Origin of the sequence: Rhodopirellula sp. UBA1907 (genome assembly GCF_002337565.1) — a bacterium.
Lineage (GTDB): Bacteria > Planctomycetota > Planctomycetia > Pirellulales > Pirellulaceae > Rhodopirellula > Rhodopirellula europaea.
Genome location: NZ_DDGH01000035.1, coordinates 7631 through 65301, shown reverse-complemented (window position 1 = coordinate 65301; position 57671 = coordinate 7631). Strand labels below are relative to the sequence as shown.

Genomic DNA, 57671 nt, shown 5'->3' with positions numbered 1-57671 from the left:
CTTGCAAACTTTGTTGTTGAATGTCAATGGTCGCTTGCAAGGTTTGCAAACGGGCGTCCAGGGCCAGCAACTGATAATAGTTCTCGGCCACCTCGGCAACGACTCGGGTGATGATGAAGTTTCGACCTTCGCGGGTGGCTAGGTATTGCATTCCGGCGGCGCGTTGGGAGTTGCGAAGCCGTTTCCAAATGTCGAGCTCCCAAGACACATTGGCACCGACGCCGAAGTCGCCCAGCGGATCTGGGAAATCAGTCCCGGGAGCGACCAGAAGCTGCTCTTCGACGGCACCTTCGCGAGTGTGGCGACCCGATTTTTCCAAACCAGCGTTGGCACCGAGCGTCACGAACGGACGGTACTCGCCGCTGCGGGCATAAGTTTCGTTGCAGGCGATACGAATTTCTTCGGACAGAATTTTGAGTTCCTGATTACCCGTCATCGTTTCGGTAATCAAACTCAACAGGTACGGGTCATTGTAGAAAGCGGCAACGGGAAGCCCGGCCGAGTTTTCAAACGGTGCAATATCGAATGCGGAATCGGAGGGTCCGATGTCGGTGTCGATCATTCCAAAATCGGGACCGTTGGGCAGCGGTGCGGGTTTGTTAGCTGGCTTTTTTTCGTCGTCCTTCTCGTCATCGTCCGCGACTTCGTCGAGCCTCAATTCATCTTGGTTGCCGAGATCGGCCTCCATCTCCTTAATTTCGTCGTCGATTGCTTTGGTTTTCTTGTCATCCTGGCTGGCGGGACTCAAGAAACTGGCCGCTCGGATGAAGCTGGTGAAAGTGCGTTTTTCGGGCGTGGCGGAAACGGAATCCTCTTCGCTTTCTTGCGTTTCTTGAGCCTCTTCGTCATCGGTTTCCGAGGAAGGCGAGTTCAAGACCGGCGACGGAGAAGTCGCATCGGAATTCCAAAATCCGGTGCCGTTGTTCCATTGGTACGCACCGGGCAGAGCGGGACCGGGTTGGGCACGACGAAGACCGGGGATGCCGCAACCGGTCGACGTCAGCATCGTGCCGCAGATCAATGCGGAAAGGACGGCTCGCTTGACCGTCGCAGACGAGCTTAGAATTATGTGCACGCGGATTTTGTTCATTGCCGTCCCTGGAATCTCGGTTCGCCGTGGCATCCTGCCGAGCGAATTGGTTTACATTGCCGCTTGGTTTATCGTCGTGTCAATTGCATGTGTTGTTGCAGTGACGCGTCTCGCTGCGATTGTGCCAGGATTTGCAGAACGGTTATTCGTGGATTTAGGATTGCGTTGAGTTTAGCGGTATCGGAACTCGTCAGAGCTTGGTTTGCAATTGCATCTCGCATCGCCGAACTTGCCAGAGTTCGGATTGGGATCAGGGGCGTCCAAAGTCTGGCCACTTCGGCTACGAATTCATCAGCCCGCCATCGCTTGCATCGCGATCACCACCGCAGCACCCGCCAAGTACCCCAGCAGCGCCCAGCCGGCGATTTTGCGGATGTACCAAACGAAGTCGATCTGATCGAGTCCCATCGCGGCGACGCCAGCGGCCGTGCCGATGATGAGGCAACTGCCACCGGTGCCGGCGCGGTACGCCAGCAGCATCCCAAACGGATCATTGGTCGGCAGGTCATACATTTCGATCCCCGCGGCCACCAACGGCACGTTGTCAATCACGGCGGAAACCAAACCGATCGTCACCGCCACCGCATCACGATTAGGGAGCCATGCGTCCATCGCGTCGGCGGCGACGTGCAACAAACCCGTGGCCGACAACGCTCCGACGGCCAGCAAAATTCCCAGGAAAAGCAGAATGCTGGACATGTCGATTCGCCGCAGTAATTCGTGAACTCCCGTGCTCGTTCGCTGTGTCTCATCAAACGTTCGACCAACACATTCCGACACCACCCACAACACCGCCAGGCTCAACATCATGCCCATGTAGGGTGGCAAGTGAGTCGGTGCTTTGAACGCAGGTACAAACAACAGTCCGCCGATACCGAGCATCAAGAACAACCACTTGTGCCAAGGACGGATGTCACTGTCGATGCTGGTCGGCGCGATCGGTGGCGATTGGATCTGTCCGGGCATTCGCCACGACATCCCGATGAGCGGCACGATCAAACAAACGAGGCTGCCCAAAAACAGCTTGCCCATCACTTCGGTCGCACCGAGCTTATGCCGAATCCAAAGCATCGTCGTCGTGACGTCGCCAATCACTGTCCACGCGCCGCCCGCGTTGGCGGCGATGATGACTATGCCAATGAACTTCCAACGGCCCTCCCGATCGTCGATGATTTTCTTCAACACCGAGACGGTGACGATGGTCGTCGTCAAGTTGTCCAGTGCAGCGGACAAGAAAAACGTCATCAGTCCGATTGTCCACAGCAACCCGCGTCGGCTGCGAGTGTGAATGCGATCGGTGACCAGCGCGAACCCTTCGTGGGCGTCGATCAGTTCGACGATGGTCATCGCACCGATCAAGAAAAACAGGATGCTGGCGATCTCGCCGGTTTGATGCAGGTGTTGAACGTCGATCGCATAGTGCAGCGGCAGTGCCTCGGTCGGTTCGCCTTCAACAACTTGCTAGAACCAGGCGGGAATCGAATCGGCGGGCAATAAATCCGGCAGATCAACCAAATAAAGCGTCCAGCAAATGGTGCCAATCAGTAGTGCCGTGGCGGCTTTGTCGATGTGAAGTTTGTGCTCGAGTGCGATAGCCAGATAACCCACAAGGAAGACGGCAAGGATCAGGTAGGTTATCGAGTGTTTCTTCGGCTCGTCGGTGATTGGGAAAGGGAAACATTGGCGTGCGAGATGGCAAAGAGTGTACCAAACGCGATTCAACAAACCGCCCGTCGCTGAACTCGCCAGAGTTGGTATGCAAACCTGCAAAACATCGCACGTTCCTGCAAAACGTTGCTTCACATTTACCGCTGGCTCGATGTGAATCAGCGTGTGGTTCCTATGCGATGAAAGGTGTTCTTTTACCGCCGTTTGCGATGTTATGGCACTCGCTGATCAACATTCACGCCGACCACTTGGCGATTGGTCCATCACCTGCTTGAGTCCATCGGGTCAACCAAAACCTCCACTCCTTCATCAGGAACCAACCCATGTCCGTTCATGTTGCCGCCATCGAAAACAGGGCCGAAAGCAAGATTCAACAATGGATTCAATCGGAGAAAGTCGACCAGCGACTGGCCAAACGCGACTTGACGAGCAACGTCGGCCCGTTCGTCGCCCTGTCACGCGAAACAGGTGCTTGCGGCAGTGAAGTGGCTCAGCGGATCGCTGAAAGTTTGCACTGGGATTTGCTGGACAACGAAATCATCGACACCATGGAACAGCAATACGGCACGCCGCGATGTTTGTTGCAACGAGTCGACGAACGCCACGAAAATTGGCTCAGTTCGATCATCACCTCTTCCATCGGCGGACTTGGCTTTTCGGAAACGACTTACTCGCACCGCGTGGCCAAACTGTTGCTGCTGGCGGCTTCGCACGGTAACGTCGTGATCGTCGGTCGCGGTGCTCGGTTCATCCTGCCACGCCGCCAAGGCTTGTCGGTACGCATCGTCGCGTCGTTGGATTTCCGGATCGAACAAGTGATGCTGGATCGCGGCATTAACGAAAAAGAAGCCCGACGCTACATCGTCGAAATCGACCATGATCGCAACGCATACATCCGCGATCACTTCCACCAAGACGCAACCGATCCCCACCTTTATGACCTGGTTTTGAACGTCGGCGACATTTCGATCGACGGGGCGGCCGAAATGATCGTCGAATCGGTTCATCATTTTATCCAAAAATCGGTCTAGACGATGCGATACACATTGATTTCCATCGACGAATTTGGAACACCCGATGACGACGTGATCATTACGCTTTGGTGCAAGCCATCATTGCTGGAATCCATCATGGGGCTGCATCCCGAATGCCTTGCATTCGTGGGCCGTGAAAATCTTTGGCAAACCTTGGATGGCGAGACCGCTTCGTTCACGGAATCGCGTGTACTGCAGAAAATGTCAATCCAAGACGATCCGTCTATTCCTTTCAACCCCAATGCGAAAACATTTTATTCACCATCACAGAAACCACCGAGCAGAACGTTCTCGAAGTCGAGGTCACTGGCAAATTGACGTAGGAAGCGTACGCGAAATTCGTTCCACGAACCGAACAAATGATCAAGCAATGCGGGAAGCTGCGACTATTGGTTCGTTTGCACGACTTTCATGGCTGAACAGCCGGTGCGTTGTGTGAAGATTGCAAATTCGACTTGAAGCATTTCAATGACATCGAGCGATTGGCGATGGTTGGCGAAACCAAATGGGAACAGGGCATGAGCGTGTTTTGCAAGGCGTTCACCACCGCTGCGGTCGAGTTCTTGGCGCCAGAAGAGTTGGAAACCGCTCGTGTCTGGGTTCGCACCTAATCTGTCATGTCGCTCGCAATTTCAAACCATGGAGGAATGATGCCTTTACTCGACGCTTGCTACTCAGACAGTCAATACTTGCAGTCATGCGACGTGTGTGGACGGCCCGCGATCATCGCGACCGAGCTATCGGGCAAACTTGTGGGCTGCGGTCACTGCGGCGGCACTTTTATCGCGGTTGAATTCCCCGCGGGATCACCGGTCTTGCGAAGGGTTACGGCGAAGACTCACTTCAATTTCGTACAGAAGATTTTCCGAATCGCAGCGAGTCTCTTGACGGCGATCAGCGATGTCGTCGGCGAATCATTCGGGCTTTAGGTTCAATGGACGTAACCTAGTAGTTAAAGCTACTTCTAGCCTGAGGCGTTTGGCATCGATCGCACCGGCGTGACGAGAATCGTGAAGCAAGTGATTGCAGGTTCGTGCCAAAGCTTGCACGCGGCTTTTCATCGTCCCCAATCTGCTCATCCAGCGTTTGCGATGAAACCCCATAGATTCCTATTAACAATGAAAGCGGTGCGAGTTTGTCGCTAATACCAAACGGAATTGGTACGAAGGCTGCTTCTGAAACCCTTCCAACAAGAAGACCACCAAGGACTGAACCCTAAGGCGGATTTGGTCAGGCTCAACAAGATCGATTTCTCAAACCGTCGCACTTCAGCGACGCGGTGGCCTTATCGATCAACCATCGAGGTATCTACTATGTCTCAGTTTGTTCGTCGCGCGTTGGTTCTCGCCACTTTGGCCGCCGTCCTGGGTGCTCCCAGCTTGGCTCAGGCATCGCACATTCGCAACATCGCCGATCGTCGTCAACATCCCAACGGACAGTTCTTTGTGAAGTCGCATTCGCATCACGCCTCGGTCGCCCGTCCAATCGCCCGATCAATCATGTCGGCTTGGTCTCGCTAACGTGTAACCTAAGTCGCCAGACTTTGGACAACACGCATCCCGATCCAATCTCTGGCGAGATCGGCTACGTTTCATCGTCGCCGTTGAGCCTTCGTGAAGTACCGGTTGTCCGCCCCAGACAGGCGGTGGTTTGCGAAGGCTTTTTTCGTGCAGTCGCTGTCATCCCGACAGCAACGTGCAAAAGTTAGCAGGTCCGGCGAAAACTTTTGCAGATCCTAAGGGGCTTCGAGCACGGGAAGATCGCTCGCGGAAAGATTCAAGATAATATTTTTACGTTGATTTCATTGGGAGTCGGTCTATTTGCAAGCGAAAAGGTTGCCGCGATCCCGCTTTGGCACACCCCGTGCCTTAAAGCTCCACCACCAAACCTACGTAGCCGAAATCGCCAGACTTTGGACCCGACCGACCCTATGGCCAAGTGTAAAACCTTCATGCGTACCAATCTCGTTCTCGGTGCAATCTTCGCCATCGTCTCGATCTCGATGACTGGCCTCGACAAGATCAAACACACTTACCACGAACTGACCGGCACGCAGGTGGCAGAGGTAGAACACGCCCCGCAAGACGAACATGCCCAGCATGCTGAACACGGCGAACACGGCGAACACGGCGACGCGCACGCCAGCGGCGAGCATCACGCCAAACACAAGATCGTCGTCACCAGTCCCGTCACAATGGACGTCACGCTGACTCAGCAATACGTTTGCCAAGTCCACTCGCGTCGTCACATCGACGTGTGTGCTTTGGAAAGCGGTTACCTGCAAGAGATTCTGGTCAACGAGGGCCAAACTGTTCAGAAAGGACAATCGCTGTTTCGCATTCTGCCCACGCTGTACGAAGCCCGTTTGGACGCCGACATGGCCGAAGCACGACTAGCACAAGTCGAATACGACAACACGGAAAACTTGGTGTCGCAAGACATCGTTTCGCCGCAGGAATTGAAATTGGCTAAAGCAAAGCTCGCCAAAGCCCTCGCCACCGTCAAGCTGGCTCGCGCCGAGATGAACTTCGCCGACATCAAAGCGCCCTTTGATGGCATCGTCGACCGCTTGCACGAACAAGAAGGCAGCTTGATCGAAGAAGGTGCGATGCTGACGACGATGTCGGACAACAGCGTCATGTGGGTGTACTTCAACGTCCCCGAAGCTCGCTACTTGGCCTATCAAGCCGCGATGTCTGCCGGCCAAGATCAAAACAGTTTGGACGTTCATTTACGCTTGGCCAACCACCAACTGTTCGACCAGCCGGGAAAGATTGGTGCGATCGAAGCGGACTTCAACAACGAAACCGGCAACATCGCTTTCCGTGCCGACTTTGAGAACCCGAATCGTTTGCTACGTCACGGACAAACAGGAACGGTGCTGATTAACCAAGTCGAAAAGGACGCCGTCGTGATCCCGCAGCGAGCGACGTTTGAAATCCTGGCCAAGAAGTACGCCTACGTGATCGACCTAGACAAGGTTGTGCATCAACGCGAGATCGTGATCCAAAACGAGAAGGATGACATCTTCATCATCGCCGACGGGTTGAAACCCGGCGAAAACATCGTGCTCGAAGGCATCTTGCAAGTCCGCGACGGCGAAAAGGTTGACTTTGAATACGAGTCACCAGAATCGGTGATGGGTCACTTGAAGTATCACGCCGAATAGATCTGCGCAGGTGTAGCCGAACTCGCCAGAGTTTGGATTCACCCCTCTACCGTCCATATTCTCGCGACTCAACCGTTCGTAGTCTCGCGACTTCGGCTACCGCTTACCGACCGACTCACACCCACGCATGTTTGAAAAATTCCTTCATCGTCCCGCGCTCGCCATTGTCATCTCGTTGCTGATCCTGTTCATGGGTGGGCTGGCGATCAATGTTTTACCGATCTCGCAATTTCCGTCAGTGGCACCTCCAAGCGTTCGCGTTTCGGTGTCGTATCCTGGTGCAAGTGCCAAGATTCTCATCGACTCGACGATGGTGATCTTGGAACAGGCGATCAACGGCGTTCCCAACATGCGTTACATGCTCAGTGACGCAACCAGCGCGGGGGAAGGCACCATTCAGGTCATCTTTGAGCCAGGCACCGACCCAGATGTCGCCGTCATGAACGTCAACAACCGCGTGCAGATGGTCAAAAACAATTTGCCACCGATTGTCGAACGCGAAGGCATCATCGTGATGCAGAACATGAGCAGCATGTTGATGTATGTGAACGTGTTCAGCACCGACAAAAGTGTTGACCAGAACTACCTGTACAACTACGCCACCGTCAATATTCTCAACGAGATCAAACGCATTCCCGGCGTCGGATTCGCATCGATTCTGGGCAACCGATCGTACGCTATGCGTGTCGAATTGGACCTCGATCGGCTGCGTGCCTACCGCATCGACGCCGAAGACGTGATGGAAGCGTTGGCCGATCAAAGTATGATCGGAACACCCGGGCGGCTCGGCCAAGCAACCGGGACCACGTCGCAAACGCTCGAGTATGTGCTGACTTGGATCGGTCGGTACACGACACCCGACGAGTACAAAAAAATCATCCTGCGGGCGACGCCCGAAGGCGAGATTCTGCGACTGGGCGACGTCGCCACCGTGTCGCTCGGATCGTCATTCTATGACCTTTATTCCGACATCGACGGTCTGCCGGCCGCAGCGATCGTGCTTAAGCAAACGCCTGGATCGAATGCCGCCGATGTGATCGAAAAGGTGAAGGCGAAAGTCGAGGAGATTAAAGAGAAACAATTTCCGCCCGGCATGGATTACGCAGTCACCTATGACGTGTCGAACTTTTTGGATGCTTCGATCGAAAAGGTGCTGCACACGCTCTTTGAAGCCTTCATCCTGGTTTCGCTGGTCGTGTATTTGTTTCTAGGCGACTTCCGCAGCACTCTGATTCCGACGCTGGCAGTTCCCGTTTCGCTGATCGGCACGTTCTTCTTCATGTTGATGTTCGGCATGTCGATCAACCTGATCACGTTGTTCGCACTGGTGCTAGCCATCGGCGTCGTGGTCGACGACGCGATTGTGGTAGTGGAAGCGGTCCACGAAAAGATGCACGCTAAACACCTTGGTCCGTACCAGGCGACCACGGAGGTCGTTCAAGAAATCAGCGGTGCGATCATCGCGATCACGTTGGTGATGACCGCCGTGTTCGTGCCCGTCACGTTCATGACCGGACCTGTTGGAGTGTTCTACCGCCAGTTCGCACTGACCATGGCGATGTCAATCGTCATCTCCGGCGTCGTCGCATTGTCGCTCACACCGGTTCTATGCGCGATGATTTTGAAGCCGCTCGACGACAAAGGCGATCGCGGTCTTGTCGGTGCCGTCAATCGAGGGATGGCGAACGTCGGTGGGAAGTACGCGTTCGCTTTGCGTGGTCTGCTGAGTCTGTTGCTTGGTGCGGTCGTTGGCATTGGAACGTATTTCCTGCTGCACGTCGAAATTGTTCACGAAGTGCTCTCCGAACAAATCGAACTGAGCGACACTCGCATCCAAATCGTCGCTGGCGTGGTCGCCGTGCTTGCTGCATTCTCGTTCCGGGCCTCGCTTTCTGGATTCGATGGAAATCCCAAGCGGCGCAGTCCGATTGGCATCTTCTTGCACGTCTTTGACCGCGCTGTTGAAAAAGTCACGCTTGGTTATGCGGGGATTCTGCGCCGGATCATCACTCGACGTGTGCTCACGATGGCCGTGATCGGTTTGTTTGCGTATGGTATTTTTGCGGTCAACAAGGTATTGCCAACCGGTTTCATTCCTCTGGAAGACCAAGGCATGATTTATGGAATTGTGCAAACGCCGCCAGGATCAACGCTGGAATACACAAACGCGAAATGTCATGAGTTGCAAAGAATCTGCAAAGAGATGGATGAGATCACGTCTGTGTCGTCGATCGCCGGTTACGAAGTATTGACCGAAGGCCGGGGATCGAACGCGGGCACATGCATCATCAACTTGAAACCTTGGGCCGACCGCGAACTGACGTCAAAACAGATCATCGAGGAGTTGGAAGAACGCGGCACCGACATCGCCAACGTCAAACTAGAATTCTTTGAACCGCCCGCCGTCCCCGGTTTCGGTGCGGCCGGCGGTTTCAGTGTGAACTTGCTCGACAAAACCAACAGCGGCGACTACGCGGCGCTGGGAAAAGTCACCGACGATTTCATGGCGGCGCTCGGCAAACGGCCGGAACTAAAGGGTTTGTTCACGTTCTTCGCCGCCAACTATCCGCAATACGAAGTCATCATCGACAACGACATCGCGATGCAAAAAGGCGTTTCGATTCGCGACGCGATGGATAATCTTTCCATCGTGATCGGTAGCACATGGGAACAAGGTTTCGTGCGGTTCGGCCAGTTCTATAAAGTCTACGTTCAGGCGCAACCGAAGTTTCGACGTTACCCCGAAGACCTCGACAACATGTTTGTCAAGAACGACAACGGAGACATGGTTCCCTATTCGGCGTTCATGCGGATCGAAAAGAAGCAAGGCTTGAACGAGATCAGCCGCTACAACTTGTACCCCACCGCACCAATCCAAGGTGCCCCGGCGGCCGGTTATAGCAGTGGCGAAGCGTTAGCGGCGATTAAAGAAGTTGCTGCGGACACGTTGCCCAATGGGTTCGATATCGACTGGCAGGGCTTGGCGTATGACGAAGCCAAAGCCGGCAACACTGCGGTCTACATTTTTTTGATCGTCGTGATCTTTGTCTACATGGTGTTGGTCGGCCAATACGAAAGTTTTATCATCCCCATTGCCGTATTGGCGTCGTTGCCGGTAGGGATTTTTGGTTCGTTCTTGTTGCTCAAGTCGATGGGATTGGCCAACGATGTCTACTGCCAAATCGGTTTGGTGATGTTGGTCGGCTTGCTAGGCAAGAACGCAATTCTGATCATTGAGTTCGCGGTCCAGCGACGGCAAGAAGGGCTCAGCATCATGGAAGCCGGCATTGAAGGCGGCAAGCTACGCTTCCGACCGATTTTAATGACTTCATTCGCCTTCATCGCCGGTTTGATTCCGCTGGTCAAAGCCACCGGCCCCGGAGCGATCGGCAACCGCACAATCGGCACGACCGCCGTCGGCGGAATGTTGTTAGGTACGGTGATCGGCGTGCTGGTGATTCCCGGACTGTATTATCTGTTCGCCAAATTCGCCGACGGCCGTAAATTGATTCGCGACGAGCACGATCAACCGCTCAGCGAGATTTTTGAGCGACACTCGGAAACCTCTTAGCCTAGGTCACCAGACTTTGGAACCCAACCCACGTTCATGTTCAACGACCAAACCTCGCCCTTCATTAAGAACTATCGCTTTGCGGTGATTGGCCTTTCGTTGCTGAGCGCATCGGCGCTCGCGATCACGATTTGGATGCTGGTCGACTTCTTAAAAGAGCAAAACGCCGTCGATGAATTATTGCGGGATCTTCCCCGCGATTCGCAAGGTCCAGCAAAGTTCCTCGCCGACGAACTTCGCGGGCAATTTCGATTGCTGATCTTGGTCGTCATTAATGTGGTTGTTACCAGTATTGCGGTCATCCTGTTATGGCGAGCCTATCACGCGTCGCAAACATCGCTACGTGATGTGAAAGCGCTTGCTAGCGACGTGCTCAACGGATTGGACTTGGGTGTCATCACAACCAACGGCGACGCGATTGTCACCAGCATCAATCCGAGCGGGCTGGATATGCTCGATGCGACCCCAAACTGTATCGGAAAGCCGCTCAAGCAGTTTGAGGACGCGGCGTTGCAGCAATTTTGTGATGAGTGGGTGATTGATCGCTCGCCCGCGGTTGTCCGGGACTTCACCGTGAATCACGGAGGGCAAACTCGCCAACTCCGCGCCCATTTTCAATTACTTTGTGACCACGACGGGAACGAAGTCGGCAATGTATTGCAACTTCGTGATGTCACCGAGCGAGTTTTGATTGAACAACGCATGCGTCGCATGGAACGGTACATGGGCCTTGGTTCGTTGGCCGGCGGCTTGCATCACGAAATTAAAAATCCGCTCGCCGTCCTGTCATTGCACGCTCAACTCTTGGAAGAACAGCTCGAAGCCGACGGAACGTCCGACGACAATCGCCAAACCCTCGGCGTGATTCGCACCGAACTTGCTAGGATTGGCGGGGTGCTCGAGAGTTTTCGAGACTTCGCCTCCGTTGATTGCCTTGATTCGAGTGCCGTCGATCTGGTGGCAATGCTGCGACGCCAACTGGAACTGATCCGGCCTCAAGCGGAACAACAGAACGTGCTACTTGAACTCGACGCAGGCGACGATCCGGCGGTGGTGCAAGGCGATCAATCGCGACTCGAACAAACTTTTCTCAACTTCATCGTCAACGCCATCGAAGCGATGACCGACGGTGGCAAACTAGCTATCAAGATCAGACCTCACGACGAAGGCATTCGACTCAAATTTGCCGATAACGGACCTGGCATCCCATCCAGCCTGATCGACAAGATCCTCGATCCATACTTTACCACCAAGGACCGCGGCACCGGGTTGGGACTAGCGTTGTGCGAAAAAATCATTCGGCAACATCAAGGCAGTCTCGATTTTACTTCATCGCGATCTGGCACCACCCTTCAAGTCATCTTACCTTTGAACACCGAATCATGTTCGAACCTTTTCATCTGCTAATCGTCGATGACGAACCCAATATCCGATCGGGGCTTGCCAAGGGGTTGGCAAAAGCGGTTGATAAGATTGAAACGGCGTCATCCGTCAACGAAGCACTCGACAAGTTCGATGCGGGCAACTTTCAACTCGTGATCGCCGATGTCCGAATGCCGGGCGATCGTGACGGATTGGATTTGATTTCGCTGGTTAAACAACGCAAACCGGAAACGACGACCATCGTCATGACCGCTCATGGCACCATGGAAACGGCCGTGGACGCGATGCGCCGTGGCGCGTTCGATTTCATCAGCAAACCGGTCGACCTAAATCTGATTCGCGAGCAAGTCATCAAGGCGGTTGAACACCATCGGTTACTCGACGAAAACCACGAGCTGAAGGAGAAACTGGCGGCGGCCGGGGAAGTATCCGGAATCGTTGGCAACAGCCAAGCGGTGCAAGAGTTGTTGATTCAGATTCGACAAATTGGATCGACCGACGCGACGGTGATGATTCACGGCGAGAGCGGAACTGGGAAAGAACTGATCGCCCGAGCGATTCACGATCAAAGTAACCGCTCGGCCAACCGGTTTATCGCGGTGAATTTGGGAGCGCTTCCCGAATCTTTACTGGAAAGCGAACTGTTTGGTCACGAGCAAGGGGCGTTCACTGGCGCGTCGCGTCAGAAACCGGGTTGCTTTGAACAAGCGATCGGCGGAACGTTGTTCCTGGACGAAATCACCGAGATTCCAGCGAAGAGTCAGGTCGACCTACTGCGAGTTTTAGAAACGCAAACGTACACGCGGGTTGGTGGCGAATCCGAGTTGCGATCCGACGCCAGAATCGTATCGGCGACCAACCGAGACGTTTCGCAAATGTTGACCGACAGCACATTTCGCGAAGACCTGTACTACCGGCTAAACATCGTCCCCATCCACGTTCCACCGCTGCGTTCACGGCGAGGCGACGTTCCGCTGCTAGTCGAATTTTTTCTCGACCATTTTTGTCGGCGTCACAACCGCGAGATCAAGACCGTCCAGTCCGACGCCATGCGACAACTCGTCCACGCCCGCTGGCCCGGCAACGTGCGCCAGTTGCGGAACATAATTGAACGCATCGTCGTGACGTCCACCAATGACATGATCACCGCCGCAGACCTCCCCACCGAACTATCGAAAATCGAACCATCGTCGCCCGACAAAACCACCCGTACCCTCGCCGAAATCACCGAGTCGGCTGAGAAATCCGGCATTGAAAACTCGCTCGCCGCCAACGACCACCACCGCGAAGCGACCGCCAAATCGCTCTCCATCAGCGTCCGTACCCTGCACTATAAAATGAACAAGTACGACCTGCATTGAACCAGTGTCACGACATAGTCGAGGTCGCAAGTTGGATGTGTTTATCACCGACTTGTCTTGAAAGATTGACTCTTCCTCATCGTGATCACCGGCATCGGCCTAATCACGATCGGCACGGAGCTTTTAGCATCGGGGAAATGATCCCCGAAACACAAACATCTTTCTGATCGTATAGTTCAGCACGGTGGCCAAGCCGATGCAGCCGACGGCGGCTAGCAAACTGGGCGTGTTGAAAACGTTGATCACGAGACGTCCAAACTGCAGACCGCTGAAATAGCTTAGCAGTGAGACACTGAAGAAGAGAAACGCTTCGATGGTTGGGCGGTGGCGTCCTTGCTCGAATACCCATCGTGAATTGATCCAGTAGCTCACCGCGTTGGCGATGATGAACGCAACCGTCTTGTCGATCACGAAATGTCTTGATCTAACGATCTCGCTGATGCTGATGCTGTCACACGGTAGGACGAAGGTTTCCAGCAGGTGAAAGCCGAGAAGATCGACCAACGCCGTAAACGCACCGGCGATTAAGTAGCGAAGCCACTGGCGGTGCAACAGGTTCACGCCGTAACCGTCAATGCGAAGTGATGCGTTAGTAGTCAAACCAGACTCCCAATCCAAGGCACGACTCACGACGTTGAAAGAACGAGAATTGGCTTGTTGGGCCGTCACCGTACTGGGCACCAAATCGAATTCGACGTCCCGATTTCAAGCTTTGGAACGACCATCCCGCTTGCACCGTGGTGGAAACGTCGTAATCGACTGCTTCGCGAAAGTTCAAATTGACGGCTGCGAACGGAGCGCCTCTCCGCACGTTTTTCGCGATTGGCATGTACTCGGCTCCGGTCTGGAACTGATACCGCTTTGCTCCACCGGAAGCACGAAACGCGTTTGCAATCTCGCCGTACAGCCGCATGTCGTCACGCGGCCGATAGCTGCCGCCGACAATCCATGACTCGGTGACGTAGTTGATTCGTGTGAACGTCGGATTGCGGATCAAGTATTCGTCACCGACGTGCGAGCTGATGTGAAAGTACCCGAACTTCATTGCCCACGGACCTTCGGCCCACGACATTTCCGTTCCAAACCGATAATCCATTGACTCGACATCTTCGGCGTGCAATAGATCTAACCGAGTGATCACTGCCCCTTCCAAATCCCATTGCCAACCGGATGCACCGCGAGCTTCGCCGGTTCCGTAGCGGAGCAATCCGACGCGTCCACCAAGCGTTGCGTCCCAGAAAATGCCGTCCTTGTTGTCACCAAAGATGACAGTCGAGATGCGTGGCTCTTGCGGAGCGGCCAAGTACGATTGCCACAACAAACCGTCGGGGAGCAGATGCCATTGATCGTTTTCTGTCGTGCTGCCCAGGCAGGGATCGCAACCGTCAACGCTGAACGCGGCGATGTCGCCTGTTACGGAATTGCGAAAATCCGTTTGCTCGATAAGGTCGGCGTCATCCCAGACGAAACCGTCGTGAGCAATGGCAACGCCGCCAAGCGAAAGAACGAGAACGAGCATGCCACCCAAGTAAAACCAACTCATTTCCATCTAACGATTCACCTTCCCAGCCGACGCGACCGTCTCTTTGGCCTGCGTGATGCGTGTCGCTCGATAGACATGTTCGTGGCGAGGTGAAACTGTCAAACGATGCGTCGAAGCCAAAACCTCTCGCGTCCGTTCGATTCTCGCGTCATCGGTTACCAAAACAAAATCGCGTTGATTCGACGCGAAACCGACGAACTCGTCTTCCCACTCAATCGAAAACGCCACTGTCTGACGCTGCGATAACTGAAAGCTCGCCCCGTGCGGCTTTTCGCCAAAGAAAACGATCGCCGCATCGGCGTCATCTTTAGCGACTCGGCAAGTTTCAACGTAAACCGATCGTTCGGAAGAGATGGTGGGCAATAGAACCGTGGATGCGAACAATATCACACCAACTGAGACCATGGCCGTTCCCGCCCAAGCCAATCGGCCCGCCGCGATATCACGATTCCAATTCGCCAGCATGAAGGCCAACACGGCGACGCACCCGATTCCCACCATCACACTGACTGGCGAAACAGAACCCGCCAACCATGCGTCGACACCGACCATGGCTCCACAAGCCAAGATCAAAATCATGGTCGCTCGCCGCGGAAACGGAATCAAGTAGTTCGTGATTCGATCCGCCGCACCGCGCCGAAACACGGTTTGATCCAGCATCACGCCCATCGCCAAGCAGACTAGCGGGATCGCGGGCAAAATGTAGGTCGGCAATTTGCAACTGGCCGCCGAGAAGAACGCCAGGATCCAGACCGATCCACAAACCAAGAAGCCAAGATCCTTGGAACGCAGCGAGCGCTTGCGACCGGCCGAACTTGCCACGAACACACCCACCGAAGGCAACAACAACGACGCCGGAAACATTGCTGCGAACACGATGGGAATGTAGAACCAAAACGGCTGCTCGTGATTCGACCCTCTCATGAACCGTTGATAGTTGTGCTCCCAGAAAAAGTAGTCCACGAATTGCGAATTAAATTTGGCCACCGCGATGTACCACGGCACGCAAACGACCACCATCGGCACGACGAACGCGACCCAGTGCAGCACACGAGTTCGACTGTGATCGGCCCGCAACCAACCGCTGGCGATCAACGTCGGCGCGCACAGCACCAATGCCACTGGGCCTTTGGTCAACACTCCCAAAGCGCAGGCGACACCCGACACCATCCACCATACCGGGCGATGGCGTTGGCCTCGGACCGCGATGTAACCGGACAACAGGCAAAGGGTCGTGAGGAACGTCAACAACGAATCAAGAATTAAAAAGCGACCCGAGAGCACGAATCCGCCACACAAAGACAACGCCATGGCGCCCAACCAAGCCGATCGTCGCCCCACCACACGGCTACCCCAACCGAACACGAACAGAATCGTCGCCAGCGCCGACACCATTGACGGCAGTCGTGCCGCCGTTTCCGTCGTGCCGAATGCCCGAAACGACAATGCCGTCAACCAATACATCAATGGCGGTTTGTCCAGATAGGCCTTGCCGTCCAGGGTCGGCGTGACCCAATCGCGTGAGTCGATCATTTCGATTGCGATTTGCGCGTACCGTGTCTCATCAGGTTCGATCAACGGGTAAGCCAAGTTCGGAACGAGGACCACGCACGCGGCGGCAATCAGCGTCACCCATGCCACGCAACGTTGACGCCGCGACCAACCGCTGGCGGGGGAAACTGCCTGTTGCGCAGGCGCGGGGAAGTGATCGTCCCACACTTGTCGCATCTTCGCTTTGTAAGGAAACAACATGGGTGATCACGCGGGTTGATAGACAAGTCGTCGCATCATCAAGACGCTAACGAAGATAAACAGGAGGTTCGCGATCCAGACGCCTTGGGGAACTAATCGTCCGTCCTTGGCCATGTCCAGCGTCAACGCAAAGATCGGGTAGTAGATCAACACCGTCGGCAGAAACACGACGCCAAACGTTGTCATCGTGTCCGACGCCTTCATGCGGATCGCCAGCGGAATGCCGATCAACGACATTGCCAAGCAAGTGAACCCGCTGGCCCAACGGCGGTGCATTTCGGTGCCGATGCGGTGCAGTCGTTGGCGTCCGCCCGCAACGGCCGCCAGCCGAGAGTCTGATTCAGGACTACTGATTTCGTCGGTCCGCGACATCAGGATGCTGAATGCTGTGTGAACCGCGATCGCATTCTCGCTGCGACGAATATCGTCGCTTTGCCTCAGCGACGCGGTCGGCAAGTCTCGCATCGCCATGTGCGACGGATGCGCTTTCAGTAAATTGACTTCCGGCTTCATGCCGAGCGGAATCGCGTGCACAAAAGTTCCGGGGTTGTTAAAGGACGCCACGCCGCCCACGTCAGCCCGACTGTTGGTGATGCTAAGTTGCAAGCTCTCATCGTCCGCTTGATAGCTGAGCTGCGCCGTGTTCGCAGTAATCGTGATGGGCTCCGCTCCGGGTCGGCTGATCTTGATTTGCGGCTGCACCAGATCCCGTCCGCTGACATCACGCACCGACATGGAAAAACTGTCGTGCTGAAAGCTGTGGTCACGCTGTAGTTTGTTGTAGGCGATGTTTTCGACCGATGACAAAACAACTCGCTGCACGCCATGAAATCCCCAAGTGAATGCGATGTTGATCAGCCCGACGGTCGCGATACTTAGGGTGGCAGTCAACAGGACCGCAGGAATGATCGACGGCAGCAACGAGATACCGACCGACTGCATGGCAATAAATTCATTGTCGACCGACATGCGACCGTAAACGGTGCATACGCTGAACAGCGCCGTACCCGGTACCGCAAGCGACAGTGCATTAGGCAGAGAAAACGGAATTAGTCTCAAGACACCCACGGGCCCGAGTCCCTGATTGATCGCCTCGCGGGCGACACCGATGAACATCACCAGCATCGTGATCACGAACAGAGATACGAAGAACGTGACGAGGATGTCACGAGCGATCCGTCGTTGGATCGTCGTCAACATGTCAGTTCCCTTTGCTTTGCCAGTTCAGCATCCGTCGCCTCGCGAGCTTCCAAGGCATCGGCAAGCTGGCGAACGATGACAAGGTCACAGGGGACGCATCCGTCGCAGGGCCGGAAGCGGGGCTGCGAAGCGAGCAACCATCGCATGAGCCACTTCATCGCTTGGCTCTTTCGCTTGGAGCCACCGGCTTCGCCGCGATCTGCGTAGGGCTGGCGGTGTTGGTGGCTTGGAAAATCGTGGCGGGACCGCGTTGGCCGACTTCGGTGAGCTTGGCCGTCTTGGGCATTTGTTCGGCCAGCGCGCTGACGGTGATTCGATCGTCCACGATTAAGATCGCCTTGCCGGAATTCGACACGAAGTCGGCGAGACCCGTGTCGGCGACACTGTCGAAGTTCTGGATGTCGCTGCGGTCTAAGTAGAACGGAACTTCGGAAAACTCATGGTCGATCGTGGCGATTGGAGTTTGCTTGGTGACGGCGATTTGATCGGCGAGCGGTGAGGTGTCTCCGAACAGCGTTTGCGAGCGACTGTAAGCTGGCACCATTTGATGCATCACCATGATGGCGAATACGAACGCGACGCCAGCCGATGATGCCCACGCGACCTTGGCTTGATGCCGCTCTGCCATCAACAGCAGCGATATCATCAACAGCATCGCCCAGAACATCGCCCAGCCGAACAACGACAAGCTAGTCGCTTCGGTCCAGACAATCACGAACAGCACGAACGAAACGCCGGCAAAGCAGGTTGTCGCGGTCGCCGTGCGAGCGGACCAGAATCGGGCGAACAAGTATTCGGTCGGGTTGGCAGCGTCTTTGAGCACTTCGTTAAGGTAGTGCCCGATCATTAGCGCAAACGCCGGCGCGGCGGGCAACAGGTAGGTCGGCAACTTGCAGGCGGAGAGTGAAAAGAACACGAAGCACCAGACGCTCCAAAGCAACAGGTAGCCTACCGCTGGCGGTCGTTTGGTTCTTGCCGATTCGCCGCGGCCGAGCAAGAATTTGGCGTAGGGAATGGTCAGGAACGACCACGGGTGACCGGCAATCAACAACACCGGAACGAAGAACCAGATCGGTTTGGGATGAAACTCGCCAGCGAATCGAGCGACGTTGTGCCTGTAGAAGAACTCGACCAGAAACGTCGGATCTTGCTGGTGTACCAGTACGAACCAAGGGACGGTAATCACCGCCGCGATGCTGCCAAGCAGGCCGTAATGCCACCACCGGATCTTTGCGTGAGCTTCCGACAGCCAAGCGAACGCAAAAACCGGCGGCAGCCAAAGCACGATCGCGATTGGGCCTTTGGTCAAGAATGCGAGTCCGATGCAAACGGCCGATGCGATCCACCAGCCGAGATGCAATCGTCGTGATCGGACTGCTTCATATGCAGTAAACAACGAGAGCGACACGAACAGCGACAACACACCGTCGAGCAACAAGTACCGACTCGTGAACGCGAAACCGACCGACAGGAACAACACAATTCCGGCAAGCATTCCAGTGCGTTGCCCAAAAATTCGCGATCCGAAGAACATAGTCGACGCGAGTGTGCCCAGCGCTGCCAGTGCCGGTACAAGTCTTGCCGATGCTTCGCCAATTCCGAACAGTTTGAAACTGACCGCACACAACCAATACAGCAGCGGCGGTTTGTCGTAGTAGGTTTGAAAATTCAGTTGCGGCAGAATCCAATTCCCCGTCGCGATCATCTCGCGAGGGATCTCGGCGTAGCGAGTTTCGTCTCTGTCAATTAGCGGATATCCGAGATTGGTCAGCATGAAGACGGCTGCGACTAGCAGTAAGCCGAATTTAAGTAGCGGAAGTCGCCTAGACTTTCGGTCGCCCGCATTCGCCGCAGGAGTTTCGAAACTGTTGACGAGTTGCGTTTCGGGTTGTGTTGTCGCTGCAACCGGAAACTGCACCTCGTTCCACCAGTACCTGACCAGCGCCGTCAGCACCTTCGGGATATGTCCAACCGACACGGTACTCTCACCCAACGTTCGCGGACGGTGCGACACGCCGACTTCGCAAACGGTGCAACCGAGTTGCCGAGCCTGCACCAGCATCTCGGAATTGACCAAGAATCCGTTGCCGGTAATTCGCAGCTTCTTCGCTACGTCACGGTCGAACATCTTCAGAGCACAATCCACGTCCCGAACGCCCGTGCCCAGCAACAAGCGAACGAGCAGGTTGTAGACCTTCGAGTACAAACAACGCAGCGGCGTGTCTTTACGGTCGATGCGGTATCCGCAGACGATGTCATAGCGACTGGACAGCAACACGAAACGATCCAGTTCCGTCAAATCGAACTGACAATCCGCGTCGGTGAAAACCACGAACGATTTCTCCGCCGCCGCAAAGCCCGAGCGGATCGCAGCACCGTAACCTCGGTTGGGCGAATGCTGCACCATGCGAACGCGATCGTTGCTGGCTGATAACTCGCGAACGATCTTCGCGGTGTCATCGGTACTTCCGTCATCGACGACAATCACTTCGTAGTCGTCGGCGACTTGCGAAAGAGCCGCGTCGGCCTCGGCCACAGCTGTCGCAATCACTTCGGATTCGTTCCACGCCGGTAGAATCAGTGAGATAGATCGTGGGTGTTGTTTTGCGTCGTGCATCCTTGCACTTCCTTGATACGATTGTCTTAGTAGTTCGTTCGGTGTTATGATTACGGATTGTCGGTACTTCCTCGCAACGCCAACTCGTAACATTTTAGTAGTTCACGGCAAAACGGAAGCGGCTAGGGACTCGCCTGCTTGCTTGCCCTTTGACTTCGGGACGCGGTGCGTAAAGAGTCGCTCTTCGGTGTCGTAGTACGAAAGCGAAAGTCCATTTTCATCGACCAGTAACCAGCAAAAGCCGGCGGTGGCTTCGGCGAACACGGTTTCGTCGATCCACGACGTGCTGCGGAGTTTTGAGCCCGCTCCGCTGACGACTTGCAACCAACCGGCGTCGAATTGCAGCAACTGCAAATCGTGGTCGTGGCCGGCCAGGTACACATCGACACCGAATTCCTCAAACACCGGTGGCAGGACTCGGCCAATTCGCTCGGCGACTTCATGTTGTCCACCGGTCATGGCCGGATGGTGACCAACGACCAACTTGTAATCGGCATTGCTGGTGGACAGGTTGTAACGGAACCAACTCATTTGCTCGTCGGCCTCAGCCGAATCGGTCATCATGGTGTTGGTATCGAGCACAAAAATGTCGATCGCTTGATCGCCGGCCGTTTCCCGTGTCTTGAAGTAGCGGGCCGGCATCTTCCATCGCTTGCTACGGTCCGTGTATTGCACCTGTGCGTCCGCGTCGCCGTGAACGTCGTGGTTGCCCAAGCAAACATAGAATGGCATGTCGAACGAGTCGGCGTCGAACAACGATTCAAAATCGCTGTCGAAACGCGGATCGTCGACGGAATCGACGCCGCGTTCGTAGAAGTTGTCGCCCAGCAACATTGCTGCGTCCGGCCGCGACCATGCGGCGTGCTTCCGCATGGCTTCGACGACGGCCGATCGTCGAAAGGTGTCTTTGCCGGTGTCGCCAACGACCAGCATGCTGAACCCGCTGCGACTACCAACGGGCTTGGGTTCGATTCCGGCATCGAATGCACGACGCCCCCGCGTTACGATGATCCATTGATTGTGAGCGGCGACGCGGTAGCCGACGTAGCCCAACGGCGCGAGCAGCGAAGTCATAAAGGCTCGCCGAGTCCATCGTGAGGCGAGTGGTTGTCTGCGATCCATTCCACTATTTCTTTAGGAGTTGGGTCCAAGAAACAACCCGATGCGTCAGCGAGGACCTTGATCGGCCAAGTCTTCGTTGACGCGCCGGGTTGGCGGTCAATCGTCGTCGTACAGCAATTCGTGCATCTGCACGCGATCCTCGAACAATTCAAAGTCGCGGACTTGCACGCCGGCTTCATGCAATGCGCTCGCCGTCCACGTCGGCCAAGGAGACCAATCGCTTCGCCTCGACGCCATCGCGTTGGTGGGCAACCAGACTTGTTGAATTAGCACGGCACCCAGCAGCAAAACCGCCATCGCCGCGATCCCGCGCCAGCGAGATTCCGGCGGGTTGCCTTCGGCCAATTCGACCAAACGATTGCTTCGACGAACAAGAGCACTGGGCTGGTTGCCGAACGCCAACGTTCCCTTCGGAACTTCGGTACACGACACACTGCCGCAACGCTCGGCGACCTTGGCCAGTGTTCGCAGATAAGCCCCGAACTTGCCGGCGGTCTTGGCGGCCACTTCGTCGCACAGATACTCGCGGGTCAGTTCCGCGTCGCGCGCCGCCATCCAAACCATCGGATGAAACCAGAATACGGTTGAGCAGACGCCTTGCAAGAAGTGCTGCATCGGGTGCTGGGTTCGCAGGTGTTCGACTTCGTGCAGCAGAACATGCCGCAGCGTCGCGTCATCGTCGGCTAGCAAAAACGCGGGCAATACGATGACCGGACGATGCAACTGCCAACAAAACGGCCCTTGGATTCGACCGGAGGTCAGAATGGAGAGATTTTCGTCGGCTAGTGATTTCACGCCAGTCCGTTTCAACAATGCTTCGGCGTCGACCGATTCACAGTGCGTTTTCAAAAACCGCAGCAAACCAACGCACAGCGTCACCCGCCTCAGCACCGACAACGCAGCACCGACGGCCCAAACGCTGGCCAGTGCGATCGCGATTCGAGTTTGCAAAACGACAAGACTGAGCATGGATTCGCGAGACCGGTCGCCGGGGAAATCGAACAATCGACGATGCGGCAACAACAATCCGGCGGCGACCAATCCGATCACGCAAACGAAACAGATCGTCCACAGCCGACACTGCGACCGCGCATCGGCGATCCAGCGTTGCAGGATCAGCGTCGCTGCAATGATCACGGTGATTTGCAAACACAGTGTGCAGCCGACTTCAAAGGCGAACCGGGAATCCACTACGAGTCTCCGAGTTTGTCGGCGGCTTTCTTGACGGCCTCGATGTCTTCGGCAGACACCGTATCAGATTGTAGGAGACTCAAAACCAACGACCGCGTCGATCCGCCGAACAACTGATCGGCGAGCGATTTAATCATGCCCTCCCGGACTTGCTTTTGCGACACTTTCGGTTTGTATGTGAACGCTCGACCAATCTTCGTTCCCCGACGGACGATCTTTTTGTCTTCCAGAATCTTCATCGTCGTCAGCACGGTCGTATACGCCAAGTCACGGTCGATGGACTCGACCACTTCACCTACCGTAACACTGCCCTTGTCCCAGACCACCTCCATAACTTCGGCTTCGCACTTGGTCAGTTCGACGAGCTTTTTTGATCGTGGCATGGACTGAAGTTTAAAATGTGAAGAGTAAAAGAGCGAAGACTGAAATGAGTTTAATTAGTGGCGGATTCGCGAAGCTGTGACCATTGATGATACAAACGCAAATCTACGTCTTCGGTGACGAACGACACGTGGCCGTCGCCCCACAGGAAATTGGCTCCGCCGGGGTGACGGCTTGAGTAGTCGCATTCATCGGCAAGGGGATTGTTGATGCCTTCGAGGCTGGAACCGACCAAGCGGGCCGCCGCGTCCTCGCCCGCAAGACTGACGCCGATCCACGTCGAGGGAACTTGGGCCATCGTGCGTTCGCCGGCTATCAAAGTGTTCGATAGACCACGCTGAAAATCGCGAAAGCGGCGGGACTTGTTTTCAATGAACGCGCCGTCGCCGATCGGAGCAGGAATCTCATCATCGGCCTCGATTGTGCCGAACATGGCGACGTAGTTGACAGTTGGCAGACGCATCAATGCCACCGGTTCGGCGGTAGCACTGAAAGCCGCCGCCATCGACGGCGGTCCTTCGTCCTCATCATCGTCTTCGTGATTTTCGAACAATGTGAACATCGGCTCAGTGATGTCGGACGGACACAGCATTGTGGCCAGCGACATTTCGCGAGCCTTGTTGTGTCGCGGATCACTCAGCGGCAGCTTGATGTTTACTTGACCGGCCAGTGCGGGCTGTTCCAAATACGGCAACAACGGCACGACCCATCCGTACGCCGAAGACTCGGTAGGGTCGAACGTCCAACCGGCCGGCAACTTGTTCTTGGCCGCGTGATGATTGTGCATAGCCAAACCAACTTCACGCAGATGACTGGTGCATTGGACTCTTCGAACGGTCTCGCGAGCGGTTCCCAGAGCGGGCAGCAGCAGTCCAGCGAGGATGCCGATAATCGATATCACGACGAGCAATTCAAGCACGGTGAAGCCGGCCCGCCGAGTGGTCATTGAAGCGTCGAGTGGCCGACGAGAAGGTTGTGTGTTCATCTTGATGGGACCACGTCCGTGTGGGGTGAATGGTTGAATGATACGAATTGCTTAGTTTTTTAGCAAGCCCGGTTTAGCCGTTATCAAATGGACTTGCGATGACAACTAATGAGTTCGTAGTAAAGCGTCTTACACCGCACTAACCCGACGCGTCCGTGAGGACCGTGCCAAGGCTGGTTTCGCGCAGGCGTCAGGTTGAATTTGGAATCTGCATGAATCGCACCGCTCTCTTGTTCGCCCTATTTGCTTGGATGATAACAACGCCGAGTTCGGCGGAAGATCACTTCAGCGCAGTGCCCCCCGCCGACCCGGTTGGTTTCGCTTCCCAGCACTTGGGAGGAAAATGTCACGCCGGTCACATTCGATCTCGCCCCCAACAACTTGGTCCCGCGGACTGCGACGACATCTTTGATCAGTACTTGCTTGAAAGCCAAGCGTCAGCAGCGAAACGCCCCATCGTCGTTGATCGCGGCACGCTTTGGCAACGCATCAAGTCGGATCACAGTAATTACTACGACGTTCATTCGTTCAAGCTCCTCGCCGGCGGATTTTTGATTGGTGCCGCCGTTGCCAATACGCAGTTAGATCAGCAACTACAGGACCATTTTCAAGGCAGTGTTCGCGGTGCGACCAGTGACGATTGGTTTGAGGGTCTGCATGGTAGTAAGGAACTCGGCAATGGTCGCTACACGTTGCCGATCTACGCGACCGCATGGGCGGTCGGAGCTTATTTCGACAAGACACACGTGCTAGTAACGACCGGACGTTGGGGCGAGCGTTCATTGCGTTCATTCTTAGTCGGTGCGCCGCCCATGATCTCGGCTCAGCGCCTGACGGGTGGTTCGCGGCCGGGAGAAAAAGACCGTGGTTCGCGTTGGCTTCCCTTTCAAGACAACAACGGTATCAGCGGCCACGCCTTCATGTCGTCGCTGCCGTTCATCAACGCGGCCAAGATGACGGACCGACGTTGGCTCAAAGCCACTTTCTACGCCGGATCGCTTCTCGGACCTTTGTCGCGAGTCAACGACGACGATCACTACCCATCCCAAGTCGCACTAGGCTGGTGGATGGCCTATGTCGCCGCCACCGCGATCGACCGAACCGAAATGGCGGGCGGCAACATGCAGGTCTATCCCTACATAGCCGCGAGCGGTGGCGCAGGCGGTCTATTTGAGCTTCGATACTAAGGTCGCGCAGCAAAATGGATCGAATGAACGATCCGACAGCCTCGAAATCCGCTGCCATCTATGCCTGCCAGTCGCGAGGTGGCAGAGTGGAATTGATACCTTACGAAGTCCAAGTCGACGTATGCTAATCGGCCGTTGATGCACGAGGTTGGCATGTGGCAGGTTCTTTCATCGATTAAACAGAATCCAGCGATACGCTGGACCGCCAAGCGACGAAATAATTGTTGGCCGGCGTAAAAGCCAAAACGATCACGCGTTTAGTCGTTGATCGTCTTGACCGCTTGACTCGTCGGCTCGTTGAACTGTTGTCGGAATTGGAACGTGATCCAGGCAATGCAAAACTGAACAGCATTGAACTACGTGCCGATGAAAAGAGCGAGTTCAAAGATGTTCTTTCTGGTGAGATCTACACGCTTTCCCCATCTCGTCGAAGCTACATAATCCTTCGCACGGATTGCTTCTTGTCTGATTCGGCGGCGGAGTACGACCGCAACCTTTTGACGCTCGAACACGTGCCGCCACAGACGGTCAAGCCCAGCAGTCCGTGGGAACAGTGGTGGCCGGATGAGAAGCAGCGCCGCTATTGGGTTCACCGACTGGCCAACCTCGCTCCTTTGAATCGACGTCGCAACTCGAAGGCGAGTAATTACGACTTCGAGAAAAAGAAGTCGGCGTATTTCAAAGGGAAAGACGGGGTTGCGTCCTTCATTATGACCACGCAGGTTGTGCCAAACACCAAGTGGGACGAGTCGGTAGTCGCGAGTCGCCAGAACGATCTACTTGAACTGCTTGTGGACCGATGGGAGTTGAACTGATCGGACTTGTCTGGTGCTTCTCTCAGCTCGGGCAAATCTGGACAAATCGGCGTCAGTCTTCAGCGCCGCCGAATTCTGCTTCAATTTGCTCGATGGTTGGCAACGAAGACCGAAGGTTATCTGGAAGTGTCTCGGTGATTTGGTATTCGCTGACGCCGATTGGTTTCTTGAGGTCGCGGAGTGAGTATTCGACTTTGATGTCACTCTTGCTTTTGCAGATCAGGATCCCAAGTGTGGGGCCGTCGGCTTCGGTGCGGATCTGGCTGTCGACTGCTGAGATGTAGAAGTTCAGCTTGCCGGCGTACTCGGGTTTGAACTTGTCGACCTTCAACTCGATGACGACATAGCAGTGCAGCTTCAAGTGATAGAACAGTAGGTCGATGCTGTACTCATCGCCATCGACGTTGAGCTTGTATTGCCGACCGACGAAGGCAAAGCCCGCACCGAGTTCGAGCAGAAACTTGGTCAGGTGGTCGATCAGACCGTCTTCGAGCTCCCGTTCGTTGTGTCGCTCTGTCAGCGCCAGGAAATCGAAGTTGTACGGATCACGGAGCACCTGCCGGGCGAGGTCGCTCTCAGGTTTGGGTAGCGTAGCTTCGAAGTTGTCGATCGCCTTGCCTTCTCGCAAGTGCAGGCCGGATTCGATCTGGTGCGTCAGGACGGCTCGCGACCAATTGTTCTCGATTGTTTTTTGGACGTAGAACAGGGCGTCGGCTGGCTCGCTGAGCTTTTCAAGGATCAATCCGTTGTGGCCCCACGGTATTTGCGCCACAAGCTGTGGCGCATTTGAAATTGATTTGGCCACAGGTTGTGGCGCAGTTTGGGCAACAGACTGTTGCCCGATTTCCACCGCACCTGACCAAAACAGGTACCACCGCCGCATTCGCTGAAGGTTCCGGACCGAGAACCCCTTCGTGTCGGGAAATTCGGTGAGCAGATCTTGACTCATCTGTTTCAAAAAGCCGCTTCCCCAACCGGCGTTCTCTTGCCGCTCGACGATCTGATCGCCAATGAACCAGTAGAGTTCCAGCATTGCGACGTTCACCGAAACGGCGGCTTTGACCTGGGACGTCTGAACACGACTTTTGATTGAAACAATCCAATCGCGGTATTCGTCGTTTGATGTCATGTCGCTCATTTGGCATTCCCTTTTACCGGCATCTGTACCTCGCCCAGATACCCTGCGATGGCATTGTTCAGTTCAGCCTCCGCTCTCGCACTTTTGCACGATCGACGATCATTTTGCAAGCATCTTAACGAACTCCAATCATCCCGTTGAGACGGCAATTGAAAAGCAACTGCCAAAGCCTCGACTCGTCCAGCAAGCAACTGCTGGCGAAGCTAGGCAATCGAGTTCTTTCGAGACGGGTGGTCGTCGCAGCCTTGGATCCTTCTAGATGTGGGCCAAAGCAATCCATCTTTCTTCAAACGCTTGAGCGTGGCTCCTTCAATCTGCACCGCGTCGTAACAGTGGTCCGCGACACTGTGTGCTCCTTGGTAACGGGTGGCATTCGATCTTCTTCTTGAATAGTAGCACCGCGATTGCCTGTGGATAGACCTGCTATGACGCGTTGCATTTGCGTTTTTTTCGTGTCACGGTTTAATGCCTAAGCAGTGCTTAGGGGACAAGCCTATCTAACTTTTTCTTCCATACTGACGCCCATCCCGGAACGTCATCGGGTGCATCATGCTGATCGCGACACAGAGCAAAAACATCGCTGCGACGCGTCAATATTTTGACCAGGTGCTCACTCAGGGCGACTATTACCTCGGCCAAGAGATCAATGGTCAATGGCACGGCAAAGGAGCCGAGACATTGGGATTAGGTCGTGGCACAGATGTGACCAAAGATCAGTTTTCCGCATTGCTTCAGGGCCAACATCCAAACACTGGCCAACCACTCACGCAGCGCAATCGCAAGGACCGTCGTCCTGGGATGGATCTGACATTTTCGGTCCCAAAATCGGTGTCACTCGCGTGGGCCATCAACGAAGACGAACGATTGATCGAAGCACTTCGCGAAGCAGTGCGTGAGACAATGACCAAAGACGTCGAACCGTTGATGCAACGCCGTGTCCGGCACGGCGAGCATCACAGCAGCGAGCAGAAGTCGACTACCGGTGAATTGATCTACGCTGATTTCCTCCACAAAACGTCTCGCCCAGTCGATGGCAAAGCGGATCCGCATTTGCACATCCATGCTTTTGTCATCAATTGGACCCATCAAGACGGCAAACACTACGCAGGGCAGATGGAGGAGATCGTTCGCCAGCGAGCCAGCCTGCAAGCCAAGTTCGAATCGCGACTTGCTCGGCGGCTGCGTGATCAACTTGGCTACGCCGTGAGCCCTACTCGCTTTGCCCAATCAGGACGCATCAAAGCGGGCTGGGAGATCGATGGATTGGATCGCAGGACGATTGAAAAGTTCAGCAAACGAACCCAGCAGGTCGAGGAAGCCGCTCGGGCCAAAGGCGTCCATGACGCGGCAAAGAAGGCAACGCTCGGCAAGCAGACTCGCGAGAAGAAGGAACTTGGCACGTCAGTCGAACGACTGCGGGACGAATGGACGTCGCGATTGAACGATGAAGAACGTAAGGCGTTCGAACGACTGGCGATGCGAAGTGTCCGAGGCAATGGCGGCGAAGAGCATTGCGAGGCGAACGTCTCTGTCGAATACGCTCTCGATCATCACCTGTTCCGTCATTCTACCGTGGAGCGACATCAGGTCGTTGCGACCGCATTGGAGCATGGGCTGACATTCACACCGGAAGAGATTGAACGAACACTCGATCGACAACCAATCATTCAGCGAAGCCTCGACCAGGATGGTGCATCCCGGTCGTTCGTCACGACCCAAGAAGTGCTCGACGCTGAAAAGCGTTTGATCGATTTCGCACGCGATGGACGCGGAACCAGGCAGGCAATTGGGAAGCAAGAACATCGATTTGATCGCGACTGGCTGAACGAACAACAAAAAGCGGCCGTCAATCATGTCCTGACATGCCGTGATACCGTCATGGCGGTCACCGGTGGCGCGGGCACAGGAAAGTCGTCGCTCATGCAGGAGGCTGCCGATGCAATTGCGCAGAACGACAAGAAACTGTTTACGTTCGCGCCCAGCACAGGCGCGAAGGAAGTCCTGCAAAGCAAAGGGTTCCAGCAAACGCAAACGGTCGAGCATTTGATCCGGAACACCAAGTTGCATCCCGAGGTCCACGACCAAGTGATCTGGATCGATGAAGCGGGATTGATGGACGTGCGGTCACTCAACGCCGTTTTCGATATCGCCAAAGAGCAGAATGCTCGCGTGGTACTCTCTGGTGACACACGGCAACACGCATCGCCCCGCCGAGGCGAAGCGATGCGGCTGCTCGAAAGAGAAGCCGGCTTGAACATCGCCCGCGTGGAAGTCATCCAACGCCAGAAAGGTCAGTATCGTAAGGCCGTGGAAACGATCAGTCGTGGACACGAGATCGACGAGCGTACCGGCAAGTCCGGACTGCTGGCCGGGTTTGACATGCTCGATGCGATGGGGAAGATCCAAGAGATCGATGCCGACAACAAACATGAGGTCTTGGCAGCGGGTTTTCTTTCGGCAATGGACAAGGGCAAGTCCACATTGGTCGTGGCCCCAACGCACGCGGAAGCCGCCGCGGCGACCGGTGAAATTCGACGCTCGCTTCGCGAGCGTGGCAAGCTTGCTGAGCAAGAACGTCCCTTTATTCAGCTGAAGTCAATGAACCTGACAGAAGCCCAAAAACGCGAAGCCGCCACCTACGCGGAGCAAGCTGGGGCGATTGTTCAATTTCATCAGAATGCACGCGGGGGCATCAAACGAGGCGAACGCTACCGCGTCGCGGGGGCAGTCGAAAATGAAGTCGAGTTGATCTCGTTGAGCAATGGTGACCGCAAGAGGCTTCCAATCGCGACACCTGATCGATTCGAGGTTTACCGCGAAGACGAAGTTCAACTTGCCGCTGGCGACAAGATCCGCTTCAGCCTGGGTGGGACAACCAAGAACGGACAAACCCGCTTGAGCAATGGCCGACTGGACGAAGTCAAAGGCTTTGACTCGAGCGGAAACCTGGTTTTGAAAGGCGGGCAGGTTGTCTCCAGAGACTACGGGCATTTGGACTTGGGATACGTGATTACCAGCCATGCCAGTCAGGGCAAAGACAGGGACGTGGTCATCTCTGCGATGGGTGCGACTTCCCTGCCCGCGATCAACGCCAAAACGCTGTACGTGACTGCGTCACGCGGTAGCGAAGATGTGGTGATCTATGTCGACGACAAATCCAAGGTCAGGCGAGCGATTGAACGCAGCGGCCAACAGATGTCGGCGACAGAACTCGTTGGGCAGAAGACACGGGGGCCAGACGAGACAAAGAAAAGCGAGTCCCCTACTCCGCAGATCGATCTTCCGATGCGTCAGCGATCGAGTCATCGGCGCCACTTCGAAGCCTTCCGAAGTCGCGTCCGAACATGGCTGAGATCGAATGCCATGAACCGCCGACGCCCATCGCAGTCCCCTGATCGCCGTGTTCACCAACGCAACGATCGTCGTCCAACGCCACATGTTCGAAGGAGCATCTAGTCATGTCCCACGCGTCCAGAGCATTTCAAAACAGCCAAGGCGGACCTACCTTGCGATCGGTTCCTGTCACTGAGCAGAACACTGAGACGCCGCCCTATGCGTCGGCACTCCCCGCAGAGATGCCACCGATGATGTTCCAGCTGCGACTCAATGACGGTCGTTGGTTGAGCTATTCCTATTCCGATGTTCGCGAGATCGAATGTCGCGACGCTGGCCAGATCAAGCTCACGGTATTCGCCGCCTCCCGAACGCTGATCACGATCGAAGGTCGCAATCTGCGTGAATTGGCAACGCTGTTTGGGCTGGCGTCCGTTCGTTGGCTCGAGGAGGCCGACCCCCGCGGACGACGACGCCCCGAATCCAGTGCAGAGATCATGAAGATCAACGTGGAAACGGTTCAGGCAGCGTGAATGGTCGCGTCCCAAATTTGGGACGGCTGCGACTCGTGCATTGGGGTGGTCCGACTGCAGTTGATGCACAGCGACAAGCTCGTCCCAAATTTGGGACAAACTCGATTTGAGTAGAGCCAAGCCGCTGATTGTTTGCGGGTTTGCCGTCGCGATGAACGACACGACGATGCGATACGTCGTGTCGCCGTGCCCCTCAATGGGAGAAAAGCCTATTGGCCCCCCTCCTCTGTATCGTTGCTTTGCTCTTGTTCACGGTCGCTGGCTTTGAGCTCCGCGATCCGGTCATTCACCTTCGGGATCAGGTAGCCCAGTTTCAGATTGTCAATTTCACTGAAGCTGCTGGTGTCTTTCCACTGACCTTCGGCCGTTTTGTAGCCTCGGATATAGTTGACCGAGTAGCGATCAGATTTGCCGTCTTTGCCTGCGTTTTTCCAGATGACGCCTTTGAGTGCTCCGGATCGAACGGTGCTGGCGGGTTGATTGTTGTTTGTTTGTGTCATGGCTTTTTCCTTTCTTTGTTGGTTGACCATGGTCCGCGTCCCAGCCACGCTCGGGATCTCGTCAGCAAGGGGTTTTGGTGCGGGCAGGAGCGAAGCGACAACACGGCCCCTTGCAGATCGGGATCACGAGCGTGGCAGCGTATCCTGATAGTCAATTGACAACGAAAGGGAATGACTTGGCCGGAACGTCCCATCACCGCGTTCAAAAAAGATCGAGCTGAGCAGAATTGGTATCGGTCCCCGCGGCGACGGTCGATTCTGTTGTCACCGGCTTGTTTTTTGTCGGGGCGACATTGGCAGCGTCCTGGAAAGTTTCACCCAGGATGTGATCGACAGCCTTTTGGGCTGCTCCGGCTGCACCAATGACAAGTTTGCTATCGCCCTTGAGCACGTCGATCCAACTCTGCAGATAGGACGCGGACTGTTCAATGGTGGGCGGACTGATGCCACTGGCGGCACAAAGAAACGCAGCTCCCATCTCGGCAATCAGTTCTTCACGGCTGTAGTCAGGCGATCCGAATGGCGCCAACTCCGTGTCCAAGCCTCGGTTCAGCCGGCTACTGTGCCCGCTTGAGTGGGTCAGTTCATGGAACAAAACGGAATAGTAATTCTCTGGTGAATCGAATTTCTCTGGTTTTGGCATGTGAACGCCATCGGTGCCGGGTCGATAGAAAGCTCGCTTTCCGCCGTCATGTTCGATACTCGGTTTGTCCCTGTATCCGGTGACGATTCGTTCGGCCTCGATGATTGGTTCAAACGGTTCCGCATCAGACAGATCAGGCGACGCATCAGGGATCTCGATTCCGTCTATTTGCTCGACGTTGAACGCCGTGTAGTGTTTGAGCATCGGGATCTCAATCGGTTCCCCGGACACCTTGTCTTGAGTGGTGTACATTTTCCAGAACGTGACCAGTGAGCCCTTCTCGCCTTTCTTGACTTGCCCATTCTTGGCTTGTGCCTGCCGGTACGTCATCCAGTAATCCGAACTGAATCCGGCTTCGAAGGATCGCATCCCCAACAAGAGCACGTTGATCCCGCGATAACGTTTTCCGCTCTCGAGGTTCTTCGGCCATCCATCTCCGGTGCCGCCACGGATCGGGTTCCCCCACGGGGCAGTGCCTTGTTCTAGGTATCCGATAATCCGATCGGTAACCTCCTGGTAGATGTCTCGTTTCGGCTTGTTGCCGTGTTTCTTCTTTGCCATGCCGCCCTACCTTTCGGCGGCGGTCTCTAAACTGCGTGTCATGGGACTGCCCTTTCTATCAATTGATTGTTGTTTGATGCCGTTTTGGCACGGAATCGATGCGAGCGTCAACGAGAAACCGCCGACGCCCGCAACGTCGTTTGATTAGTGCTCGCTCGGTAGATAAAGCGTCCAGTGCTTTCCATCGAAGCCGGCCCAAATGTCAATCTTGTCGAGCGGAAAGTCTGTGAACTCAATGTCTTGGACGATGAATGGTTTGTCTGGACTGTCGGCCTTTGCTTCCAGTGTGGCAGCGTTGCCTTGGATCCGTCGGAGCGTCCAAAAGTGCATCTCGCCGATCCGGTCATCTTTCGCGACGGCTTCGTTGAATGGTTCACTACCGATCCAGGATGCGATCGCGTCGATCAGCCAGTACGCCTCCCCTTTCTCGGCCACGTATTGCACGCCGGGCGTGTAGATGACATTTCGATTGAGTGCATGTCGGAACCGTTCGAGATCGCCGCTGAAGTTTCGCAGGTCACCACTTGTTAGCGGATTCTGTTTTCGATTGCCTCGCTCTGCGTTTGTGGTTGAGATGTTGTTGTTCATGGTGTCGTTCCTTTCTGTTGATTGACCATGCAAGCGAACACCCGCCTGGTTCGCCGGCGTCGGGGCAAGGGCCTTCGCGGAGCGATTTTCCGAAGACAAGCGAAGCGATGCTCTGGCAGGAAAACCCTTGCGGCGATGCGGGCAAGGCGGGAAGCTGCGTGAAAAGTCAGTCAACGGAATGGGACGGATCGCCCAACGAACAAATTGGTTGACACGCAGGCCCAGAAAATCGCACTATCCGCATCATGGATCCGGAAGAAACCTTTGCAGCAATGCTTGAATCGCAATCACATGGCATGAACGATGCGGCCAAGGAGCATGCACACGATCTGCAACAGTGGCTCGAAAAAGGCGGGTTCGCACCCTCGTTCTCGATCGCTGTTGGAGATCGGTCGGGCGTGATGATCACTGGAATGCTGGCGAAGGACTTCTGCCGAGCGGCTTGCCGTTGCATTCTTACCGACGCCGAGGCAGAGCCCTCGCCCCATCTCGGTTAGCGGCGATCATGCTGGCCTCGTCAAAATCTGCTGACATAGATGAACGATTCAGTCACGTCGAACCACCGCTGGCACCGGCTCCAGGGCAACGGCTCTGACATGTCTGATTCTGAACACCGAGAATTGCTTCAAGAAATCCGCCGTCTTCGCGGTAGCATTGATGAACTGAACGGGCTTTTACGCTCGATCTTTACCTCGACCAACGACAACCTTCCCACGCGGAAACAAACATCGAAAAAGAAGAAACGCTCGGCGGGGGCAGTTGAAAAAGAATCTGGTGCGTCTAAGCCCCATTCCCCTACTCCAGGACGACATTTCTAAGGGGATCGCATCCGTGGGTAACCGCTTCATCGCATTCACGGTCAATCGCATCAGCGTATCAACGTGTCGTCGTGAAAACGTACAAACACCGAATCGCATAAACTAAAAATCGTAACACCACTTCGCCAGCCCGTCGTTTTTCAGTCGAGACGATTGATCGTGCTTGCGGGGACACGACGATCAGCCGATTCGATTCGCTGTATCGTCATATCGATGACCAATCGCAAAGGCGCTCGATCGCATGCTCGGCAAGTCGTAGAACCTTGGCATCGGATCAACGTGGGTTCGCAAGCACGATTGATCGTACAAGCAGCGATGAGATTATCAGCCGAGCTGTAGCGTCGTACCATCGCATTTGCGACGACTTAGCAGAACATCATTCCAGTCACTGCCTTTGCTGGGTGGGTAGTGCTCGACAATCGGCAGCGACATCGAACCCAACGCTTCGCGTATTTGAGCCGCAATCATCTGCCCGCCCTGATCATGGTCCAGTGCCAGCACAATCCGAGAATCTGAACGGGGCATTTTGTCGGCCGCTGATCGCAGGCACACTGCTTGCATTGGGCTGATCTGCCCCGCGGTGCTGAAGAAGCGTTTCCCGTGTGCGCCCTCGAGTGTCGCAACGCTGAGCATATCGATGGCGGTCTCGCAAACGATCATCTCGCGGTCATCGGGCCGGGGCCGAGAGCACGCCAGACCTTTGACTCCGCCCGGGCTGAAACCCGTAAACGTGGTTCCCGAAGCGTTTCCATTTTTGAGTTCGTACCCACATAGACCAGATTGGTTGTAGTGAGGAAAGACCGCATTGCCGCGTGAGTCAATGTGAATGCGTCCCTTGAAGATCGGGTCGTGCTGCACATCCACCGAGATCCCTCGAAATTCGTTGAGATACGGATGCCCCTTTGCTCCGATCGGTTTCGACTTCATCCATCCCGCCAAGACGCGGGAGGCATCGTGCTGGGAAGGCTGCAGCTTGAAAGGAAGAGTGGGGGAGGGGGCATGCATCGCGACTGACCCGTCGAAATCACGAAGGACCTTGCGAACATCTCCAAGCGATCCACCATCGAGGGTCTGCACCAAGTCGATGATCGTTCCGGAATCATCACCTTTGAAGTTGTAGTAGACGAATGTGCCAGCGGGTGTTTTACCGACGCCGATTTTGTCTCCGTTGGCATGACGCATCACGATGCTGTTGCGACTGCTGGCTCGTCGATCGACGACGAAGCCCCGCGTGCCGGCGTACGCAACAAGATCGATGCGTTTGAAACGGTCGAGTTCATCGGAACGTGATGAGTCCATGGATCGACAATATTTCGGTGCGGGCACGGCATGCAAGCACTTTTGGGAATTCGTCCACAACGTATTCGCGAGCATCATGATTCACCTCCAGCAATCTCAAACTGCAGCGTTCGTTGCGGCCAAGCAATGCACTCCCAAGCCGTTGGAAATCCATCTGAACTCAGGTTGCTGCTGAACAGGAAACGGATTCCCTGCGCCAACAGGGAATAGCCATACTCGACTTCTTCGACCCGAGCGGTATGCATCAGTTGGAAAACAACGGCATCACCGTCTCCGCATTCAAAACAGTCATCGAAATCACGATCAAACAACTCTCGCATTTGCCTCACCGACGCATCCCGAAGCTTGTTCTCAGCGATTCGAACTCTTTGATTGAAGCCGCGGTGTTCGGTGTAGGGGTTTTTCGGTAAGTCATTCATATTTGTCTCCTCCTGTTTGGTTGAACTGCCGAGCGAAAGCCACGGTTTAGGGGAACGCGAAAGCTGAAAATTGGCGGCGACCTTCAGGGGGAACCGATTTCCTGCTTGTCGGCGGGCCGATAAACCGTGGAGCCTGGCAGTCGTTTCAACAACCGAGAGGAGGGAACGGCATCGTGCCAACGGAAGCCTCGATACTTCCATTCGGACGGCAGTCGAACCAAAAAGACGTCATGGATTGGTCGATTCGCTTACGAGTCAGATCTATCTTTTCGATTGCCTTCACTGAACTGAACGAACTCGTCGCCTTCGTGATGGCATGAGATCGACGGTTGGTGAGTGTTCTAATGTGTTTAGAAGTGCGTTACGAGAAAAATTCTGCGATTAAGCACTTGAATCCACTCACGAATCTGAGACGCTCGGTGTGTGAAGTGTCAATGAACAGCGTGCGTAGTATCAATAAAACGTGTGCGAAATGTCGATCGACCCCATGCGTACCAAAGGGACCCAACGCGTGTGAAATGACGAAACAATTTGACAAAGCGTCTAAAATGTCGTTTGGTTACGAATGGTGTGTGAAGGCTCGAACCAAATCAAGAATCGCTCTCCGCTCTTGCCGGAGCGTCATCCCGTCCAAGACTTCTTTGTCTGCGACATTTTCGATGCTGCCCCAAAAGGTGACATGGCGTCGATGGAGCATCCCGTCTTCAGCCTGTCAACCAAGCCCAACCAACGTTCTCGCAGGTACGAACACAACGACGCCTGGATCGAGATCAAACCGTCTTCCGATGGCCTTGCCACGATCCACGATCGCGATGTTCTAATCTTTTGCATCAGTCAGTTGATGGCTGCAATCAACCAGGGGCGACAAGTATCCCAATCGGTTCGCTTCCGCGCCTTCGACTTGCTCACAGCCACCAATCGGATGACGAACGGACGCGGTTATGAGCTACTCAAAGCAGCGTTGGAGCGACTCGCTGGTACGCGAATCACCACCAACATCATATCCGGTGAGAAAGAAATCACCCGAGGTTTTGGTCTGATTGAGTCATTTGAGATCGTGCGTCAGCACCGAAACGGCAGAATGCAGGAAATCGAAATCAAGCTATCAGACTGGATTTTTGATGCTTTATCCTCCAAGCAGGTGCTAACGCTAAGTCGCGATTACTTCCGCTTGCGCAAGGCGATCGAGAAAAGGCTGTACGAAATTGCGAGAAAGCAATGCGGCCGAAAACCTGAATGGCGGATATCACTGGATCTGCTTCGGAAGAAGTGCGGTTCAGGATCAACGCTGAAGGAATTCAAACGTCTGGTCTTGAAAGTCTGCAGAGACGATGAAGCAAGCGACCATTTCCCAGATTACCGAATCCGCCTCGACGACCGGGGAGGCCGAGGTAAAGACGTGGTGATCTTTGAGAGCAGGGGAAGCATCCCGGCAATTGCCAGAGGTGATGGCAACGAAGGACATCTTGTGCGCGCCCTTGACGCAGACATCTACCACGCCGCCAGGCTGGATGCACCTGGCTGGGATGTCCATGAGTTGGAAAAACAGTGGCGAATTTGGATGGAGATGTCCGATACGAAGCCGCCCCGGAACCCGGAAGCCGCATTTTTGGGATTTTGCAGAAAGTGGCATCAACGAAGGAAAAAGGTCTGAGTTGAATAGATCGCTGGTTCCACGACCAACACAGGCGTCGGTGTCGGTACTCGGCATAGACACCGATAGACATTCCAAGGATGTAACAAAGGAAGCAGGTGAGGATATGGCCTTCGTGCTGGACATTTGGTGAATGTCACTGTTCGCGCGGACAAGAAACAGGGACAGTAGCGTCTGAACCCGATTCCAAACTTCGTTTAAGACGAAAAGAGCTTGACTATGCCTCCAAGAATTGCTAAGCCGGAGCCGATGGGTCAGAACGATAGCATAACCTCACAATTTCGCTTATTAACCTCGCGATTCGAAGGCGAGGACCTTGCCTTGGAGGACGCAACTCTAGTGACGCTGGTCGTTGGGGAGATCGTTTCCGGCGTAATGAAACGCCAGCTTGAGTTCAAGCAATTGCGTAGCCTGATGAAAGTCCTGGCGAGATTCGCAAAGAAAAATGTTTCGTTAAAAGAATGCTTAAATTCATCGTCAAAACGCGACAGGGACTTGCAAACTCAACAAGACTACGCCAATGCGAGCGACTACATCATCAGTCTGTTCCGAGTTTGCAATATGGGAGATCCGATCGAAAAATCGGCGATTGAGATACGCAGTCATTTCTTGGAGGAAGTTCGAATTCACAACGAAACCTGGAGTAGGAAGAGTTTAGACGTGGAGAACGACTTCATTCCAAGCTGAAGAGGAGAGCATCTAAAACTGCTGAGCGAAAAGGATAATTCGCTCAGACTGTTCAAAGAATTCCTGTCCATCGATGGGATGCCCTTTGATGTTTCGGTAGAGGGCCATCCTGTCTCGTTTTTCCCCACTCTTCGCGGCATTGAACAACTCAAAGTTGGCTCGAAGTTGCTTTTCGAAGGACATTGCCATCGTTTGCAGCGAAACGTGATCTTCCGGCATCGGAAGTTCTTTCTCCTCTAAGTAGCATTGAGCCAGAATGAGCCTGCTAAACGGGAGCATATGTGTTCCCAGCGCAAATCCAAACATACCGATGTTACTCGGGTCATATCCACAGAAAGCTTGGTGATAACGCGTATCTAGTTCCACGACTCGCAGCGCGTTTTCAATCGTGGGCTCACGACGCAGTGTTTCTGTCGCCTCTGCCAATTCATCGAGAATATTAACGAGAGTTCGGTTGATTTGCTCGGCTTCACGAATTGCCCCGTCGTCGCCTGGGTCCATTTCGAGCTCGAGAGCGTATTTCGCACACCGTATTTCCGACCAAATCCTATTTTGCAGTGCTTGCTTCGACTGCCTTGGCTGGAATTGTCGAAGGTAGAATTGATATCGAGAATTACGCTTGCATTCGCGAAGCAGTCCCATTCGGCAAAGACCTAGAAGCGTTTGTTCGATCTCACTCGCTTTGATGGGCATTCTGGAGATACGGTCCCAGGCGGTATGCTCAACATACTCTCGAATCTCGGGCTCCTTTCCCCGGCTATTTAGCAAGTGAGATTGGAATTTGGGACTGAACAACAAATCAATTGTCAGCTCCCGAAACTCATTGACCGGACTTCCCCAAGCAGTGAGCGAAATCGCCGGCAACTGATCATGACGAATGAGTTGCTTGACGTCGGTGCAACCGTGAAGCACTTCCGCAAGTGCGATCAGGCTGTCAAGGTTCGCTTCGCCCCCCTTCAACCATTGTCGCATCAATCTTCCACCGCTATCGAGACCAGCATCGCGGAAGATGGCCTCGCGTTTGCGTTTGCGTGGATCGGATTGGATAAACAGATTGATCGCTTCACAGTCTGGTTTCACTAGCATGGCCGTGCGTTTCCCTGCATCCGCGCGAACTGATGTTGAACTGTCGCAGCATTTTACCGCGTGACGGTCTTGGACAACAGCTACTGAACACGGGCAAGGCTGTCGAGACGCCAACTGCAATGCCTATCAATGTCCATTCTTGCTGACGATGAGATTACGCCGGCAAAAAGACATTATTGAATGTCCATCGCGTCCGATGACATTTCGTGCCTGAATCCTTCCAATTACTGACGCGATAGGCAACGAGCAGCCATTTCACAATCGTTCGAGTCTTGGCTAACGGAATTGTTTGTTTCTACAAGCAATTCTAACTTTCAAATCGATGCCATTCTGCTCCTGACATCGAAAGCTCCAATCAAAGAAGGAAATCATGCTAGCTCCGAATCCTCAGTATACCGTCAAGCCCCGGAAGGAATCGAGGCCAACCAAGATGGCCATTGAAATTGTCGGGAAAGATGGTCAGCCCCAAGCGGCGATCCTAAACACCGTTGCTCGCGACATCATAGACAGCAAACTTCCGCTCGACGAACTGATGGGTGAAGCGACGTTGTTGCAGCCACAACTCTCGCACCCAGGCAATCTGTCATCAGCCCTGGGCGAGCAACACCAAAACGTTGCTATCACACGATCCTTACTTAAGTCGGCTAACGACCACCGTGATTGGTTGCAAAAGAAGTTCAACATGGCGGAAACGGCACTCACACGTCTGGGCCCTCGCAAATCAAAATTTCGTTTAGATCCATGGTATCAAAAACGGCAAAACTCCAATTTCATGCCTATTCCTTTCTGCGAAAAGAAGCTTGCAGTCGAAATTGCGGTTCCCCTGATGGTTGCAGTGGGGCTAGTAGCACTGGCGGTGATCGGTGTGGCAAGCGAATTCGCACTGTTTCGGTCTCAAATTGTCGCAGGCTCGCTATATCAGGCACCTGCTCCCAGCAAATTGGAATTGCCAATTGAACCGGGGCTCACCATCTGCGTAGCTGTTACGTTTGTCCCGATTATCTGCTGCCTCGTGGGCATTAAGAATATATCACGTCGCAATCGACGCCACACCGACAACGCAGCCCAAAAGGTGATTGGCGTTGTCTTGTTGTTAGGTTCCTTGATTGCACTCTGGTTGTTTTCATACTTCGTCGTAGGAGAACAGACCACAGTCACCGCGGCTAACGTCATATCGAAACCCACCGGGCTGCCCTGGTACTTAGTGGCCCTAAGCAGTTCGATGATGGCGTTGGCCAATACAGTCGCCTTGGCCGGCGCGATTCACTTTTTCGGCTTGCTGGTCCAGGAAGTTCCTGCTCATTCGCCAGTCCATGAGGAGACGGATGCGGAGGTGACACGTTGGCACAACTGCATTCAGCGCACGAACAAAACTATTGGCGAACTCACGGGGTATCTCGAGCGGTGCCAGTTCGCAGAGCGAGAGATCAACAAGCACTTGAAGGTGGAGTACGAGCGTCGGGAGAAGCAAACTAAGACATCCACAGCGATCGACGCTGCAAGCGAAACTCTTGATGAGATGCGATCCATTGTCGACAGACTAAAAAAGCAAACACTAGGGCTCTTGATCGCATTTGCCATGACCGTTCTTTCGGGCTGCCACGGCACTACATCAACAGATCAGGCCTCACACGGCACTAAAGAGGTTACCCCTGCTACTGAGTACTTTGTCTTTGATGACGGTAGCTTCTCTACTGATACGACTTTAGACATCCTTTCACGGTTGGCAACGGACCGCATACCAGGCGGCTCACGGCTCACTGTAATTCACGGACCGGAGCGTCAACTGGTCGGCGGAGTTGACATTCCTTTCGGTAGTGCCACACAACGGGTGAGCAATTCTTTTTTTCTATCCGAGTGGAACGTCATTGAGACCTTTTACAGCGACCCTCCCGAGTGTGATGACGAAGTTCCATCCGTTTTCGGGATCACCCAAGCCGTAGCGGATTGCCGTCGCAATGCTGATGCCCCCTGCCGCGTGATTTGCCTTGGCTCACTAGTCTATCACGATCCAAACCGACCAGCCTTCTCAATGCGGGATGGGCTCGTTCCCAGTCCTGGCTGGATCGAGGATGTCACCTCACCTTTCTGCAGCGAACTACAATTCCCGAAATCGACTCTGGTCGAGTGCGTCGTCTCAAAAAGCAATTTTGGTGATAACCCACGTCACAATCGGCTCATTCGCAAATTCACTTCTGCTCACGTCGCGGCGTCGGGAGGGTATCTGACTCGGATCAGCGCGGACCTGTCGCAGGCTGGGGCTTTTGCAAAGCCCTTTATGCGGCCTGTATCTTTTGCGCCGGGTTCCCCCATGACGATGATCGAAACCAAGATCGAAGAGCATCGAGAGCATGGACCGAAGGTTAAATCGATCCCAATCGAAGTAGAACGTCCGGATTTGAATGTCCTGCTCCGCACCTTGGAGTCGCAGCCCGGGTCGCTTATTTCCAAGATCATCAATCGCGGAGGCAACCCTTGGTCGATGTCGGAATTGGTGATCGAAATTGTTGTCGTGGTCGACGGGTCATCCTCAATGAGCAGCGACCTCGAGAAGAATGGACAACTACTCAAGCGTGTTGGTGACGAACTTGCACCTCTAGTGAAAGAACTACGGATCGCCTTTTTGGTCCGATCTGATCAGGCCAACCTAGACTTCCCATTGGCATTGATCGGGTACGACGATCCAAACCACGAACGAATGGATCGTTTTCTGGACAAGTTAAGGACAACCGGTTCGGACGAGTCTTTTGAAGTGATGCTCCGCGACGGCCAGGCGGCATTTGACTCTAGTGTCAAAGCCGATCGACGCATCTTATTGGTTGTGTCGGATCATATCTCCGGAAACGCCAAGTCTGTTTCTCAATCGGTGGCCTCATGGGTGGCACAGCAACCGAATTGTCACCGCTTCATCGGCGTGTACACCGCTGACAACGCGCAGCCGGACTTCGAAGTTCTTTGTGGAAAGACACCAGGAGCCCGCGTGGCGCCGAGTGGTGATGCATTGATCGACGAAGTGATTGCGTTAACGAATTGAGTTCTATGACATTGTTGTTGCTTGAACGAAGCAAACCCCGGGTTTGAATCGGCACTTCGCCAACCTCTTTTAATATGTTTTTTTTAAATGAACAGTCTTTTGGAAAGATTCTGCGAACATGACAGTTCAGGTGGTCTGTCCCCCGAGCTTATCAATGCGATTTGCAATGCGACTGAAGACGAGCTGCGTCAACAATTCACGCGAGCAACGCCAAGTCAGCAGGTGGCTGTCGCTGTTCGAGCGAGTGACTGCATTCGATTTCACAAAACGCTCGCCATGCTAAGTCGGGGCATGGTCATCCACTTGTTCTACTTGGCAACGCCTGAACTGTCTCGAGCGGAGCAAATCGAGATAATGGCAAAAGAAACCGGTGTCCAAAGAACACAGCAATATCGTTGTCGTGATTCGTTCATTTACATGGGACGCCCGCTACTCAAGGAGCCCAAGCTTGCTTCGCGGTTTGTTACTGAGTCGGTCAATCGACTGAGCCAACCGAGCACTCCCGAAACCGCGAGATATGAATCGATCAAACGTGCGAGAGCAGGGGAAATCATCGTCACCGAAATTGCCGATTCCATCATTGCGGCCCACCTTACTGAACTGACGGCGAGCGTCAGCTCTAACACCGATCCAGTGCAAGCCGCATGTTCAGTCGAAACCGACACGCAGTTGAATGCCACCTTGCTCATTCGCTGCGATGATGCAGCAAGCGGCGAAGACGATGCCAACGCGACGCATCATAATCGGCGTCGTCGTGAACCGGATATCGAGACCATCAAAGCGATGGATCAAAAGCGACACGAGATAGACGAGTTCAAAGCATCACGGGATTACCAACTCGGCGAATGCATTTACCAAGACAACGCTGTCCAAGTGTTTGTCCGTTCGGTCAATCAGAAGTCAGCCCCGACCGCTGAGGCGATCCACTACGCCATCCAGCAAGCTTATCGAAAGCTATGCCATTCCAACCCTGTCCAGGCCATCGTGGCGGACACTCTTGAACCCTCTCGTTAGGGAAGCCCTATGTTTGATCGAAGCAAAATTCACGCTGCGCTGAACCGATACGACGACGCTTTGCCACGTGACGATGTCTTACCAATGGGAGAGGAAGGACCGAACACGGTTGCGTCCGCTGTACGCCTCAAACGTCGAAAGCCCTTTGGAGAAGTCATGAAGTTCTTGCTGCTGATCGTCACAGTGGGCCCCCTACTGTTTGTGTTGTGTTTGGCTGTAGCTGCCCAAGGTATCCGCGAAATGGTCTCGGTGATGAGAACGCGTCTGTACCAACTTCCATTTCCAGGAATCGAAAAACTTTCCGAGTACCAAGGCTTCGCGGACCTCGACTTAAGTCACGTCGCGAGCGCATTGTTGTTTCTGGCGGTGACCTTCATTTGGGTTCGCGTGATATCGGAGTTCAAAGGACTTGGTCCAGTGATGGGTTACCGTCAAAGCAACCCATTTGCTTTTTGGCTCTACACCTTGATCGCCGGAGTCATTCTCGTCACGGATGCCTTGGTGTTTTGGGCGGGACTCGCAGCGAAGAACAGTGGTTGGAACCACACGCCCGCCTACGTTCCGATCGCCTGCACACTTTTGTATGCCGCCGGCTTGGCAGCATTTGGAGCACTTCATCAGTCGTACCATCAACCAGACCAAGTCTGAAACAAAGGATCCATTCCCATGAAACTGACTACCTCAATAACAATCTTGGCGCTTTCGATCCTGCTCGCAATCAGCGGGTGCGTCAAGAAAACAAACTCCGCCCAGCGTCCGGTGTTCGCGACGCGATCACTCGATGCATGCTTGGTGATCTCCATCGACCTGAGCGGGAGCTTTGCCGATGATTTCGGCGAGCGAGCCTACCCCATGGTGCTCGGACTGGTGGAATCATTTATCGAACAAAACATGGGTGGTGACTGCAAAATCGTATTGTCGCAAATGAGCGGGCACGATCAGGTTCTTCTCTTCGAAGGCTCGCCAGACGAACTGCGCCAACGGTTTGGATCACCCGAAGCGATGGCAAAATTCCTTTTGGAACACTCCAGTCCAAACCGGTCGCCGGTTTACGTTGCCACTCGAGAAACCATTGACTACGTCAATGCCATGCCCGATGTGACCGAACAAACCCGTACAGTCACGGTGCTGCTCAGTGATCTCGTGGACTCAGAGCAGCATCCGCCAACGAAATCCCGTGAAGGGTTTCGCATGCTTGATGCCCTGACACGCTATCGGGAATCCGGCGGGAACTTGGCCCTCTACTACGTGGCTCAGAACGAGGTTCCACGCTGGAACGAAATTGTTGAACGGGCTGGATTTGAACCAGGGCAATTCGCGATCCACAACGATTTGACATCGAGCCCGAGCATGCCGGAATTTCGATAGTCGAGTGCCACTGCTTTAGACGAGGTCCAGACGTCTACTCCGCCGATGGTCACAAACGCCATTTCAACCAGTCCAGCTCAATCTCTTGGAAGGCAAACTCACAATGTATCGAATGATCGATCCCGGATTGCCGAGCTCGCCTCGGTTGTACTTCGATGCCGAACGCTGCGAAGCCTACGTTTCAACCCGCGTGACGGATTGGCGGGCGGTCGAGCGTGGGTACCAAGCGACGCGTGTGTTTCTTTTCTTGTGTCATGCTGGCTGTCTCTTTTGGTTGTGGTCTGCGATACCCTCGGCTAACGGTCTGACCGGTGATGATGTCATCGTTTGGGGTGCCATCGTTCTATTCACCTACATGATTGTGATGCTGGTTGCATCGCCACTGATTTGGTGTTTCGTACCTCGGTGCATCGCCGGCACATTGTTCTCTCGAAAATTGACCTTCCTTTTCACCGACGATGCGATTGGGTTTCGCTCCTGGTTCTATGCCAATGGAGTGCGGGTCGGCCGAAACTTCCGCGGAAGACCGGTGCAGATCAAGGTCGCAATGAGAGTGGATTCGGAAGCAGAAGACTTCGCGGAGTATGTCTCAGCAACGATCCCAGGCCAGACGCCAAGAAAGTGGCCGAAAAACCACCTTCGGAAAGCGAGGCGTTTGGAGATAGTCATCATAGGTGGCACTGGAAACCTGCCACAAATCGAGCCATCAGGGCCGCGTTGCCTCCGGACATTGCCGGTGGCATCAATTCCGCTATCCGATGGCGAATCATTGACGGTCGTACTCAATGCGGCGATTGCGATCACACAGGCTGGGATGGAAACCAGCCAACACTTCCAAGACCCGATCGGAATGGATCTCGATCATCCCCATAGCAGCAGGAGATGAGCATGCTTCTGACCGTCAAAGAGGTTTCTCAACGACTCAAGATTAGCGCCAGCTTGGCCTATTCCTTGATCGCGAAGGGGGACCTTCCATCCTACCAAATCGGATCTTGTCGACGGGTTAGCGAAGAAGATCTCGATCGGTTCTTGGATGAACGCCGCCATGAACCCACGCAGTTACCCATCCGCCAACACCGTCACTTTTAGCTTTCCTACAGCCGGAGGAACTCGATGAGCCATCGCAAACGTTGCAAGATCCCACGGATTGCACGCATCTTCGCAAGAAGGGCCCAACGGCCACGTTTCAATTTAAAAGAAGCGTTCAAACGATCGCATCATGTGCCAAAGATCCGCGCCAACTTTGCGACGGTCGTGCGTGATCGCTTGAAGCAAACGCTATCCGAACGGCACTTGACGCTCACACCTTCCGGGTCCAGAGCCGTACGCGGTGCTGCGAGACGTAGCGTCGCTAAACGGAACGTTGATATCCGCAAGCTTCCCGACACGCGGCCTGCACGTGAGCGGCCAATCCGCAAGCAATTTGAACGCACCGCCGGAAGGCGAAACAAAGGCTCTGCAGGCCGAAGCCATTGAAGACCTGCCATTGCAGGCAGGCATCCGGAATCAAAGAGCGAGGTTCCCTTCAACACATCACGTCAAACTTAACGGGCTGTTGATTTAATGAGCCGTACCGCGTTAGCGGCGGTTAGTCAGACGCCAACCGGGGCTAACGCCCATCGGCTAATTGTTGTTATGCGGTATACGACCAAATCAACAGGCTGTTAAAGCTTGCGCGGCATTGCGCAAGTTTGCTAGGGTTAATCATGTATTGGACAGAAAAGAAAACCGAGTTCTGGTTGACCCACAAAAGCCGAACCCTGACCGACCGACTTGGGAACGCAATCGTTGTCGAGCAATCGCTGTTGTTCTGGGGACAGTACGACTTCCTAGTCGAGGGTGGTCACTTCACCGCGGCACAGCTGATCGAGTTCGGTCACGACACCGTCAAAGAATTTTCACTGCCATTCTCGCTTGGTCTCCAAGATGCGGTGGCACATCTTTTCATCGCTTTCAGCGAGGACGAGGAAAGCAGGGACCAGTGAACCCATACGCGAGTTCTGCCGCGACCGAGAAGGCCACTCGAAAAGGTTTGGCAGAGGTTGCGAGTGAGTATGCTTGGCTGATCATTGTGATTGGCTGGGTGGCCGGACTGCTCATTCTGGATGCATCGGATGACAATGGCTTTCAGCTTTGGCAAGAGCATTGCCCAATCATGATCCGTCCTCTGCAGTCGCCACAAAGTGTGCTGATCGGCTACTTGCTTCTTTTCTGTTCGTCTTGGATCGCGTTTCTTTTTATTGGCGTGAGCTTCATCTGTGCGGCCGTCTTCTGCGTAGCGAAGGTGGCTGTTGCGACGCTCGTCCTGACCCGCTGGCTCACTCGAAAACTGATTTTCAGCTCATTGTTCATTCAGAGGGCCAATCATCGGGACAACGTGTGACGTCCCAAGCGATCTCTGATGAATTCGCTTTTGTCGTAAAAGCATCGCTGCAATACCATTGGCCGATAGCCGGGTCGAAGGACCAACTGCCGCAACTTGGGATCGTCCCGAGCAAAGTACATCTCAATCTCATTGGGAGTCATCAAAGGCTTGTTTCCAATCGCCCACGAAGTCCCCGTGGCGGCGTCTTGCATGACTTGCTCCCGACTGGGCTGGTGACTCGATGGCGTGGACGTCAGGGCTTCGCCCAATCGTTTGCTGATGTAGGTCAGCGAAGCCTCATCGAATCCGGCAAAGGTTTGAAACGTTCCCGCATTGCCCAGGAATGTCTGCCATGATTTTGGATACAGGGCTTGGATTTGCGAAATGTCCTGCAGGATAATCGCTAGCTTCACCCCCAATCCTGCAAACTGTGCGATCGCAATCTCGATGCATTCCAACCGTCCGAGACTGTGAAATTCATCCAGGTAAAAAACGGTCTGGTTGCCGGTTGCTACCGTCTCGGCCTCGCAAGCGGAAAGGCAGGTTTGAACGACCAAACGCTTGAATCCTTTCATCGCCTTGTCGCGCATCGCGGGAATTGAAACGTACAGCGTGAGCGAACCATTCTTGAGCTGCCGCGGATTGACCGACGGTCCTCGCAGCACGTTTCGAACCGCTTCGATGCCGATGAATGACAAATGACGCCGTGTCCCCGAAACCATGCTCGAAAACTCATCTCCAGTTCTCGAATAGAACGCGTTTGCCCCGGCGCGAACATAGCCACCGCCTGCATCGGATTCGAGCATCTCGGTTTCCAGTGCGTACGCATGCGGATCATTTGGGTCTGGCTTGGTCGCCGATGCCATCAGCTCCCAAACCGTGACAAGGTCACGCTGCCCCTCGTAATTCGAATGCGTTGCGACGTGGACACACAGACAAGCGATGAAGTCCTTGGCACCCGCATCCCAGTGCGGATCTTTCGCTGATTCATTCTCGATCACCAGAGCTTCACTGATCTGCATCGCATCCGCGGTCAGAACCTGGCGATCGGAACGCAACAACTCCTCGATGACATTGAAGCCGATCCGGTAGCGGCTTGTACCCGATCCGGAGCACCCGAACGGATCGATCACACCGACGTCTTGCCCAAGTACTTCCGCTCGATAGCCAGCAGTCTCAGCCGCCAAGTCGCCCTTTGGATCGAGAACCAGATTGGAAGTCGACTTGGGTGCCAGGAAGAGATTGTTGTTAAGAAACGCACGGCCCTTTCCGCCGCGGCTGCCGGCCAACAAGAAGTGATGGCGATCGTCGGCCACGCCGATCGGAACACCACCCTGAACCCAACGCGGTATCCTGCCATCTGCTTGTCGTTCGCCGGTGACAACTTGACCACCAACGACCCCTAGGAACAGCTTCGATTCGTGGTTGTGCTTCACGTCCATTCGCATCGACGGGGTCGAAGCAACATACGCAGGATGCTCGAAGTAATTGCTCGGCGGCTGCCCGACGTGTTCCGCAAATTGGCCACGCGGCAGGTCTTCGAGCAGTTCTCCAAAACGCTCGAACTCGCGTTGCGCACTCTTTGACATTCACGATCCCAAGAACAGGTGGCAGCTTTCACGACATTGGAAAGCGATTGTACCGTGGATTGCGTTTGGCAACTCGGGAGCCCGCGATCATGAAGGAAGCTTGCCACGCGCCGGGAGCACCAAGTGTGCCGAAGTTCCCCGTGATCAAATCCATGAAACCGAAGTCCGAAATTGCTAGCAGATTCTTCAGCGATGGACCTTCTTGAGCGGCCCGAGCCCTGCATGGGTCAGTTGCATCGACAACGTTTTGACGATCTCGGAAGCCGGGGAGGTGTGCCCAGCTGAGCAGAAAATCAGCTGACAGTTCTACTCGCATTTGCTCACCAAACATCCCAACCAGATTGCAAACACGGGGTTTTGCCATCGTTTCACCGCGTATAACCCACTTTACACGCGGTTAAAAAGAATGGCAATCGAAAACGCGAACGTTCGGCCTTTGATCGTCAGCATGCGGAGGGGGAGTCTTGTTGCACCCGGTTGTAGCGAGGAGAATGGGAAACCAAGCGATGAACGCGGAGTGGCCAACAGCACGTTTTCAAATGGAATATCAACCGCGGCCACCCGGTTGTCGCAAACTTTATTTGGACTACACGACACTCTCTTACGACGGAGCGTAAAATGCTACACACACTCAGGAAGACGAAGGCCCACGTCTCATTGCACTACCAGCACTCCTTCTCAAACAATTTGTACGCAGAGAACATCGCGGCCGAAATCGCCGAGACCATCACTCTAAGCTTTGACCTTAACTGCAATTTACGCGGACGCAACAAACAGACGAACACGTACGTTGACGCAAAAGACTTAGCTGACGGCGACATAGACGAACTGGAGACGTTTCAGTTCGACGACAAACGTGTCATTGAGCGCATTTCCGAAATGGCTTCCCGTTTAAATGCAACACCCGAAATCTGGAGACTCATCGTTCAACTCGATGGTGAGTATCGATTCGATGTTCGCCCAGAGTATCGCGAGCAACACACGTACCGATCCATTACCTTGCACGTCATCTCGAACGCCAGAAACACCAAATAACCAGCGCATGCAACGGAGCCGGGCTTGCGAGTTTTCACAAGTGGAAGATCAACCGTCCCGGCCGGCTGATGCGTGCCGTCCCCGACTGAAATTCACGCACACTCCTTTTCGCAAAGCACGAATGAATACGCCCGACCCAACCCCCGAGTCCAACGCCGACATCGTGGCCGTAAACCTTGTGATGACCGCAATGGTTGGTGAGGTCAACTTTCTGGCCGCATCCATTCATCGTCGTTCGAAAACCGTAACGAATACCCCGTAGTACCAAGGCATTTCCAATGAAGAAAGGAACCATCAAAAGGCTCTCGGATAAGGGTTTCGGGTTTATCGACACAGGTGGTCCAAAAGACTTGTTCTTCCACGCGACAAATGTTGAAGGAGCTAATTATGAAACGCTTAAAGAGGGACAAAAAGTCACTTTTGAAGAGGGGAAGGGCCCAAAAGGACCGTTAGCGAAGACTGTTCGACCGGAAGCTCTCTACGAATCTACACCACCACTAACAGTTCTTCTCGATCCGGGCATCGCGTCGCCAGAGGAACTCTCAGAACTTCTCACTGAACTCTCGACGCTATACCGCATGCTAGGTGGTTCTGGCCTGACGTTCACGATCACTGAAGTCAAGGAGCCTGTGGTTGCATGAACAATCCTTCCCCCCTTGATGGCGATGAGAACCGAATTATTCGCCTGGACGGCGTCCCCAAAGATCAAAATAGGAGGAACGAACCCCATCTCTGGCGGCGTTTCTTGAAGGCAGTTTGGCCGTTTGCACAGTCGGGCGGAGCTTGGGCCAAGTACGGAAGTGAACTTGGTGTTGTCTACGCTGAAGCGGAAGTCGCTAATCGTGTTAACGCCGCTGACAAGATTGCGGCTGAAGCTGCCGAAGCTAGCGCGCGAGCAGATGAAAATCGGCAAAGTGCTGTGAAGAACTTTAATCTGGAAGTCGACGCGATCTTCATGGAAGACGGACTTCCCGAAGCAGCGAAGATGCTCAAACTGGCAAAACTTCTCGAAGCCAACCCCGATATTGCCGAGCAAATCGACAAGGTAAGTGGAATCCTCGAAAAACTTTGTTTGACGCGTGGCACGCGAGTGAAAATCGGAATGCCCGACGTTGAAGAACCAATGCTACACCGAGACGGATAACAACTAACTTTAAAGACAAATATCCAGCGTGATTGGAGTAATAGGTGAACGTCCGATAACTGAGTGTTTCGTTGCACCACTGTGTCGAAAGGGAGAGATATTCGAAGTGGCGGAGACGTGCCGGGTTCTTCGACTGGTCGTTCATCCGGCGTCGGCCACCGGGGCAGGAGGGCCGATTGACGAAAAGTTAGACCTACAAACGACCCCATACCCTTTCCTAGCCTCGTCGTGCGGCCGGTTGCTTTTCTGCTGCGCCGTCTCGAAGCCGAGCGAGCTCGTGGTCCGAAAATTGGGGCCCACTTCAGGATTACCCAAAATCGCTATGGCGTTCCTAGCTCTACGTCGAAAGCGGAAACACCCATTATCGAGAATCCAACACGAAAATTAGCATTCGCTCCATAGGTAGCCTGTTCCCAGGATTCACCTATGAACTTGCTCTCATGCGCGTAAACCCAGTCGCCAGAATCTTCAAGTTCAATGAACGCATAATTTGCTTGGTGGTCTATAATCCGACCACGCTTTGTGTCAGGAAGCGGAAACATCATTCGTATCCGTTCATCATGCCCAACACGTGCAATTCTCTGCAACTCACGGAACGTGTCCTTTGCGGCCTTCCCTCCTTCCACCAGGAAAATCTGCCTAGCAAACAGAAGGTGTGCTTCTAGGTTCCCATCGCCCGCCGTGTAACCCCTGCGGAAGTGATGCAGTAATTCTTCGTCCTTCGCATCTCCTCTCTCGAGCAGCACCTTCCCAAGCAGGAAGTGCAGACGCTTCTCCGACGGATTGGCGTCCAACGCCTCACGCAGCGTCTTTTCCGCCTGTTGGTGATCGTCGGTGGCAATTAGTGAACGAGCTAGCGTCAAGGCGACGTAAGTGCTGCGTGGGTTTTTTGCAAACGCCTTCTTGAGCGACTCCACAGCTCGATTGGTTTGCGCCAGAAACTCGGCCAATTGAGATTCAGCAGAAAGTAGGTATTCGTCTCCCGGAGATGCTGCCAGATGCGAACTCAGTTCTTTCTCAATATCCTGTAGCATCTCACTGAGGTCTTCGTCGCTCAGTTCACCGAGTTCGAGTTCGATCTTAAGACGCTGAATGTGAATTTTCGCGATGGTGTGTCGCTCGTAGGACGTGGCTCCGGTACGCATTAGCTGCCGGCACATCTGTTCCGCCTGATTTAAGTACTGTTTCTTCACCCGGAGATTTGATGACGCCGCCGCCTCTCTCAAGGAAAGTTCGGACAACGAGTGCTGCACAACGCGATCCGATCCATTGGCACTCAATGCGGAATGAAAATAGTCTTCGGCAGCCGAAAGATTAGGCGATGGATGATTCATCTCGAATATCCCTCGCTGATGCAATACAACCGAATCGTCCGGCGATTTCTCCTGCGCGAGGTCATATATGCGATCCGACATAGTGCGGTCAGGGAACAAACCCAAGATCGCTTTGCCGCGAATCAGTCGATAGAACGCTTCGCGATCTGAGGAATAGTCAAGATCCATGTGACTCAACACGTCAATGGTCGCGTTGAAGCGCACCTCACTGGACTCGAGGGCATGCAAAAACACGATCTCAGCAATGTGTTGATGACGAGCAACGTAAGAGACATCTTCTCCTTCTCGCCCTGTCGCAGTTCGCACGACGTTCTCAAGCGGAGCAAATAATTTTTCATTGAACTCCTCGAAGCCAATGCCGTGGACGCGTTTAAGCAGTCCAGCTCGAACGGGAGTTCCAAGTCGGTAGAGCACGCAGATCGTCCGATAGACACGTTTTGCTTGGAGGGGTGTGATCTGGTTGAATTCGTCACAGATAATCTTTTCGAAACGTTGTCCGAGTGTTGCTTCGTGCAATGCGACGAGCAGTTGACGCCCCGAGCGTTTTACGAGCTTCTCCAGTCGCTCGTCCGGGGTCAAACGTTCGAGACGGTCAAGTGACTTATGCTCTTCAAGTTTCTGCAGTAGTTCCTTAATTTCTTTCTCGGAAAGATAGTGAAGGTCAAAGGAATCGGTCGCGAGGTTCTCGAGATCGCCGCCAGATGCATTGAGCTCATTGGTGCGAACGCCACCAATGATTGTCACTTTCACCCCTGCGTCACGTAAAGACCTCACGAACCGCTCAACGTCACGCTGATGCAATAGGATATTCTCAAAGAATAGATAGAGTCGCTCGCTGCAAAGTCGAGCGATTTCTACGACGGAACTAGCAAATAGTATTCCCGTTTCGTTCATCACCAAAGCAAGGCAATTGCATTCCTTTGCTGCGGTCCAAGCAACACGTTTAATAAGAACCGACTTGCCGGCTCCGGCATGACCTTTGACTAGCACTAGTTCGACATCATCACGATCCGTTTCCTCAAGTACGTACCTCTCAAGTATTGTCTCGTTCAATCGTCTAGCGACATCCAGATTGGATTCGATCGCACCCCACCCCCTGTCCATGCCGCGATAAAACAGTTTTGGATCGCATGCGATCGGATTCAATTCGTTGACACAGGTAACATCCACCTTGAGGAAGTTGCGGGTTGGTTCAGATAGTTTCGCATCCGGATCGCTGAATCGTGTTGCGATTCCTGACTCTGGGGTTCCTCGCCTCGCGGACAACCCTCGGAACACGCTTCCGATCGACGAATCAATTTCGCCCACAAACTCGGCAAATGTACCGACCAATGGCGTAATCTTTTTCTGCTCCCAGAATCGTTTCTCGGCATCTTTGAATGAAGGAAGGACTGAGTAGTATCGCGGCCGCCCAACGTCGATATCTTGGTCCAACTCGAGCAATAGTTTTCGGATGTTCGGATCTCGAATTGTGTAGCCGACAAAGATGATTGGTCGATCCGACGCAAGTTCCTTCAATCGTGAGAATAAGCGGCTTCGTTTCTGCCGGTAAAGGACATATTGGTCGGCAGTTAGGATGAGCGGTGGGTCAGAACTCGTGATTCTCGAGATGCAGCCGTGTAGCTTTAGATATTGCAGGTCATTGTTGGAACGAATTTTCCTGTCAACATTTTCTCCGTTTGAAACAAAAGGAACTATCGCTTGTGGACTTTCGGAATTGTTAGCGTAAGCCCTTTCGACAACGAGGTCATAGTTTGTTGTGGCGATGGCACGCCAACGAAAGGTGGTAAGTCGGTTGTGACTTTCGGACGGCTGAAACGGATCAAATACCTCTTTCACATAATCTTGAACAGTGAGAAGGTCAGTCTCGCTGATGGCCAACTCGCTAACCTGGTCCAGAGGCATCCCCTCGTATTCGTCGCCAAGGAATTTTGATGAGATCAGGTCGGCAAGTTCAGCTCCCAGAGGCGGTCGATTCCCATCGTTGCAATGGCAATCAAACGAAGCTCCCGCTCCAAGAAGTAGAATTGCGTTGCCTGCTTCGATATCTGACTTGAGGATGTGTGGTAAATCCAAAACTCTGCCCCATTCCTTTAAATGCGAATCCGGTTGAGCAACGGCGTTAAAAGTGCGTGGCTTGCAAGAATGTTACCAAAATTAATTCACGAAGCCTGCCCGCGGGTGAGTCACAAATTTGCTGCATTGGTGTAGCTTCGCGTTACTAGTCGTTTCGTTCCCGTCGCCTGGAGGATCAGGTGCGGCAGCCTTGTTCCGACCTGGCATCCACCCGTTGTTTGCGGTCATTTCGGTTGGAGGCCTGTGTGCAGCCGTTTTGGTGTCGGAGCATCGTTCGGGCAGTGGAGACTCCGCTTGTCACGCCGACAAACCCCGGCCCGCTCCTTCCTCGCTAGCACCGGCGATTGTCCGTGTGCCTGCGTTCAAACGCTTCGTTCTGCTCCGCCGCCGCGACAGGGGGCTACATCTTATTCACAAGGATGGGACCTGACTTTGAACACAAAATTCTTACGCGTGATCGGAGTCGACGTGGCCTCGAACATGCTGGATATCGACGATTCGGACAAGAAGATTGCAGAAACAATGCCCAGCACGGTTTCTGCCGTCGCTAAAAAGTTCGTTACCAAAATCAAATCGCGAAGTGACACTCTAGTTGTCTGCGAAGCAACGGTTGGCTACGAGCACGTGCTTGTCGACCGACTCGTAATTGTTTTCAGGCGACCTGATTCATTTCGCGAGGCGATCAAATCCGCTCATTGGGATGGATGGCCTTGAATGGCATTCGCAGCTTGAGCACGTAAGAACTCTGGCTGGTTCGCGAGATGACTGTACACCTGAGCGACCATCGCTGGGTCTTTGTGTCCCATGAGGTGTGCCGCCGCGATGGAGTCGATTCCGCCTGACGTCAATGCGTGCGTCGCCCATGAATGCCTGGCTCCGTAAGCGATGACGTGGAACTTGACCTTTTTGGAGATACGGTCAAGCCGACACTTGATGGAGTCCTTGGTCCAGGAGCGGCCTTTGCTATTTCGAAAGACGTGTCCTGTCGGATGCTTTGTCGCCAGCCGAGCGAGGATCTCTGCGGCCTTGGGAACGAGGTAAATCACGCGGGGCTCGGTCTCGCCCTTGGATTGGTCGGTCGGAAAGATGACCATGTCATCGAGGATGAAGCGTGCCTCGATCGTGCGGGCCTCGATCGGACGACATCCGGTGCAGTAAAGGAAGTCGAGCAGATCATCGAAGGGAGCTTTGGCGTGCTCGCGGATTTGTTGCCATTGCTCGTGCGTGTAAAACACATCCCGCCGCTTCTTCTTCGGCTTCCGCATCCCTGCGATCGGATTGCGGAGCAGATAACCTTGTTCCACTGCCCAGTTGAGGTTTCGTTGGACAACGCCAATCGCGTCGGCGCGGCTTGTCGAGTTCCAGGTCGGTTTGTCGATCCAACGATTGACGTGAAAGGGTTTCAGGTGGGTGACCTTGAGTTGCTTCCCGACCTTGTCAATGAAGCTCTTCAGGTAGTGCAAGCTGCGGTCGTAGGTTGCCTTCTTGCGGTTGGTCTGCACCCAGTCCAGGTAAGTTTGGCTCAGTTCGTAGAGCGTCGTGTTGTCCGTCGCGATGGTGGCCGGATCGGCCATCATCTGATGGAACTTTGCAAACGCCGCATCCTTGTCTTTGCCAAGGTTGATTTGCTGGCCGCCGGTGGAGAAATACCAGCTCTGGGTCTGCTTGCGGAAGAAGGGCTTTGGCTGCCTTGGCATCGGAACTCTCCTGATTCGTGCATGAAACGTGCATTTGACGTTTCAATGATCCAGAAGAATTCAACAAAAGCAATGTTTTGCCGAGTCGGGATGACAAGATTCGAACTTGCGACCTCTGCACCCCCAGTGCAGCGCTCTAACCAGGCTGAGCCACATCCCGTGAAGGCCAAAACTCTACCGAAGTTCGCTCGAGTTCGCTAGGGTGAACAGCCACTTTCACGAACTCCCCTTTTGAGCGGCTTCCGCAGGAAGATTTGGCGATGGATCTGGCTAGGCAGGCGGCAACAAAAACATCGGATTCTCCCCATCGTCTCGCGCGATCCGTGCCCGAGAATTCCTCCCCGCCAGGAACGAGAATGGACTCCCCTACAGGCTCCCGCCAAGGGAACTGGCCGCGGCGATTGCTGACGCTCGCGGTCGTCGCCGTCTTCGCTTACGTCGGCGTGGCGGTTTGGCAAATGGTCCGCACCCCGGACTCAACGTCGGTCACCCCCGCCGCTCTCGGGCCCGTCCCGGATCGCTATGACGCGGACCGCGCCTTTGGTTACTTGGTCGACATCTGTGACCTGGGGCCGCGACCGTCGGGCAGCCCGGCGATGTTGCAGCAGCAAAAGATGTTGACGGAAGTGTTTGAAGCAAACGGCGGAACGGTCCGTTTGCAACGCGGCGAAATCCGGCACCCGCAGACAGGTGAGAACCTTCCGATCGCGAACTTGATTGCAGCCTGGAACCCCGACGCCCCGACTCGATTTCTGCTGTGCGCCCACTATGACACTCGGCCCTATCCCGATCGAGATCGTCGCAATCCCAAAGGCGTCTTTGTGGGCGCCAACGACGGGGCCAGCGGCTCAGCAGCCCTGATGGAACTGAGCCATCAGTTTGAGACCTTGCCCTCGGACATCGGGGTCGACGTGGTGTTGTTTGATGCCGAGGAGTTTGTCTTTGGCGAACAGAGCGGCGAATACTTCCTGGGGTCAACTCTGTTCGCACAGCAATATTTGTTGGAGCCGCCCGCGGTTCCATATCAAAGCGGCGTGTTGCTGGACATGATCGCGGATCGCGAATTGCAGTTGCTGTATGAACGAAACAGTTTGCGTTACGCCCGCGACGTGACCCGATCCATCTGGGCGACCGCCAAACGTTTGGGCGTCAAAGCGTTTGTGCCACGGGCTCGCAGCCAAGCGATCCGGGATGATCACTTGCCACTGAACCAGATCGCAAAGATCCCCACAACGGACTTGATCGATTTCGATTACCCGCGACCAGGATTTCGGGCCCCGCAATATTGGCACACGACACAAGACATTCCGGAGAACTGCAGCGGCGAAAGTATGGCGGCGGTGATCTGGGTGGTGCATGAATGGATGCTGGAGCAGAAGGGGGGATAGAAGTGGGAAAGGGGCTCTGGACCACAGGGGCTCTGGGGATTGCAAATTGCAAAATGGTCGTTGCGAATTTTGAATTGGGTGGTGAGGTTGGTGGGGCCGAGGTTCGGGGAATGGGTTCTTTTGATGGCGATTGAAAAAGTTCAATTGACAATTTGAAATTGTAAAATCGGTTCGGTGGATCTGTGGAAAGGGACTTGGGTTGGCTGGATGGGCTGCTTTGTTGGAAGCTTCGGTGTGGGCGTCATGTGGACATGGCCTTCGTCTGGGGTGGTGATTGCAAATTGCAAAATGGACATTGC

At 54.3% G+C, this 57671-nt stretch carries 49 protein-coding genes and 1 tRNA gene (1 of these 50 cut by a window edge); 25 read left to right on the top strand and 25 right to left on the bottom strand.

Annotation, left to right across the window (positions count from 1 at the left end):
* The 3 genes from B2R17_RS08245 to B2R17_RS08235 form a co-directional block, all read right to left on the bottom strand.
* A protein-coding gene (locus B2R17_RS08245) for a TolC family protein (protein ID WP_286763600.1) crosses the window boundary here: on the bottom strand, nucleotides 1-1075 show its 5' portion. Its footprint begins 791 nt before the window's first position; 1075 of the gene's 1866 nt are visible here — the first part of the coding sequence; its start codon is at nucleotides 1073-1075; its stop codon lies beyond the left edge, outside the window.
* Nucleotides 1076-1381: 306 nt separating this feature from the next.
* On the bottom strand, nucleotides 1382-2488 hold the full coding sequence (gene nhaD / locus B2R17_RS08240) for a sodium:proton antiporter NhaD (protein WP_286763613.1): 1107 nt from the start codon (nucleotides 2486-2488) through the stop codon (nucleotides 1382-1384).
* 63 nt (nucleotides 2489-2551) lie between these two features.
* Entirely contained in the window at nucleotides 2552-2893 is a 342-nt protein-coding gene (locus tag B2R17_RS08235; RefSeq protein ID WP_286763599.1) for a hypothetical protein, read from the bottom strand.
* Nucleotides 2894-3081: 188 nt separating this feature from the next.
* Between B2R17_RS08235 and B2R17_RS08230 the strand changes: the two genes are divergently transcribed.
* The 8 genes from B2R17_RS08230 to B2R17_RS08195 all read left to right on the top strand — a co-directional run bounded on the left by B2R17_RS08230 (nucleotide 3082) and on the right by B2R17_RS08195 (nucleotide 13276).
* A complete protein-coding gene (locus tag B2R17_RS08230; RefSeq protein WP_286763598.1) occupies nucleotides 3082-3789 on the top strand; it encodes an AAA family ATPase in 708 nt (235 codons plus the stop codon).
* A 434-nt stretch (nucleotides 3790-4223) separates the two neighbouring features.
* Nucleotides 4224-4403 carry an STAS/SEC14 domain-containing protein gene (locus B2R17_RS28185; protein WP_339888117.1) on the top strand — a complete coding sequence of 60 codons (180 nt, stop codon included), beginning with the start codon at nucleotides 4224-4226 and terminating at the stop codon, nucleotides 4401-4403.
* A 36-nt stretch (nucleotides 4404-4439) separates the two neighbouring features.
* Entirely contained in the window at nucleotides 4440-4721 is a 282-nt protein-coding gene (locus B2R17_RS08220; RefSeq protein WP_286763597.1) for a hypothetical protein, read from the top strand.
* A gap of 384 nt (nucleotides 4722-5105) precedes the next feature.
* The gene (locus B2R17_RS08215) at nucleotides 5106-5312 is read left to right on the top strand and encodes a hypothetical protein (RefSeq protein WP_286763596.1); all 207 of its coding nucleotides are present in this window, start codon (nucleotides 5106-5108) and stop codon (nucleotides 5310-5312) included.
* Nucleotides 5313-5743: 431 nt separating this feature from the next.
* Nucleotides 5744-6961 carry an efflux RND transporter periplasmic adaptor subunit gene (locus B2R17_RS08210; protein WP_286763595.1) on the top strand — a complete coding sequence of 406 codons (1218 nt, stop codon included), beginning with the start codon at nucleotides 5744-5746 and terminating at the stop codon, nucleotides 6959-6961.
* Nucleotides 6962-7088: 127 nt separating this feature from the next.
* Complete coding sequence (locus B2R17_RS08205; RefSeq protein WP_286763594.1) at nucleotides 7089-10532, top strand: efflux RND transporter permease subunit; 3444 nt, start codon at nucleotides 7089-7091, stop codon at nucleotides 10530-10532.
* 36 nt (nucleotides 10533-10568) lie between these two features.
* Nucleotides 10569-11939, top strand: a complete 1371-nt coding sequence (locus B2R17_RS08200; RefSeq protein WP_286763593.1) for a two-component system sensor histidine kinase NtrB — start codon at nucleotides 10569-10571, stop codon at nucleotides 11937-11939.
* Entirely contained in the window at nucleotides 11915-13276 is a 1362-nt protein-coding gene (locus B2R17_RS08195; protein WP_286763592.1) for a sigma-54-dependent transcriptional regulator, read from the top strand. Before B2R17_RS08200 ends, B2R17_RS08195 begins: the two co-directional genes overlap by 25 nt.
* A gap of 123 nt (nucleotides 13277-13399) precedes the next feature.
* Here the strand turns inward: B2R17_RS08195 and B2R17_RS08190 are convergent, their stop codons facing one another.
* The 9 genes from B2R17_RS08190 to B2R17_RS08150 form a co-directional block, all read right to left on the bottom strand.
* The gene (locus tag B2R17_RS08190) at nucleotides 13400-13876 is read right to left on the bottom strand and encodes a GtrA family protein (RefSeq protein ID WP_286763591.1); all 477 of its coding nucleotides are present in this window, start codon (nucleotides 13874-13876) and stop codon (nucleotides 13400-13402) included.
* Nucleotides 13866-14819 (bottom strand): DUF1207 domain-containing protein, encoded by a 954-nt coding sequence (locus B2R17_RS08185; protein WP_286763590.1) that lies wholly within the window; start codon nucleotides 14817-14819, stop codon nucleotides 13866-13868. The genes B2R17_RS08190 and B2R17_RS08185 overlap by 11 nt, the downstream gene beginning before the upstream one ends.
* A 6-nt stretch (nucleotides 14820-14825) precedes the next feature.
* The gene (locus B2R17_RS08180; RefSeq protein ID WP_286763589.1) at nucleotides 14826-16571 is read right to left on the bottom strand and encodes an ArnT family glycosyltransferase; all 1746 of its coding nucleotides are present in this window, start codon (nucleotides 16569-16571) and stop codon (nucleotides 14826-14828) included.
* Between the two features lie 6 nt (nucleotides 16572-16577).
* Nucleotides 16578-17771, bottom strand: a complete 1194-nt coding sequence (locus B2R17_RS08175) for an LptF/LptG family permease (protein WP_286763588.1) — start codon at nucleotides 17769-17771, stop codon at nucleotides 16578-16580.
* 154 nt (nucleotides 17772-17925) lie between these two features.
* Nucleotides 17926-20388: a glycosyltransferase gene (locus tag B2R17_RS08170; protein WP_286763587.1), complete on the bottom strand. Its 2463-nt coding sequence runs from the start codon at nucleotides 20386-20388 to the stop codon at nucleotides 17926-17928.
* A gap of 102 nt (nucleotides 20389-20490) precedes the next feature.
* Nucleotides 20491-21510 (bottom strand): metallophosphoesterase, encoded by a 1020-nt coding sequence (locus B2R17_RS08165; protein ID WP_286763586.1) that lies wholly within the window; start codon nucleotides 21508-21510, stop codon nucleotides 20491-20493.
* A gap of 96 nt (nucleotides 21511-21606) precedes the next feature.
* On the bottom strand, nucleotides 21607-22701 hold the full coding sequence (locus B2R17_RS08160; RefSeq protein ID WP_286763585.1) for a M56 family metallopeptidase: 1095 nt from the start codon (nucleotides 22699-22701) through the stop codon (nucleotides 21607-21609).
* Nucleotides 22701-23084, bottom strand: coding sequence for a BlaI/MecI/CopY family transcriptional regulator (locus tag B2R17_RS08155; protein WP_286763584.1), 384 nt, complete (start codon nucleotides 23082-23084; stop codon nucleotides 22701-22703). The genes B2R17_RS08160 and B2R17_RS08155 overlap by 1 nt, the downstream gene beginning before the upstream one ends.
* A gap of 50 nt (nucleotides 23085-23134) precedes the next feature.
* On the bottom strand, nucleotides 23135-24028 hold the full coding sequence (locus B2R17_RS08150) for a DUF1559 domain-containing protein (RefSeq protein WP_286763583.1): 894 nt from the start codon (nucleotides 24026-24028) through the stop codon (nucleotides 23135-23137).
* 251 nt (nucleotides 24029-24279) lie between these two features.
* On the opposite strand from B2R17_RS08150, the gene B2R17_RS08145 reads away from it, so the two are divergent.
* Both B2R17_RS08145 and B2R17_RS08140 read left to right on the top strand, forming a co-directional pair.
* A complete protein-coding gene (locus tag B2R17_RS08145) occupies nucleotides 24280-25254 on the top strand; it encodes a phosphatase PAP2 family protein (RefSeq protein ID WP_286763582.1) in 975 nt (324 codons plus the stop codon).
* A gap of 224 nt (nucleotides 25255-25478) precedes the next feature.
* Complete coding sequence (locus B2R17_RS08140) at nucleotides 25479-26069, top strand: HNH endonuclease family protein (RefSeq protein ID WP_286763581.1); 591 nt, start codon at nucleotides 25479-25481, stop codon at nucleotides 26067-26069.
* A 52-nt stretch (nucleotides 26070-26121) separates the two neighbouring features.
* Here the strand turns inward: B2R17_RS08140 and B2R17_RS08135 are convergent, their stop codons facing one another.
* A complete protein-coding gene (locus B2R17_RS08135) occupies nucleotides 26122-27207 on the bottom strand; it encodes a PDDEXK nuclease domain-containing protein (RefSeq protein ID WP_286763580.1) in 1086 nt (361 codons plus the stop codon).
* 549 nt (nucleotides 27208-27756) lie between these two features.
* Between B2R17_RS08135 and mobF the strand changes: the two genes are divergently transcribed.
* Both mobF and B2R17_RS08125 read left to right on the top strand, forming a co-directional pair.
* Entirely contained in the window at nucleotides 27757-30663 is a 2907-nt protein-coding gene (gene mobF, locus B2R17_RS08130) for a MobF family relaxase (protein WP_286763579.1), read from the top strand.
* Nucleotides 30664-30665: 2 nt separating this feature from the next.
* Nucleotides 30666-31073, top strand: coding sequence for a hypothetical protein (locus B2R17_RS08125; protein WP_286763578.1), 408 nt, complete (start codon nucleotides 30666-30668; stop codon nucleotides 31071-31073).
* 209 nt (nucleotides 31074-31282) lie between these two features.
* On the opposite strand, the gene B2R17_RS08120 is transcribed toward B2R17_RS08125, so the two are convergent.
* The 6 genes from B2R17_RS08120 to B2R17_RS08095 form a co-directional block, all read right to left on the bottom strand.
* Nucleotides 31283-31573: a hypothetical protein gene (locus tag B2R17_RS08120; RefSeq protein WP_286763577.1), complete on the bottom strand. Its 291-nt coding sequence runs from the start codon at nucleotides 31571-31573 to the stop codon at nucleotides 31283-31285.
* A gap of 202 nt (nucleotides 31574-31775) precedes the next feature.
* Nucleotides 31776-32777, bottom strand: coding sequence for an ArdC family protein (locus B2R17_RS08115; protein ID WP_286763576.1), 1002 nt, complete (start codon nucleotides 32775-32777; stop codon nucleotides 31776-31778).
* Between the two features lie 144 nt (nucleotides 32778-32921).
* Nucleotides 32922-33365: a DUF6876 family protein gene (locus B2R17_RS08110; protein ID WP_286763575.1), complete on the bottom strand. Its 444-nt coding sequence runs from the start codon at nucleotides 33363-33365 to the stop codon at nucleotides 32922-32924.
* Nucleotides 33366-34507: 1142 nt separating this feature from the next.
* A complete protein-coding gene (locus tag B2R17_RS08105) occupies nucleotides 34508-35482 on the bottom strand; it encodes a DUF3991 and TOPRIM domain-containing protein (RefSeq protein WP_286763574.1) in 975 nt (324 codons plus the stop codon).
* Between the two features lie 74 nt (nucleotides 35483-35556).
* Entirely contained in the window at nucleotides 35557-35901 is a 345-nt protein-coding gene (locus B2R17_RS08100) for a hypothetical protein (RefSeq protein ID WP_286763573.1), read from the bottom strand.
* Nucleotides 35902-36460: 559 nt separating this feature from the next.
* Nucleotides 36461-36598, bottom strand: coding sequence for a hypothetical protein (locus tag B2R17_RS08095; RefSeq protein WP_286763614.1), 138 nt, complete (start codon nucleotides 36596-36598; stop codon nucleotides 36461-36463).
* On the opposite strand from B2R17_RS08095, the gene B2R17_RS08090 reads away from it, so the two are divergent.
* Both B2R17_RS08090 and B2R17_RS08085 read left to right on the top strand, forming a co-directional pair.
* Entirely contained in the window at nucleotides 36581-37555 is a 975-nt protein-coding gene (locus B2R17_RS08090) for a replication initiator protein A (RefSeq protein ID WP_349676986.1), read from the top strand. The two genes, B2R17_RS08095 and B2R17_RS08090, sit on opposite strands and share 18 nt — an antisense overlap.
* Nucleotides 37556-37768: 213 nt before the next feature.
* A complete protein-coding gene (locus B2R17_RS08085) occupies nucleotides 37769-38242 on the top strand; it encodes a hypothetical protein (RefSeq protein ID WP_286763572.1) in 474 nt (157 codons plus the stop codon).
* Between the two features lie 12 nt (nucleotides 38243-38254).
* On the opposite strand, the gene B2R17_RS08080 is transcribed toward B2R17_RS08085, so the two are convergent.
* The gene (locus B2R17_RS08080) at nucleotides 38255-39328 is read right to left on the bottom strand and encodes a hypothetical protein (protein ID WP_286763571.1); all 1074 of its coding nucleotides are present in this window, start codon (nucleotides 39326-39328) and stop codon (nucleotides 38255-38257) included.
* A gap of 430 nt (nucleotides 39329-39758) precedes the next feature.
* Between B2R17_RS08080 and B2R17_RS08075 the strand changes: the two genes are divergently transcribed.
* The 8 genes from B2R17_RS08075 to B2R17_RS08040 all read left to right on the top strand — a co-directional run bounded on the left by B2R17_RS08075 (nucleotide 39759) and on the right by B2R17_RS08040 (nucleotide 47127).
* Nucleotides 39759-42362 (top strand): hypothetical protein, encoded by a 2604-nt coding sequence (locus B2R17_RS08075; RefSeq protein ID WP_286763570.1) that lies wholly within the window; start codon nucleotides 39759-39761, stop codon nucleotides 42360-42362.
* A gap of 87 nt (nucleotides 42363-42449) precedes the next feature.
* Entirely contained in the window at nucleotides 42450-43376 is a 927-nt protein-coding gene (locus B2R17_RS08070) for a hypothetical protein (protein ID WP_286763569.1), read from the top strand.
* A 9-nt stretch (nucleotides 43377-43385) separates the two neighbouring features.
* Nucleotides 43386-44024, top strand: coding sequence for a hypothetical protein (locus B2R17_RS08065; protein WP_286763568.1), 639 nt, complete (start codon nucleotides 43386-43388; stop codon nucleotides 44022-44024).
* An 18-nt stretch (nucleotides 44025-44042) separates the two neighbouring features.
* The gene (locus tag B2R17_RS08060) at nucleotides 44043-44744 is read left to right on the top strand and encodes a hypothetical protein (protein WP_286763567.1); all 702 of its coding nucleotides are present in this window, start codon (nucleotides 44043-44045) and stop codon (nucleotides 44742-44744) included.
* A 103-nt stretch (nucleotides 44745-44847) separates the two neighbouring features.
* The gene (locus B2R17_RS08055) at nucleotides 44848-45630 is read left to right on the top strand and encodes a hypothetical protein (RefSeq protein WP_286763566.1); all 783 of its coding nucleotides are present in this window, start codon (nucleotides 44848-44850) and stop codon (nucleotides 45628-45630) included.
* Nucleotides 45627-45833 (top strand): helix-turn-helix domain-containing protein, encoded by a 207-nt coding sequence (locus B2R17_RS08050; RefSeq protein WP_007336619.1) that lies wholly within the window; start codon nucleotides 45627-45629, stop codon nucleotides 45831-45833. Before B2R17_RS08055 ends, B2R17_RS08050 begins: the two co-directional genes overlap by 4 nt.
* 617 nt (nucleotides 45834-46450) lie before the next feature.
* Nucleotides 46451-46729, top strand: coding sequence for a hypothetical protein (locus tag B2R17_RS08045; protein ID WP_286763565.1), 279 nt, complete (start codon nucleotides 46451-46453; stop codon nucleotides 46727-46729).
* Nucleotides 46726-47127, top strand: a complete 402-nt coding sequence (locus B2R17_RS08040) for a hypothetical protein (RefSeq protein WP_286763564.1) — start codon at nucleotides 46726-46728, stop codon at nucleotides 47125-47127. Before B2R17_RS08045 ends, B2R17_RS08040 begins: the two co-directional genes overlap by 4 nt.
* Here B2R17_RS08040 and B2R17_RS08035 read toward each other — a convergent pair.
* Nucleotides 47109-48698: a type IV secretory system conjugative DNA transfer family protein gene (locus tag B2R17_RS08035; protein ID WP_286763563.1), complete on the bottom strand. Its 1590-nt coding sequence runs from the start codon at nucleotides 48696-48698 to the stop codon at nucleotides 47109-47111. The two genes, B2R17_RS08040 and B2R17_RS08035, sit on opposite strands and share 19 nt — an antisense overlap.
* 28 nt (nucleotides 48699-48726) lie before the next feature.
* Nucleotides 48727-49062 carry a hypothetical protein gene (locus B2R17_RS08030; RefSeq protein ID WP_286763562.1) on the bottom strand — a complete coding sequence of 112 codons (336 nt, stop codon included), beginning with the start codon at nucleotides 49060-49062 and terminating at the stop codon, nucleotides 48727-48729.
* Between the two features lie 949 nt (nucleotides 49063-50011).
* On the opposite strand from B2R17_RS08030, the gene B2R17_RS28305 reads away from it, so the two are divergent.
* Together B2R17_RS28305 and B2R17_RS08020 are read left to right on the top strand one after the other, a co-directional pair.
* Nucleotides 50012-50374, top strand: a complete 363-nt coding sequence (locus B2R17_RS28305) for a cold-shock protein (RefSeq protein WP_286763561.1) — start codon at nucleotides 50012-50014, stop codon at nucleotides 50372-50374.
* Entirely contained in the window at nucleotides 50371-50877 is a 507-nt protein-coding gene (locus B2R17_RS08020) for a hypothetical protein (RefSeq protein ID WP_286763560.1), read from the top strand. Before B2R17_RS28305 ends, B2R17_RS08020 begins: the two co-directional genes overlap by 4 nt.
* Before the next feature lie 320 nt (nucleotides 50878-51197).
* On the opposite strand, the gene B2R17_RS08015 is transcribed toward B2R17_RS08020, so the two are convergent.
* From B2R17_RS08015 to B2R17_RS08005, 3 genes are all read right to left on the bottom strand, one after another.
* Nucleotides 51198-54287 (bottom strand): SIR2 family protein, encoded by a 3090-nt coding sequence (locus tag B2R17_RS08015; protein ID WP_286763559.1) that lies wholly within the window; start codon nucleotides 54285-54287, stop codon nucleotides 51198-51200.
* A gap of 692 nt (nucleotides 54288-54979) precedes the next feature.
* A complete protein-coding gene (locus B2R17_RS08010) occupies nucleotides 54980-55984 on the bottom strand; it encodes a tyrosine-type recombinase/integrase (protein WP_286763558.1) in 1005 nt (334 codons plus the stop codon).
* Between the two features lie 85 nt (nucleotides 55985-56069).
* A tRNA-Pro gene (locus tag B2R17_RS08005) sits at nucleotides 56070-56144 on the bottom strand.
* Nucleotides 56145-56385: 241 nt separating this feature from the next.
* Here B2R17_RS08005 and B2R17_RS08000 point away from each other — a divergent pair.
* Nucleotides 56386-57372: a M28 family peptidase gene (locus tag B2R17_RS08000; protein ID WP_008658764.1), complete on the top strand. Its 987-nt coding sequence runs from the start codon at nucleotides 56386-56388 to the stop codon at nucleotides 57370-57372.
* Nucleotides 57373-57671 lie beyond the last annotated feature (299 nt).

Coding starts and splice junctions, on each gene's coding strand:
- B2R17_RS08230 (WP_286763598.1), top strand. CDS start 3,082: ATGTCCGTTCATGTTGCCGCCATCGAAAACAGGGCCGAAAGCAAGATT.
- B2R17_RS08220 (WP_286763597.1), top strand. CDS start 4,440: ATGATGCCTTTACTCGACGCTTGCTACTCAGACAGTCAATACTTGCAG.
- B2R17_RS08215 (WP_286763596.1), top strand. CDS start 5,106: ATGTCTCAGTTTGTTCGTCGCGCGTTGGTTCTCGCCACTTTGGCCGCC.
- B2R17_RS08210 (WP_286763595.1), top strand. CDS start 5,744: ATGCGTACCAATCTCGTTCTCGGTGCAATCTTCGCCATCGTCTCGATC.
- B2R17_RS08205 (WP_286763594.1), top strand. CDS start 7,089: ATGTTTGAAAAATTCCTTCATCGTCCCGCGCTCGCCATTGTCATCTCG.
- B2R17_RS08200 (WP_286763593.1), top strand. CDS start 10,569: ATGTTCAACGACCAAACCTCGCCCTTCATTAAGAACTATCGCTTTGCG.
- B2R17_RS08195 (WP_286763592.1), top strand. CDS start 11,915: ATGTTCGAACCTTTTCATCTGCTAATCGTCGATGACGAACCCAATATC.
- B2R17_RS08185 (WP_286763590.1), bottom strand. CDS start 14,819: ATGAGTTGGTTTTACTTGGGTGGCATGCTCGTTCTCGTTCTTTCGCTT.
- B2R17_RS08180 (WP_286763589.1), bottom strand. CDS start 16,571: ATGTTGTTTCCTTACAAAGCGAAGATGCGACAAGTGTGGGACGATCAC.
- B2R17_RS08175 (WP_286763588.1), bottom strand. CDS start 17,771: ATGTTGACGACGATCCAACGACGGATCGCTCGTGACATCCTCGTCACG.
- B2R17_RS08170 (WP_286763587.1), bottom strand. CDS start 20,388: ATGCACGACGCAAAACAACACCCACGATCTATCTCACTGATTCTACCG.
- B2R17_RS08165 (WP_286763586.1), bottom strand. CDS start 21,510: ATGGATCGCAGACAACCACTCGCCTCACGATGGACTCGGCGAGCCTTT.
- B2R17_RS08155 (WP_286763584.1), bottom strand. CDS start 23,084: ATGCCACGATCAAAAAAGCTCGTCGAACTGACCAAGTGCGAAGCCGAA.
- B2R17_RS08150 (WP_286763583.1), bottom strand. CDS start 24,028: ATGACCACTCGGCGGGCCGGCTTCACCGTGCTTGAATTGCTCGTCGTG.
- B2R17_RS08145 (WP_286763582.1), top strand. CDS start 24,280: ATGAATCGCACCGCTCTCTTGTTCGCCCTATTTGCTTGGATGATAACA.
- B2R17_RS08135 (WP_286763580.1), bottom strand. CDS start 27,207: ATGAGCGACATGACATCAAACGACGAATACCGCGATTGGATTGTTTCA.
- mobF (WP_286763579.1), top strand. CDS start 27,757: ATGCTGATCGCGACACAGAGCAAAAACATCGCTGCGACGCGTCAATAT.
- B2R17_RS08125 (WP_286763578.1), top strand. CDS start 30,666: ATGTCCCACGCGTCCAGAGCATTTCAAAACAGCCAAGGCGGACCTACC.
- B2R17_RS08120 (WP_286763577.1), bottom strand. CDS start 31,573: ATGACACAAACAAACAACAATCAACCCGCCAGCACCGTTCGATCCGGA.
- B2R17_RS08115 (WP_286763576.1), bottom strand. CDS start 32,777: ATGGCAAAGAAGAAACACGGCAACAAGCCGAAACGAGACATCTACCAG.
- B2R17_RS08110 (WP_286763575.1), bottom strand. CDS start 33,365: ATGAACAACAACATCTCAACCACAAACGCAGAGCGAGGCAATCGAAAA.
- B2R17_RS08105 (WP_286763574.1), bottom strand. CDS start 35,482: ATGGACTCATCACGTTCCGATGAACTCGACCGTTTCAAACGCATCGAT.
- B2R17_RS08100 (WP_286763573.1), bottom strand. CDS start 35,901: ATGAATGACTTACCGAAAAACCCCTACACCGAACACCGCGGCTTCAAT.
- B2R17_RS08090 (WP_349676986.1), top strand. CDS start 36,581: ATGGCGTCGATGGAGCATCCCGTCTTCAGCCTGTCAACCAAGCCCAAC.
- B2R17_RS08095 (WP_286763614.1), bottom strand. CDS start 36,598: ATGCTCCATCGACGCCATGTCACCTTTTGGGGCAGCATCGAAAATGTC.
- B2R17_RS08080 (WP_286763571.1), bottom strand. CDS start 39,328: ATGCTAGTGAAACCAGACTGTGAAGCGATCAATCTGTTTATCCAATCC.
- B2R17_RS08075 (WP_286763570.1), top strand. CDS start 39,759: ATGGCCATTGAAATTGTCGGGAAAGATGGTCAGCCCCAAGCGGCGATC.
- B2R17_RS08070 (WP_286763569.1), top strand. CDS start 42,450: ATGAACAGTCTTTTGGAAAGATTCTGCGAACATGACAGTTCAGGTGGT.
- B2R17_RS08065 (WP_286763568.1), top strand. CDS start 43,386: ATGTTTGATCGAAGCAAAATTCACGCTGCGCTGAACCGATACGACGAC.
- B2R17_RS08060 (WP_286763567.1), top strand. CDS start 44,043: ATGAAACTGACTACCTCAATAACAATCTTGGCGCTTTCGATCCTGCTC.
- B2R17_RS08055 (WP_286763566.1), top strand. CDS start 44,848: ATGTATCGAATGATCGATCCCGGATTGCCGAGCTCGCCTCGGTTGTAC.
- B2R17_RS08050 (WP_007336619.1), top strand. CDS start 45,627: ATGAGCATGCTTCTGACCGTCAAAGAGGTTTCTCAACGACTCAAGATT.
- B2R17_RS08045 (WP_286763565.1), top strand. CDS start 46,451: ATGTATTGGACAGAAAAGAAAACCGAGTTCTGGTTGACCCACAAAAGC.
- B2R17_RS08035 (WP_286763563.1), bottom strand. CDS start 48,698: ATGTCAAAGAGTGCGCAACGCGAGTTCGAGCGTTTTGGAGAACTGCTC.
- B2R17_RS08030 (WP_286763562.1), bottom strand. CDS start 49,062: ATGGCAAAACCCCGTGTTTGCAATCTGGTTGGGATGTTTGGTGAGCAA.
- B2R17_RS28305 (WP_286763561.1), top strand. CDS start 50,012: ATGAAGAAAGGAACCATCAAAAGGCTCTCGGATAAGGGTTTCGGGTTT.
- B2R17_RS08020 (WP_286763560.1), top strand. CDS start 50,371: ATGAACAATCCTTCCCCCCTTGATGGCGATGAGAACCGAATTATTCGC.
- B2R17_RS08010 (WP_286763558.1), bottom strand. CDS start 55,984: ATGCCAAGGCAGCCAAAGCCCTTCTTCCGCAAGCAGACCCAGAGCTGG.